35 protein-coding genes and 1 pseudogene are annotated in these 57671 nt (G+C 39.5%); 14 read left to right on the forward strand and 22 right to left on the reverse strand.

Going from position 1 to position 57671, the window contains the following annotated elements:
* Nucleotides 1–238 precede the first annotated feature (238 nt).
* Entirely contained in the window at nucleotides 239–1591 is a 1353-nt protein-coding gene (locus AC5JMK_RS28835) for a Z1 domain-containing protein (RefSeq protein WP_495911582.1), read from the forward strand.
* Nucleotides 1592–1838: 247 nt separating this feature from the next.
* On the forward strand, nucleotides 1839–2675 hold the full coding sequence (locus AC5JMK_RS28840) for a TlyA family RNA methyltransferase (RefSeq protein WP_096673616.1): 837 nt from the start codon (nucleotides 1839–1841) through the stop codon (nucleotides 2673–2675).
* On the opposite strand, the gene AC5JMK_RS28845 is transcribed toward AC5JMK_RS28840, so the two are convergent.
* Nucleotides 2672–2896 carry a Calvin cycle protein CP12 gene (locus AC5JMK_RS28845; protein WP_096673614.1) on the reverse strand — a complete coding sequence of 75 codons (225 nt, stop codon included), beginning with the start codon at nucleotides 2894–2896 and terminating at the stop codon, nucleotides 2672–2674. The two genes, AC5JMK_RS28840 and AC5JMK_RS28845, sit on opposite strands and share 4 nt — an antisense overlap.
* Before the next feature lie 500 nt (nucleotides 2897–3396).
* Between AC5JMK_RS28845 and AC5JMK_RS28850 the strand changes: the two genes are divergently transcribed.
* Complete coding sequence (locus tag AC5JMK_RS28850; RefSeq protein ID WP_096673612.1) at nucleotides 3397–3624, forward strand: hypothetical protein; 228 nt, start codon at nucleotides 3397–3399, stop codon at nucleotides 3622–3624.
* A 10-nt stretch (nucleotides 3625–3634) separates the two neighbouring features.
* Here AC5JMK_RS28850 and AC5JMK_RS28855 read toward each other — a convergent pair whose 3' ends face one another.
* Nucleotides 3635–5056 carry a DUF697 domain-containing protein gene (locus AC5JMK_RS28855; protein ID WP_495911583.1) on the reverse strand — a complete coding sequence of 474 codons (1422 nt, stop codon included), beginning with the start codon at nucleotides 5054–5056 and terminating at the stop codon, nucleotides 3635–3637.
* A 487-nt stretch (nucleotides 5057–5543) separates the two neighbouring features.
* Here AC5JMK_RS28855 and AC5JMK_RS28860 point away from each other — a divergent pair, with 487 nt between their 5' ends.
* A complete protein-coding gene (locus tag AC5JMK_RS28860; protein ID WP_495911584.1) occupies nucleotides 5544–7784 on the forward strand; it encodes a sensor histidine kinase in 2241 nt (746 codons plus the stop codon).
* Between the two features lie 42 nt (nucleotides 7785–7826).
* Here the strand turns inward: AC5JMK_RS28860 and AC5JMK_RS28865 are convergent, their stop codons facing one another.
* The 4 genes from AC5JMK_RS28865 to AC5JMK_RS28880 form a co-directional block, all read right to left on the reverse strand.
* Nucleotides 7827–8630: a hypothetical protein gene (locus tag AC5JMK_RS28865; protein ID WP_495911585.1), complete on the reverse strand. Its 804-nt coding sequence runs from the start codon at nucleotides 8628–8630 to the stop codon at nucleotides 7827–7829.
* 16 nt (nucleotides 8631–8646) lie between these two features.
* Nucleotides 8647–9933, reverse strand: coding sequence for a DNA cytosine methyltransferase (locus AC5JMK_RS28870; RefSeq protein WP_495911586.1), 1287 nt, complete (start codon nucleotides 9931–9933; stop codon nucleotides 8647–8649).
* Nucleotides 9934–10236: 303 nt separating this feature from the next.
* A complete protein-coding gene (locus AC5JMK_RS28875; protein ID WP_495911587.1) occupies nucleotides 10237–12975 on the reverse strand; it encodes a tetratricopeptide repeat protein in 2739 nt (912 codons plus the stop codon).
* Nucleotides 12976–13238: 263 nt separating this feature from the next.
* Nucleotides 13239–15116, reverse strand: coding sequence for a protein kinase domain-containing protein (locus AC5JMK_RS28880; protein WP_495911588.1), 1878 nt, complete (start codon nucleotides 15114–15116; stop codon nucleotides 13239–13241).
* Nucleotides 15117–15279: 163 nt separating this feature from the next.
* Here AC5JMK_RS28880 and AC5JMK_RS28885 point away from each other — a divergent pair, with 163 nt between their 5' ends.
* A complete protein-coding gene (locus AC5JMK_RS28885) occupies nucleotides 15280–15765 on the forward strand; it encodes a hypothetical protein (RefSeq protein WP_495911589.1) in 486 nt (161 codons plus the stop codon).
* Between the two features lie 238 nt (nucleotides 15766–16003).
* On the opposite strand, the gene AC5JMK_RS28890 is transcribed toward AC5JMK_RS28885, so the two are convergent.
* A complete protein-coding gene (locus AC5JMK_RS28890; RefSeq protein WP_495911590.1) occupies nucleotides 16004–17482 on the reverse strand; it encodes a CoA-acylating methylmalonate-semialdehyde dehydrogenase in 1479 nt (492 codons plus the stop codon).
* A gap of 782 nt (nucleotides 17483–18264) precedes the next feature.
* On the opposite strand from AC5JMK_RS28890, the gene grxC reads away from it, so the two are divergent.
* Nucleotides 18265–18537, forward strand: coding sequence for a glutaredoxin 3 (grxC, locus tag AC5JMK_RS28895; RefSeq protein ID WP_096673597.1), 273 nt, complete (start codon nucleotides 18265–18267; stop codon nucleotides 18535–18537).
* 114 nt (nucleotides 18538–18651) lie between these two features.
* Nucleotides 18652–19620, forward strand: a complete 969-nt coding sequence (gene gshB, locus AC5JMK_RS28900; protein WP_495911591.1) for a glutathione synthase — start codon at nucleotides 18652–18654, stop codon at nucleotides 19618–19620.
* A gap of 467 nt (nucleotides 19621–20087) precedes the next feature.
* Here the strand turns inward: gshB and ftsZ are convergent, their stop codons facing one another.
* From ftsZ to AC5JMK_RS28915, 3 genes are all read right to left on the reverse strand, one after another.
* Entirely contained in the window at nucleotides 20088–21380 is a 1293-nt protein-coding gene (ftsZ, locus tag AC5JMK_RS28905) for a cell division protein FtsZ (protein WP_096673593.1), read from the reverse strand.
* A 56-nt stretch (nucleotides 21381–21436) separates the two neighbouring features.
* Nucleotides 21437–21724 carry a hypothetical protein gene (locus AC5JMK_RS28910; RefSeq protein ID WP_096673591.1) on the reverse strand — a complete coding sequence of 96 codons (288 nt, stop codon included), beginning with the start codon at nucleotides 21722–21724 and terminating at the stop codon, nucleotides 21437–21439.
* A 795-nt stretch (nucleotides 21725–22519) separates the two neighbouring features.
* Nucleotides 22520–23383, reverse strand: a complete 864-nt coding sequence (locus AC5JMK_RS28915) for a cell division protein FtsQ/DivIB (RefSeq protein WP_096673589.1) — start codon at nucleotides 23381–23383, stop codon at nucleotides 22520–22522.
* Nucleotides 23384–24230: 847 nt separating this feature from the next.
* On the opposite strand from AC5JMK_RS28915, the gene AC5JMK_RS28920 reads away from it, so the two are divergent.
* Nucleotides 24231–25577 (forward strand): ATP-binding protein, encoded by a 1347-nt coding sequence (locus AC5JMK_RS28920; protein ID WP_096673587.1) that lies wholly within the window; start codon nucleotides 24231–24233, stop codon nucleotides 25575–25577.
* Nucleotides 25578–25631: 54 nt separating this feature from the next.
* Nucleotides 25632–30704 (forward strand): WD40 domain-containing protein, encoded by a 5073-nt coding sequence (locus tag AC5JMK_RS28925; protein WP_495911592.1) that lies wholly within the window; start codon nucleotides 25632–25634, stop codon nucleotides 30702–30704.
* Between the two features lie 64 nt (nucleotides 30705–30768).
* Here the strand turns inward: AC5JMK_RS28925 and AC5JMK_RS28930 are convergent, their stop codons facing one another.
* Nucleotides 30769–32001: a methionine gamma-lyase family protein gene (locus AC5JMK_RS28930; RefSeq protein ID WP_096673583.1), complete on the reverse strand. Its 1233-nt coding sequence runs from the start codon at nucleotides 31999–32001 to the stop codon at nucleotides 30769–30771.
* 85 nt (nucleotides 32002–32086) lie between these two features.
* Here AC5JMK_RS28930 and AC5JMK_RS28935 point away from each other — a divergent pair, with 85 nt between their 5' ends.
* Nucleotides 32087–32905: an acyl-CoA desaturase gene (locus AC5JMK_RS28935; protein WP_096673581.1), complete on the forward strand. Its 819-nt coding sequence runs from the start codon at nucleotides 32087–32089 to the stop codon at nucleotides 32903–32905.
* 410 nt (nucleotides 32906–33315) lie between these two features.
* Complete coding sequence (locus AC5JMK_RS28940; RefSeq protein ID WP_096673579.1) at nucleotides 33316–34293, forward strand: carbohydrate kinase family protein; 978 nt, start codon at nucleotides 33316–33318, stop codon at nucleotides 34291–34293.
* Between the two features lie 346 nt (nucleotides 34294–34639).
* On the opposite strand, the gene AC5JMK_RS28945 is transcribed toward AC5JMK_RS28940, so the two are convergent.
* The 3 genes from AC5JMK_RS28945 to trxB form a co-directional block, all read right to left on the reverse strand.
* Entirely contained in the window at nucleotides 34640–36328 is a 1689-nt protein-coding gene (locus tag AC5JMK_RS28945; RefSeq protein WP_096673577.1) for a tetratricopeptide repeat protein, read from the reverse strand.
* A gap of 15 nt (nucleotides 36329–36343) precedes the next feature.
* Nucleotides 36344–38104, reverse strand: coding sequence for a precorrin-3B C(17)-methyltransferase (gene cobJ, locus AC5JMK_RS28950; RefSeq protein WP_495911593.1), 1761 nt, complete (start codon nucleotides 38102–38104; stop codon nucleotides 36344–36346).
* Nucleotides 38105–38220: 116 nt separating this feature from the next.
* Nucleotides 38221–39588 (reverse strand): thioredoxin-disulfide reductase, encoded by a 1368-nt coding sequence (gene trxB, locus AC5JMK_RS28955; protein ID WP_096673573.1) that lies wholly within the window; start codon nucleotides 39586–39588, stop codon nucleotides 38221–38223.
* 249 nt (nucleotides 39589–39837) lie between these two features.
* On the opposite strand from trxB, the gene AC5JMK_RS28960 reads away from it, so the two are divergent.
* Nucleotides 39838–40368: a type IV pilin-like G/H family protein gene (locus tag AC5JMK_RS28960; RefSeq protein ID WP_096673571.1), complete on the forward strand. Its 531-nt coding sequence runs from the start codon at nucleotides 39838–39840 to the stop codon at nucleotides 40366–40368.
* A 148-nt stretch (nucleotides 40369–40516) separates the two neighbouring features.
* Nucleotides 40517–42736: an O-linked N-acetylglucosamine transferase, SPINDLY family protein gene (locus tag AC5JMK_RS28965; protein ID WP_495911594.1), complete on the forward strand. Its 2220-nt coding sequence runs from the start codon at nucleotides 40517–40519 to the stop codon at nucleotides 42734–42736.
* Nucleotides 42737–42784: 48 nt separating this feature from the next.
* Here the strand turns inward: AC5JMK_RS28965 and AC5JMK_RS28970 are convergent.
* From AC5JMK_RS28970 to AC5JMK_RS28985, 4 genes and pseudogenes are all read right to left on the reverse strand, one after another.
* Nucleotides 42785–46498: pseudogene (locus AC5JMK_RS28970) on the reverse strand (class I SAM-dependent methyltransferase).
* A 17-nt stretch (nucleotides 46499–46515) separates the two neighbouring features.
* On the reverse strand, nucleotides 46516–46914 hold the full coding sequence (locus AC5JMK_RS28975) for a tetratricopeptide repeat protein (RefSeq protein WP_096673565.1): 399 nt from the start codon (nucleotides 46912–46914) through the stop codon (nucleotides 46516–46518).
* Nucleotides 46915–47107: 193 nt separating this feature from the next.
* Complete coding sequence (locus AC5JMK_RS28980) at nucleotides 47108–47560, reverse strand: cupin domain-containing protein (RefSeq protein WP_096673563.1); 453 nt, start codon at nucleotides 47558–47560, stop codon at nucleotides 47108–47110.
* A gap of 99 nt (nucleotides 47561–47659) precedes the next feature.
* The gene (locus AC5JMK_RS28985; protein ID WP_495911606.1) at nucleotides 47660–48430 is read right to left on the reverse strand and encodes a cysteine hydrolase family protein; all 771 of its coding nucleotides are present in this window, start codon (nucleotides 48428–48430) and stop codon (nucleotides 47660–47662) included.
* A gap of 83 nt (nucleotides 48431–48513) precedes the next feature.
* Between AC5JMK_RS28985 and AC5JMK_RS28990 the strand changes: the two genes are divergently transcribed.
* Nucleotides 48514–49911, forward strand: coding sequence for an amidohydrolase (locus AC5JMK_RS28990; protein ID WP_495911595.1), 1398 nt, complete (start codon nucleotides 48514–48516; stop codon nucleotides 49909–49911).
* 66 nt (nucleotides 49912–49977) lie between these two features.
* Here the strand turns inward: AC5JMK_RS28990 and AC5JMK_RS28995 are convergent, their stop codons facing one another.
* The 4 genes from AC5JMK_RS28995 to AC5JMK_RS29010 form a co-directional block, all read right to left on the reverse strand.
* Nucleotides 49978–51075, reverse strand: coding sequence for an AI-2E family transporter (locus AC5JMK_RS28995; protein WP_495911596.1), 1098 nt, complete (start codon nucleotides 51073–51075; stop codon nucleotides 49978–49980).
* A 285-nt stretch (nucleotides 51076–51360) separates the two neighbouring features.
* Complete coding sequence (locus AC5JMK_RS29000) at nucleotides 51361–53589, reverse strand: molybdopterin oxidoreductase family protein (protein WP_096673557.1); 2229 nt, start codon at nucleotides 53587–53589, stop codon at nucleotides 51361–51363.
* Between the two features lie 404 nt (nucleotides 53590–53993).
* Nucleotides 53994–55511 carry an MFS transporter gene (locus AC5JMK_RS29005; protein ID WP_096673555.1) on the reverse strand — a complete coding sequence of 506 codons (1518 nt, stop codon included), beginning with the start codon at nucleotides 55509–55511 and terminating at the stop codon, nucleotides 53994–53996.
* A gap of 74 nt (nucleotides 55512–55585) precedes the next feature.
* A complete protein-coding gene (locus AC5JMK_RS29010) occupies nucleotides 55586–57235 on the reverse strand; it encodes a ferredoxin--nitrite reductase (protein WP_096673553.1) in 1650 nt (549 codons plus the stop codon).
* Nucleotides 57236–57671 lie beyond the last annotated feature (436 nt).

The raw sequence follows: 57671 nt of genomic DNA on the forward strand, positions 1-57671 counted from the left end.
AACTCAAAAATAAAGGCGACGCTGTCATCACAATTTAAATGCATAACAGCTTAAACAAGGCAAAGATACTATTCCTGACAGCACAATATTTGAAAAAATAGGTAAAATTCGTCAAGAAGTTGCTAATCATATTTATATTCAAATTACAGCAACTCCCCAAAGTTTATTACTACAAAATCTCTCTCATCCTTGTAAACCACAATTTTGTGCAGGAGTACCGGAACCGGGAAATAATTATATGGGAGGAGAACTCTTCTTTTCAGAAAACAGTAACTATTGTTGTATTGTGGGTGCTGAAGAGATTAACCAGTTAAAGAAACAAAAAGGTGCAATTAATCCAGGTAATAAATGGGAAATTCCTGAAGGATTAAGACTTGCGCTGTGTTGCTTTTTTCTAGGGTCAACATACAAAATGTTATCCTCTGAGAACGAAAATGCAAAATATTCTTTTTTAGCTCATATTTGTTATAAACAAGATATTCATAGTGTCTTAGAGCAAGTTATTAGTCAATTTGTAATTAATTTAGATCAAGCAATTCGAGACAAGAGTTCTGAAACTGAAAATAAGAAAGCTCTAAAATGGCTAGAACAAGCTTACAATGAGTTAAATAAAACTGCGGATGATTTACCTCCACTTGATATTTTGATAAATGAGTTGAAGTTTCAACTAAGACGTGCAATTCCTAAAATAATTAATGCAAATAATCCCGATAAAGAACCTAATTACAATCCCGGTATGAATATATTAATCGGAGGTAATAGATTAGGTAGGGGTGTGACTATTGATGGGTTAATGGTAACTTATTATGGGCGTGATGCAAAACAAAAAGTAATGGACACAGTGCATCAACACGCTCGAATGTATGGTTATCGTCCACATTTAAAAGATGTTACTCGTCTGTTTTTACCGGAACATATACTATACACTTTTCGTTCTATCCATGAAGCGGATGAAGCAATGCGTCAAGCGATTGGAGATGATATTGATAATATTCAACTTCAGCCTGTTTGGGTAGGAGGAAATCTAAAACCAACTCGCTCTAATGTTTTAGATCCCACAGTTATTGGTGTACTAGCACCAGGAAAGTTGATTTTCCCTCAAAATCCAGCTTATAAGAAAGAAGAAATTAAGGAGGATTTTCACAATATAGAAAATATTTTAATTGATTATCAGGATGACGATCGCTATTATGAGGTGGATATAGATTTTATAATTCAAGTTATCAGTTACACAAAGAGTTATTATATTCCCGGTGAAGAATGGGAATCTAAACGTATCGTTAAAGGATTAACAGATATAAAATCAAAGGGGATAACAAAAGGGCGTTTAAATGTTCGTAGAGGTAAAAAGAATAAAAGAAAAGGGTTAGATATGCCAAGGAAACATCCTTTTCAATGGAGATTTGGTTTTGGTTCAGGTGAGTGGTCAATAGAAGCTAAAAAGAAATATCCTGATGTTCCAACTCTGATTATTTGCTATCAAAGAGGAGAGAAGAATCAAGGATGGGATGATCATTCTATATATCTACCTATGTTGGTTTTACCTAAACAAAAATTTGTTTTAATGTTTAATTATGATGAGTATGAATAAGGTTTAAGAATAAAATTCCAGGAAGATTTTATAAAAGGGTTTTTCAATAAAACTAGGTAAGTTGATGCAGGATGATTGATCAAGCTAATGTGGTGTGTTACGGCGTATCATGTAATTTATCGCTAAAAAATATACATCACAAACGCCGTAACACACCCTACAGAATTTATAAAAGTAAATCCTTAGTGGTGAAAAATTAAGGAGGAGTAGTAGTTGTAAATAGGGTTAGAAATAAGGATTTAGAATTTTGGTTAAGCAACGATTAGATACTTTGTTGGTGGATTTGGGATTGTGTGTGTCCCGTCAGCAAGCGCAACGGCTGATTCAAGCGGGGGAAGTGAGCGTTGATGGTAGGCTTGTTGATAAGGTGGGGACAGAGGTTGAGGTTGCGGCTGAGGTTAAGATTAAGGAGCGATCGCCTTTTGTTTCTCGTGGGGGTGAAAAACTCGCGAAGGCGCTACAAGAGTTTGCTATTACTATAGAAAACCGTATCTGTTTGGATGGTGGTATTTCTACAGGCGGTTTTACCGATTGTCTCCTGCAAGCTGGAGCAAAGCTGGTTTATGGTGTGGATGTTGGTTACGGACAAGTTGACTGGAAGTTACGTAACGATCCACGGGTAATTTTGAAGGAACGCACGAATTTACGCTATCTAACCCCTGATGAGTTGTATGGTGTGTCCCCCCTAGCAGAGACGGGGGGAAATTATGCTGATTTAGTGGTGGTAGATGTTTCGTTTATTTCGTTAACGAAGGTTTTACCTGCTTTGTGGCGATTAACTCAACCTCAGCGTGAAGCGATTTTGTTGGTGAAACCTCAATTTGAAGTGGGAAAAAGTCGTGTTGGGAAAAAAGGAGTGGTACGTGATCCAAAAGACCATGCTGATGCGATCGCCCAGGTTTTACAAGCAGCTGTTGAATTAGGATGGAATTACAAAGGTCTAACTTGGTCGCCTGTGACTGGCCCAGCTGGAAATATTGAGTATCTTTTGTGGTTAGGAATGGATAGTGAGATAGCACCGCCAAATTTAGAAACTATTCAACAAATTACAAAATCTGCTACTGCTAATTTTAGAGATAATTAAACGTCATAAATACGACATTCAATCGCTTCTGGATGAATTTCACAATAGCGTTCTAAATCTGTTTTGCGTTTTGTGATTTGCTGTTGTTGAGATTGCTCAATTCGTAGTTTTTCAACTATTTCCCAGGCTAAAATACATTCATTGGAACTACTGCCTTTTTGATCACAAATCGTCCGAGCTTCATCTAGAGCTTGAAATACGTCTAAAGTTTGTGATGTCATAGATTACCCTTTTTTGTACTGCACAAAATGGACTCAAAGTTTTATTGCTTCTTGAGCCTTTATTTATAGCGTAGATAAAAAAAATAAAAAAGTGCTGAGGTAAAAATTTTCGCTATATAAAAAGTTATACAATTGATTAGAATTAATAAACTTTTGGCGTATTTAAAAATCAATACGGTTTCAGTTAAGGTTATTAATATGGTTTTCTGGTTATGTAGAGAGGTTGCATTGCAATGTCTCTACAGATTTTTTAGGCGGGTAAACTTTATGAGCAGCAAGGTTAGTCCCTGTTTTCTCTAAATGATTATGTATAGAACTCCTATCTGATAATTGAAAAAATATCAGTACACTTTTATTCCCTATTCCCCGTTCCCTCTTCCCTGACTTTATAAAGAAAAGCTAAAGTTAATTATTGAATCTATCTTAAGTAAGAAGTGGTTGCTTCATAAATTTTAGAAATTATATAAAAAGCTTAAAAATTTTAGTTACTAAATTTAAAAATGTATTCTAAGGAGAAAGAAGAATTTTTTCATACAGAACTCGTTAAGTATGGTGTCGATTATCAAAGAGCTGCTAAAGTCGCCCTGATTTTAGCGTCTGGAACACCAGATGAACTTTTGAGTGAGAAAGAAATACAACTTGCAGAGGAGGTTTGTAAAGAATGGTTAAGGCAACATCAACGTTACAAGCGCTTGACTTCAAATCTTAGAGAATATAAGCGCTTTTGATGCTTAAACTTTAATCGCCCATAATACCCAAATTACGTTCCAATTCCTGTCGCAAACGATACAAAATTGTATTTGATTCCACCTCAGCCAGAATTTCTGTGATCACGGTGCTAGCGCCTAATTGCCCCCAGGTACAACCTTGTTCGAGGTATACTTGGGCAGCTTTACCGACTGCATAGGCTCCATAACCTGCGATTCCAGCTTGAGCGATCACACTCCCAGCAAAGGCTGTAATATTACTAGGATTGTCACCACTCGTAATTGCTGCCGTACTTTTACCTAAACCTAAAATAAAACTGCTACCTAATTCTCCTAGTAGCAAACCACCAGAACTGAATAAAATTGTTTTTAGTAGTCTCCCGGCTTCATAGCCCGTCATAGGCAAACCATATAATCTTGCTAAGGAACGAATCAAGGCTAAGTCGGCGACAGTTCCACCTAAAATATCTAGAAAGGCGATGGGATTTAACCCGACAGCCACAGCTTTATATTTGGTAAATTGCCAAATTAAGTCTTCTGCTTCTTGTTGACGTACATCAACAGTTTTGGATGCGATCGCTTCTTCCGCATCCCGTGCTTGGATGAGTGCGTTTAAAGCAATGAGCGATCGCCCTTCCCGGTTGAGAATTTTCAGAAGAGTCTGTTTGAGTTCGTCTATTTGGGGTGGTGGTGTCTCCCACTCGTAAGTTACATTCCCATCTGGCCACTCAACCCGTACTTCCAAGGGTGTTGGTTCCGCCGCGATCATAACAATTTCATCGGGTTGTAAAGGCTTGGTTTGGGTATTTCCTGCACCCAGTTGTTGTAAATTTTTGTAAATTTTCTCTCGGTCTGTATCTGGATACAAATCTATTTTGTTAAACACGAGAATCAAAGGCTTTTGTGACTGTCGCAATTCGCACAAAGCTTGATATTCAGTGCGGGTAATATCGCCAGCAACCACAAACAAAATTAAATCTGCTTGACGCGCCACATCCTTTGCCATTTGTGATCGCGCTTCTCCCGCAATTTCATCTAGTCCTGGCGTATCAATTAATTCTACCTGTGCTTTATCGCCAAGATTCCAACGTACAGAACGGGGATATTGAGTCACACCATGTAAAGGGCCAGTTTGCAGAATCTTCTGTCCTAACAAAGCATTCAACACCGCCGACTTACCACGACTTACCAAACCAAAAGTGGCAATTACAATCACATTATGATCTAGTTTGTTGAGAGTAGCGGTTAAAACCTCTAATTCTGGTTTTACCAAACCAGCTAATTTTGGATTTGTTGATACTTGTCCAGGTTTGCGGAAATTGCTATACCAAGATAGCGCTTGTCTGAGACTAGCGCGAGCGCGGTTGAGATGAGTTTCTTGTGTGTTTTTTGGCACTTGCTGGGATTGGGGATTGAGAAAAGACAAGGGGACAAGGGGGATTGGGGGGAGCATCCCAATTTTTTCAATATACCGCTAACGGTTTAAACCGTTAGCTAATAGTACAAGTCGTCTTCAGACGACTTCATAAAATCAAGTAGTCTGGTTTAAGCAAACTTGAGCTATAAGGGTCTTCCACCTAGAAAAAACGGGCAGGCTTCTTTGGATATTCCGCATGGCCCATTGATTAATAAAAGGGTTTATAAGCCTGCCCGTTTTTTTGGGGACAATGCAAATAAGACTGCGATTTCAATTGCAGACGGGTTTTTTGAACTGAGAAATTAAAACTTAACGATCATCACAAATGCGATCGCGGCTTTTATGAAAACAGATACTCTGAAATCATTGCCTATTTTATCCAAAATAGTTTCATAAATTGCTAACAAACAAGAATTAATCCAATCAATTAATTTAGATTTGTCTCAAGATGAATTTGAATCACGAATATGGGAACAATAACTTTAGCCGAAGATTTGGTTGATGTTACTAAAATAATTTAAGTATGAAATTTTCTCATTCCCAGGGCTTTATAAAAGTTCCTTTACGACTATTATTAATCGTTCCCTTCGTTGTTCAAATTTGTATATCTGTCGGTTTAGTTGGATATCTATCCTTTAAAAATGGTCAAAAAGCAGTCAACGAACTTGCTGATCAGGTAATGAGTAAAACCAACAGCCTCGTTAATCAGCATCTTAATAGCTACCTAGCAATTCCTCATCAAATTAATCAAATGAATGTGGATGCTGTAGAGACGGGATTGCTCAATTTACAAGATATTGAACGTGCAGGAAAATATTTTTGGAAACAGATGCAGCTCTATAAAAATTTGGGCTACAACGGCTATGCTTTAGCTACAGGTGAAGGGGCTGGATCTGGTAATTATTCGAGGAGTAAATCTACCACAATAGATTTGTATCCTTTAGCTGTTAATGGAGTGGCTAAGGTTTATTCCTACACTACAGATGCTCAAGGAAACCGGACAAAGCAAATTAATACATATAATTATAATATTTTTGCACAACCTTGGTATGTCAATGCGGTAAAAGCGGGTAAACCGATTTGGAGTGGTGTGAATCCTTGGGATGGGGATGTTGGTTACATTGCTGCTTCTGCTGGCTATCCTGTTTATGATAAAAGTGGTAAATTGCTCGCTGTGTTTGACGTTGATTTACTACTGTCGAATATTAGTGATTTTCTCCGCCAAATTCGTGTCAGTCAAAATGGTAGTGTTTTTATTATTGAACACAATGGGTTATTGGTTGCCAATTCCAGTACCCAAAAACCCTATGTAATAGTCAATGGTAAAACCAAACGATTGGCTGCATCTGATAGCGGTGATCCTTTAATTCAAGCTACTGCTAAGTATTTAAAGCAAAAGCTGGGAGACTTGCAGCAGATTCAAGAAAAACAACAGTTAACATTTGATTTCAAGGGCGATCGCCAATATGTTAAAGTTACTCCCTGGCGCGATCAGTTTGGTTTGGATTGGCTTGTGGTTGTCACTGTCCCGGAAGCTGATTTTATGGGGCAAATCAACGCCAATACTCGTACTACAATAGCCCTGTGTTTGCTGACTTTGGTAGTGGCTTCGATAGTTGGGATTTATACATCTCGTTGGATTACTCAACCCATCTTAAAGCTGAGTCACGCAAGTCAGGCAATTGCTGATCAAAAATTAGATCGCCCGGTTGAAGTCAAAGGAATTTATGAGTTGGAGGTTTTGGCGCAATCCTTCAACCATATGGCTAGACAGTTACAAGAATCTTTTACAGCCTTAGAAAAAACTAACACTGAACTAGAACAACGAGTAGAAACACGCACGACTGAACTACAAAAAACTATTGCGGAACTGCACTATACGCAAGCGCAGATGGTGCAGAGTGAAAAAATGTCAGCCCTTGGTGAAATGGTGGCAGGTGTTGCTCACGAAATCAACAACCCAGTCAACTTTATTCACGGTAATCTCACTTATGTTGAGGATTACACTCAGGATTTATTGCGCTTGGTACAACTTTATCAAAAGTATTTACCTGAACCACCTCTAGAAATTCAGGAGGAACTTGTTGCAGTAGATTTTGATTTCTTGGACAAGGATTTAATCAAGGTAATCGAATCGATGCAAATAGGAACAAACCGCATTTGTGAAATTGTACTGTCATTGCGAAATTTCTCGCGCTTAGATGAAGCAGAGGTGAAAGAAGTTGATATTCATGAAGGTATCGATAGCACATTGGTGATTTTGAATAACCGTCTTAAGGCTAAATCAGATCGTTCTGAAATCCAAGTCATTAAAGAGTATGGAAATTTACCTTTAGTAGAGTGCTATGCAGGCCAATTAAATCAGGTGTTTATGAATATTCTCACTAATGCGATTGATGCATTAGAAGAACGCGATCGCGATCGTACACTAGAGGAAATTAAAGCTCAACCAAGCACAATTTACATATCGACTGCTGCTCAAAATCAGACTGTAACTATTAGTATTAAAGATAACGGAATTGGTATTAGTGAGACGGTAAGTTCCAAGTTGTTTAATCCATTTTTTACTACTAAACCTGTTGGTAAAGGAACAGGCTTAGGTTTAGCCATTAGCTACCAAGTTATTACTGAAAAACATGGCGGTAAACTTTTGTGTAATTCTCAACCAGGACAGGGAGCAGAATTTTTGATTGAACTTCCTATATTGCAACTATCTGTTCATTCACCAATCTGCACAAGCAAGGCTATTTCATTCTTACCATAACCCGCCCAGAAATAAATTTCCGGGCTAACAGCAAAACTCCACTTAATAATTTTTGTATTTTTGTAAATCTGCTTCAGAAACTTGATCTGCGGGTACTAATTTATAGTGTTTTTCTTGCACTACTCTAACTTCACCATCTTCTAGTGTCAGTTCAAACATTGCTATTAAATTATTGTTCATAAATTGAGCTGATATTGTACGACAAATCAAGTTAGGGAATTTTTTATCGCAGTAAGCAATATCTTGTTTAGTTTGAACTATACCAATCTGGTCATTCCCACTTTTAGCTTGAACAGGTATAATAAATTGAGAACCATGACTATTTATACCAACATAAATCTCATCTATTTCTATTTGACCAATTCCTTTAACAGCTGTTCTTAAATGGTTTTGTAAAGAATATGCTGTAATTCCTAAAAATATATCTATTAATCGATTATAACGTATCTTTGTTAAAAGAGCTTGTTCATCTCCTGATGAATATCTCGAAATAATTTCTGGAGTTGAATCAGGAATTTTAATTTGGGTTAAACTAGCTGATGGAATAATTCGGTTAATTTTTCCTAGCCTAAATTTATAAATAGCACGACCTGACAACTCAATAATCCATTGCAAACCTTCAGGTTCTGTATCTCTTATTTCTTGAGGTAAAGCCCTTCTAAATCTATAAGCATAAATTACATCACCGAGATTTTTAGCTTCAAGACCAAGCTTTGTCCCGATTTCTTCTAATTCTAAACGAGTAAAATAAAATTCTTCTAAGCCTGAAGCATAGTGTTTTTTAAAAATTTCATTAATGACACTGCTATATATTGTTTCTTTATTTAGTTTTTTACTGCTATCCATTATTAATAACCATTTTTTATTTGTTAATTTTTCTAGTTCTGGGTTCTATTACGCATGGGTCAACCTTATAATATTTGGATGCTTCAGACATATCATACATTAGCAATTGAATATCTCCTAACTCATGTCTACTCAGAGGTTTAGTTAGATGTACATTAAGCAATTTGATAATTTCTAAGGCTACTGCTTTTGCTAACAAGGGAGGGACAGAATTTCCTATTTGCCTAAATCCATGCCATTTAGTTACATGAAATCTAAACCAATCAGGATAAGAATGTAAACGTGCTGCTTCACGTACAGTAATACATCTTGGTGTAAATGGGTGAATTGGTCTAGGAGAAGTAAAAGCTCCTCTATTACTAGGAGTTCCTGCTCTGAGTGTATTGCATATACCTTCAGGATCAAGTTTATGGAAGCGACTTATGGGTTCTATTTTACCATGTTGAGTAGACTCAAATCTTTTAATAGATTCTGGATTGTGTTTTGTTCTTAAACTAGAGGTAAGAATTCTAGAGTCATATTTACGTTCGTATGAATAGTTGTTATCTGGAGAGTAAAGGCTGCGAAGTTGCCTACCATAATCACTAGGCTTACCAAAGTCTGCAACTATCCAATCTCTTTCGTATAATTCTTTATATTTTTCTACTTCTGGTAGGTCTTTCAGCGCATCCCAAACTGTAGGAGTTGATGGGAATGTAGTATCAAGATTGGATTTATTTCGTCTTTTATATTTAGTAATTGGGAGTGGATAATTTGGCAAATATAAATCATTCCGACAACCTAATAAAAATAATCTTTCTCTATTTTGAGGCACTCCATAATCAGCAGCATTTAATACTTGATAGTTTGGCTTTATTTGGTAATTCTTTAACTCAAACTCTTTGATTATTTTCGAGATAAAATCTTTGTGTTTTCCTATAGTCATTCCTTTGACATTTTCAAAAACAAAAAATTTTGGCTGTAGCTCTAAAACTAATCTAATAAAATGAAACACCAGAGAATTGCGAGGATCATCAATAAAACGTTTACCTATTAATGAAAATCCTTGACATGGTGGTCCCCCAAAGACAACATCAATTTCTCTATCCCCAATGGATGACTTTTTTCTAATTTCTTCTCCTGTAATATCCACTACACTTTTACAAAAAATAGTCCAAAAAGGAAAATTAAATTCGTGTGTAGCACAATGAATTGGATCAATTTCAACAGACGCAGGCACATCAAAACCTGCCTGTTCAAATCCTAATGTCATTCCACCTGCACCAGCAAATAAATCGACAGCAATAGGTCTACAATTCATCATATTGGTTCATTATCTAGTTAATTATTCTTCATTACTTAATTTAAATCATACTGCATGAATTAATTCAAACATTCATATAGCATTCCGAAATGATTCGTGAGGTAATCGACCACAGGGCGGTCGCAAATCGCAAGACAACAAAACCCTTATATTGAAGTCTTTGCTTTGTGCGATGTGGTTTCTCTTGAATATAATGAAGTGGATTTTTCATTTTGGTAGACGGTTAAAATTTCGTTCTACCATTTTTTTATACGTTGATAATATTTAGGATGGGTCTATTGTTAGCTATCTTTGCAGTTTAGTTTATACAATTAACTGCCGAAAGCGTCTTTCTTTGGCAATTAATTCAAAATCTATGTCGGTTTCTGCTTGTTGTTTATATCTGGGATTAAGATTGATTGCTAGTTGGAGATTTTCTAAGGCTAATTCTAGCTGGGACTGTAAAGCATAACAGGCGGCTTTGTTGTAATAGGCGTTGGCGTAGTCTGGTTTAATATTCAATGCGCGATCAAAGCTTTGAATTGCTTCATCATCATCACCAAGCATAACTAAGGCGTAACCTTTGTTATTCCAAGCTTTGTAAGAGTCGGGGTTTAATTGTAGTGCTGTGTCAAAAGATGCGATCGCTTCTTCATATTCTTCTAATTCTTCTAGAGCTAATCCTCGGTTTAACCAAGCCACAGCATCATCTGGTTTAATTTTTATGGCTCTATCAAAACATTGAAAAGCTTCTTTTTGGTGTTTTAATAATCCTAATGCTACGCCTTTGTCACACCAAGCTTGATGATATTCAGGATTGATTTGTAAGGCTTGATCGTAACAAGCGATCGCATCTTGGTATTGTTTTAATCTTCCCAAAGCGATACCCCGCTTCAACCAAACTAGCGGCTCGTCTGGGTTAAGTTTAATTGCTTTTTTATAGAGAGCGATCGCATCTTCATAACGTTTTTCTGCAAACACCACATCTGCTTGTTTAAGATAATCTTCAGCAGTTAATATATCTTGCGCTTCAGTAGTTTCTGAATCTACTGGTTGTAACGGTGCTGGCTGTAAAATTTCTTGAACCTCCGTAGTCACAACTTCTAAATGAATTGGAGGTGTAATTTCAGCCAATTGTTTTAGAGTTTCTTCTTTTTGTTGTTGAGCTTCTGTTTGTAATTGGGCAAGTTGTGAGAGAAAATCTGACTTAATTTTTTCTAGCTTTTCTATAATTTCCAGCTTTTGTGATTGTGTATTTGACTGTAATTCGGAATATTGAGAAGCAAATTCAGAACCTGATTTTTCTAAATTTTCAATTACTAATTCTTTACTACGTTTAACGTCTACTAACAACTTAGATATTTGTGAGCCAATTTCAGTATGTAATTTCTCCAATTTTTTAATAACACGCTGTTTTTGCTGTATAGCTTCTGTTTGTACATCACTCAGTTGAAACTTAATCTCAGATATTGTTTTATCTATTTCTGCCAAAGCTTGGTCTTTTTGTTGTTGAGTTCCTAACTGCCATTGTGTAAGCTGGGCTGTAAAATCTGCTTGTGATTTTTCCAATCTTTTTAGAACTCGTTGCTTTTGTTCTTGGGTCTCTGATTGCACATTATTAAATTGAGATGTTAACTCAGATATTGATTGTTCTACTTCAGCCCAAGCTTGTTGTTTTTGCTGTCGAGTTTCTGTTTGTAACTCTGATAATTGCGAAGAAAATTCTGACTGTAAAGTTTCCAAACTTGCGATAATTTGTTGCTTTTGTTGCTCTAAAGCTAAATTTGAGCCAGATAATTGAGATGCAAATTGCGATATTAATTCTTGCTTAGAAGTTTCTAAATCTGCAAAGGCTTGCTCTTTTTCTTGTTGAGTTATAACGTTTAAATTAGCAATTTGTGTCGCAAATTCCGATTGCCAATTCGTCACATTCGCTAAAGCTTGATGTTGTTGTTGCTCAAGTTCAGCTTGCCATTTTACTAATTGTTTTCTAAATTCTTGTTGTGATTTTTCTAAGTCAGCAACTGTTTGTTCTTGACTGCGTTGATTAGCTGATTGATACTCTGCTAATCTCTCAGTAAACTCTCCTTGTAAGTTTTCTATATTTTCTAGAATTATCTGCTTTTGTTGTTGAGTTTCACACTGAATCTCAGTAATTTTTGATGTTAATTCTGTGATTGATTGTTCTAATCTTGCAAAAGCTTGTTCTTTTTGTTGTTGAGTGCTTATTTGAATCTCAGATAGCTGTGCTGCAAATTCTAACTGAGTTTGATTGAAATTTTCTTGAATTTGTTCATTCTTTTGCTTTACCTCTGACTGCCAAGCAGTTACTTGAGAAGTAAATTCATGTCGAGATGCGTCTAGCTCAGCAAAAGTTTGTTCTCTTTGTTTTTGGTGTTCGTGTTGAAAATCAGAGATTTCTGATATTAGTTCTGATCTTAATTTTCCTAAAGTGTCAAGGGTGATATTTTTCTGATGTTGAGCATCTATTTCTAATTCTGACAATCGAGAGCCAAATTCTGCTTCTATACTTTTTAATTGTTGTTTCGATGCATTTATTTGTGTTTCTAATTCTGTGAATAAATGCATTTTTGACTCAGATATTTCCGATGGAATTACAGAGATAATCTGTTCTCGTACCGCTTTTGCTTCTTGTTCTAAATCAGTGGTAAGATTTTTGGCTTGTTGGATACTGTGTTGTGCAGTTTGTCTGACACTGAGCAGTTGCTTTTGTAAATCTTCTAATTCCTTGAACTGCTGTGTAGCTTTATCTACAATTTCACGCACCACCGCTCGCCGCAATAACCAAAAAGATGCAATAACAGCGACAGGAAATACAGTCAGTATAATTACCCAAATATTTAGTAAACTGCGCGTACGACCAAAAGCCCGATCTACTTCTGTTTGGACTAGTTCTCGGACTTGTTGCTGTTGTGGTTGTTGAGTGAGTGTAGGAGATGGCGAAACTTGAGCGATAACATCACCAACGGATAGTAAATTAGTAGAAAATACTACAGCGCCTTGCAACAGGAATGCGTAGACAAATTGATGCTTGCTCTTCATGTACCCATCCTTATCCGTTTGGTCAGTTTAAACTTGGCGTACCTGTCTCCAATTTACCAGCCGTTGTCAGCCTTCATTAAAGGGCGTGGCAACACCAAACAAAACCTATTCCTCCATCATAGAACTGTTAGTGGTTGTTGTTGGTCAAGGGTCATTGAGGATCGGGGATTGAGTATTGGGTATTGAGGCTTTATTGTTTCTCTGTTGTCCCCCTTGTCCCCGAACGCGAGTGCGTCTCCTCTGGAGAATCCCCAATCCCATCTTTACTGCGGAGTAGCAATAGGTTTAGCAGTTTTTTCTTTAGCCTGATTATCGGCTGCTTGTTTAAATAATGGTTCAATTTTATTTTGCCAATATTCAATATTGGGTAATTTTTCAGGATGATCTTTGTAAGCCAAAACTTTATCCCATTGACCATTATCTAGTGCCTTATTAATTTCATTGAATAAAGCTTCTGACTTTGTCCAATCTTGCTGCCATTGGGTAATGATATCTGCTGTTTGTTTAAAGTCGGATGCATTCCAAGGTATAGACTTCACAAGTTCGATCGCACTGTCTAAATCTCCAGATTCATATTTCTCTTTTGCTTGTTCTAAAATTTCGCTAGCACTTTTATTCAAAGCTTTATTTTGTGGTTGATTTGAATCTGATTGTGGTGAAGGTGATGATAAAGGTTGTGATGTTTTTGATGGTGATGTTTCTACATCAACAACAGGTTTTGTTGGAAGGGGGCGATTAGCAATCACAGTATTATCATCTACTGTTTTAAGTGCAATACCTCTATCTCGTAGACAAGAAACCCATTCTTCTTTATTTTTTATTGCATCGGAATATATCCAAGCTGAGTTCTTTGGATCAATTTTGACTTCTACCCAACCAGCTTTTGTCCGCTTACCAGTGACTTCCAATTTCTTACCCCTGGTGAGTGTTTCTACGATGTTGTTATTGGCGATCGCAACTGGTTCAGAACGGAGATTAACTTTATTTGCACCAACCACAACAAAGCAGTTACTGGCGCTAACGTCATTACCCCCCCAAAAACTAGTGGTGAAATTTTCGACATTTTTGACTAAAGCTGGGGCGACAACAGCAGCACTGCTTGCCAAAATTACCAGAATACATAGCTGTAGTAAATCAAGACCACCAGAACTTCTGCGAATGGTAGTAGGCTGAGGCTGAGGAGTTGCTGGTTTTGAAACTGCACGATTTACAGGTGCAACAGCGATAGTTCTCTGCTGAGATTGAACCGATGGAGATTTGATGGATTGGTAGCTAGACTTTCTGGGGTTTGTTATAGACTCAGAATGCATACCCAGAGAATGCAATGCTTGTAGTGCTTCTGTAGCAGTTTGGTAGCGGTCTTTAAAGTGATAGCGTATCATCTTGTCTAAAACTGCAACCAAATTTTGATTGATAGGTACTAAATGTTGCCAAAGAATCTCACCAGTGTGAGTATCTTCTTGCAAATCTATTGGTGCTACTCCTGTCAATGCTTGAATTGCAATAATACCCAAAGCATAAATATCACTGTTGGGACGGGGTTTACCTTGTCCTTGTTCTGTAGGCATATAACCGGGAGTACCGATCGCCACTGTTGCGGAGAACTGTCCACCAGCAAATGCTTGAGGATATCCAGAAGGAGAACGTAAGTGTTTGACAGCACCAAAGTCTACTAAAACTAATTTATGGTCAGAGGCACGACGAATAATGTTATCTGGCTTGATATCCCGATGAATTACCCCGTGGCTATGAACAAATTCCAGAATACTGAGAACTTCTATTAATAAATCAATAACTTCGCCCTCAGTCCAAGCTTCATCAGCAACTAGTTCATCATTGAGAGGATGTCCTTCAACAAATTCTTGTACTAAATAAAATTCTTGATTTTCGTCAAAATAAGCTAAAAGTCTGGGAATATGATCATGATTGCCCAGTTTTTCCAAAGTTTCGGCTTCACTGTGAAACAATCGCTTGGCAGTGTCAAAGATTGCAGGGTCGGTGCTAACTGGCTTAAGATGCTTCACCACACAAATAGGATTACCCGGTCGCTTCGTATCCTCGGCAATGTAGGTTTCTCCAAATCCCCCTGTTGCCAAAACTCGAATAACTTGGTATCGGTGGTCTAGTAACTTGCCAATCATATTCCCTCCCCAGTGTTTACACCCAGTTTTGCCGAATGGTAATAAATATCTCCAAGCTTTGATCGATAAAATCCGCTATCTTGAAAAAAGATTTGCACGTAAAACGCACTTTTTAATAGATACAAATTGTTAATTTATTTTTCAATAACATTTTTTAGTACCCATGCCACCTAAAATTACCAACTCACTCGCATGGCAGCAGGCTGAACTCCTCATGCAACCTGCTTTCATTCGCGTTGTTGATAACATTCGCAAGCTGCTGGATCTATCTGATTGGAAAGGAACTTACCAGGATGTACTGATTTGGCCCCTAGAAACCACAGAAGATACAAAAGCAATTGTTACAAAGCTTTTGCAAGAACTAGAAGCTGCAACACCAGAAAAAGCCATAAAAATTAGGGAGACACTAACTCATCTGCCAATTCCCCATCCAGGATATCACTTGTGTTTGCAGCGTCAAGAGCAAGAAGTCAGCGTAGATTTATGGGAGTTATGTTATCAAGTTTGTTTTCTTGATTACACTTCTCCCAACAATACTGCGGTTGAGATTGATACTAGTTTAATTGATGAATTGGGTGATGTGGATTGGCAACGTTTAGATAACAAAGCCAAGCAGTTAGTTGAAGAAGTGTTTGCAAGTTTACCGTAGAATTGGGGATTGGGGATTGGGGATTGGAGATTTTCACATGTTTGGCGTCGCATTATCCCACAAGCGGACAACTAATACCAATTTAATAATAGACAAACACCAGAAATTTAATTAGTCCCTTCCCACTCAGAGATATTTATTTTAGCGTAGGCGCGCTAGCGACTTGCCGCAGGCTACCACAAAGGACACATAGACGCGTAGCGTCTCCTCTGGAGAATCCCCAGTTCCCGATTCCCGATCAAAACTGACGTGACCATTCACTCGGCCAGCGTTCCACCACTACTTTCGTTTGCGTAAAAAACTCAACTGCATGATTACCTTGACCGTGTAAATCACCAAAAAAGCTTTCTTTCCAACCGCTAAAAGGGAAAAATGCCATTGGGGCGGCGACTCCGATGTTGATACCGATATTACCAGCTTCTGCTTCATAGCGAAACTTCCGTGCTGCTGCACCATTGGTGGTAAATAAACAAGCCATATTGCCGTATTGACCACTGTTGACGAAAGCGATCGCCTCATCAATATTATTCACATGAATTAAACTCAGTACTGGCCCAAAAATTTCGGTTTTGGCAATTTCACTAGCTGGATCGACATTTTGCAGAATTGTCGGACGCACAAAGTAGCCTTGTTCATGTCCAAAAATGTTTGGTTGGCGTCCATCTACTAACAACGTCGCGCCACTGTCCGCGCCTTTTTGAATTAAGTCCTCAATTCTATCCTTACTTTGGGCAGAAATTACTGGTCCCATCTCCACACCTTGTTCTAAACCATTACCTACCACCCGCTTTTTGGCAGTATCAGCGATCGCTTCTGTAAAAGTTTGCCGTGCTTCTGCGACGGTGACGGCGATTGAGGCTGCTAAACAACGTTGTCCCGCACAACCAAAGGCGCTATCAGCAGTAATACGCCTGGTCATTTCCATATCTGCATCCGGTAGGACAATAATCGGATTTTTCGCACCACCTTGGCATTGGACACGCTTACCGTTTGCTGCGGCTCGACTATAAATATACTTTGCTACAGGTGTGGAACCAACAAAACTGATTGCCCGAATTTGAGGATGATCCAGAATTGCGTCTACGGCTTGTTTCGTCCCATTCACCAGATTGATGACACCTTTAGGAAAGCCAGTTTTGTCTAGTAACTGGAAGATTTTTTGCATTGTCAGTGGTACTTTTTCCGAAGGTTTGACAATATAGGTGTTACCGCAGGCGATCGCATAGGGCATAAACCAAAATGGTATCATCCCTGGAAAGTTGAAGGGCCCAATCACCGCACATACTCCCAGTGGTTGGCGAATCATCATCTCATCAATCCCCCGCGCAATATCTTCCAGGTTTGTCCCCTGCATCATCATCGGAATACCACAAGCGATTTCAACATTTTCAATGGCGCGGCGCATTTCACCCTTCGACTCAGCCAATGTTTTACCGCATTCTTGGGTAATTGTGCGGGCTAAATCTTCTAGGTTTTCTTCCAATAAATTTTTAAGTTTAAATAAATACTGTACTCGTTCTGTAGGTGGAGTTCGCCGCCATGTAACAAAAGCTGCTGCGGCTGCATCTGTGGATTGATTGACCTCAGATGCAGTTGATAGAGGAACTTTCGCTAATAATTCTGTCGTCGCTGGGTTGATTACATCCAAAAATTCTGTAGTATTAGATGCACGCCATTCACCGTTGATGTAGTTGGGTAATGTGATAATTGTTGCCATTAGTTAAATATTTAATTCCTAAGATAAAAATATAAGTATAGGAATATCTTAGTCTTTAACTGTTTTTGGTAAGGATGAAGCACATAGCTGCTTCTTAGTATGATTTCCGGATTTTTCTGTACAGCACTGGTAGAGTCGGAAATATAAATATTTGCTTAATTCACATTAGTAGGGAGCATCTCAAATGTTTAAAAATCCCGTAGACTGGAAGTCGCTGGCTCACAAACGTCTGTGTTTTTGAGACATCAGGCGTTCCCGCAGGGTAGGGTTAGGCCTGCCTACGCAGGCTATAATTAGTCCGCGCAGGCGGACTAGGTTTGTGTAGCCGCGACTTCTAGTCGCCAGGTAAGTTTGAAAAATTGGGATGCTCCCCATTAGTAGCGTGGCAAGGCTAAATTTGTGCATTAGATTTTTAGTTGCTATACGGCAAATACTGAAATTTTTTTTCGATGACCCTAATTTTTTATCAGTGCAATCTCTGAGGTTTAAAGTATCGTAAATCGAATAATATCGGTTTGTTACGCAACTAGATGCAATTCATATAAGTTTTCCTGGATAAGCATTTGCACGAGTTTGTTATTATTTTTTAGTGACATGCTCATCAGCAAATGCTCTTACATAAAATACTTAAATTTGGTATTAAATTTACTAGTTTATCCAAATTAAAAATGAGTATGACAAATGAAACGTTTGCTTAGAATTTGATAAAAGTAGGATAAAGCAGCCACAGCCAGTAATAACATTCTAAAATTTAAGAAATATTAAATAAAATTGAGGATATTATGGCTGCGAAAGTAGAAATTTACACTTGGAGGACTTGCCCATTTTGCATCCGCGCTAAAAGCTTGCTGAAGAAAAAAGGGGTAAACTTCAGCGAGTACAGTATTGATGGAGATGAGGTCGCACGAGAGAAAATGGCTCAAAGAGCAAATGGAAGACGCTCCGTACCACAAATTTTTATCAATAATGTTCACGTCGGTGGTTGTGATGATATATACGCTTTAGATAGTCGAGGACAGCTAGATAATTTATTAGCTTCTGGCAATAGCGTATAGATAGAAGAGTTCGATGGTATTTTTGTTGGGGAGCGATCGCAAAACTTGTTTAACGATCACGCGATAATCTAAATTGAATGACCGTGGAAGTTGCTGGTAATTGAGGCAGAAAGCGTGAAATTGGCTTTTATTATTGATCCCATACAGACTCTAGACCCTTGTCATGACACAAGCGTCGCTCTAATGGAAGCAGCACATGTCATGGGACATGAAGTCTGGATCACTCAAGCGAATTTACTAAGTGTAGTAGCAGGAAAAGCTTGGGCTATTTTGCAACGGGTAGAACTCGTGCCTATTGAATTGGTGGAAGGACTCTGGGTAGCAGCGAATCCTTGGTACACTCTGGGCGATCGCATCTGCATGTCTTTGGAAGCAATGGATGCTGTATTCATGCGAACCGATCCACCAGTTACAGTTTCATACCTCTATGCTACCTACATTCTGGACTACATTGATCAAGACAAAACCTTGGTCATCAATAGTCCTAGTGGTATCCGAGCAGCAAATGAAAAAATGTACGCCCTTCAGTTTACCAAGGTAATACCAGAAACCATTGTTACCGCCGATAAGCAGATTATCCGAGATTTTGTGGAAGCAAAAGGTACAGCAGTTCTCAAACCACTAGGTAATAAAGCTGGTGAGGGAATTTTAATTTTGCAACCAGGCGATCGCAACCTCAACTCCATGATCGAGCTTAGTACTCTTCGGGGTGGAGTACCTGTGATGGTACAAAATTTTATCCCAGAGGCGAAAGCAGGAGATAAACGCATCATCCTTGTTGATGGCAAACCGATTGGAGCAGTGAATCGCCTTTCTGCTAGCGGTGAATTTCGCAATAACATGGCTGCTGGTGGTACAGTTGCCAAAACCGAAATTACCCCAAAAGAACACGAAATCTGCTCCGAAGTTGCCGAAACCCTACGTCAAGACGGCCTAGTTTTTGTCGGGATCGATGTAATTGGTGGCTACTTGACAGAAGTCAATGTCACCAGTCCCACAGGAATACGTGAAATTGATCGACTAGAGGGTATTCGCCTTGGTCATCTGGTGATCAAATGGGTTGAGCAGACAAAAAATTTATAAATTATTGATTATGAATTATGAATTCTTTCAATCTTCATAATTCATGATTCATCTGTAATTACTCTTGCACCCTGGAAACTGAAACAATAAATTACAAATAACATAGAGAGTTACAGTGGCGTCCGGTGCTGAAATTTAGACCGAACAGCTAAAAAATAGCTCTGTGTTGAAAGACTACAAAAGCAAAATAAGTCCATCATTAACAATACTTATCCAGACCCAAGACACTATTAAGACAACTGAATCAATAACCAAAACAAAGGCGATCGCTTTCGTTTTTTACCAAACACACTGATGATTTTAAACAAGCTGACTCCAGCCTAAACTACTTTCAGTCTATGGGATACGTAGATGAGTTGAGATACTGATTGGCTACACCAAAAATGGTAACTAAATTGCTGATCATAACCCCTGTTATAAACTAGTGGAATTAGAAATGAGCAGCCGGCAAGCCAACAGTTAATCTTTTAATTGCGTGGTGGTGTCCGCTTCCGCAGAAAATCAGGAATATCCAATATGGTTCCTTTTTCTTTTGGTTCTGGAGTTGGTGTTGGTGGAGTGGGCGCAGCAGGCTGTTGCATTGGTCTTCTTTGTGGTGGGGTTTGTACTACTCGCCCTTGGGTAACGTTTGGCTGTTGTGCAGTTGGGGCTTCACCTGTAAATCCAGTTGCAATCACGGTGAGTCTGACTTCACCTTGGAGTCTGTCATCAATCACTGCCCCAAAAATGATATTGGCATTGGGATCAACCACTTCATAAATTGTTTCAGCAGCAGCATTCACCTCGTGTAGTGTGAGATCGCTACCACCAGTGATGTTAAAGACAACACCCCTAGCTCCTTCAATCGAACACTCAAGTAATGGCGAAGAAATTGCTGCGATCGCAGCTTCTCTGGCTCTAGATTTTCCAGAACCAATACCAATCCCCATTAATGCTGATCCTGCATCTGCCATTACTGCTCGCACATCTGCAAAGTCAACATTGATCAAACCAGGAATGGTAATAATATCGGAAATACCTTGTACCCCTTGGCGTAACACATCATCTGCATAGCGAAAAGCTTCTTGCATCGGTGTTTGTTCAGGGATCACTTCCAGTAGCTTGTTGTTAGGGATGATAATTAATGTATCTACCCTACTTTTTAGCCCTTCGATCCCTTGCTCTGATTGGCTGATCCGGCGACGCCCCTCAAAGATAAACGGACGTGTAACTACACCAACGGTGAGAGCGCCCATTTCTTTGGCTATTTCTGCCACAATCGGAGCTGCACCTGTACCAGTTCCACCACCCATACCAGCAGTAATAAATACTAAATCAGCACCGTCTAAAGCCGTCGCAATCTCATCCCGTGACTCCTCAGCAGCTTTTTGACCAATAGCAGGATTACCACCTGCTCCCAACCCCCGTGTTAGTTTCTGCCCTATTTGTAGTCTGCTCGGAGCTGCTGCCAAAGTCAGAGCTTGAGCATCTGTGTTGATAGACCAAAACTCTACACCACTGACATCTGATGCAATCATGCGGTTAACAGCATTGCTACCACCGCCACCTACACCAATCACTTTAATGTTGGCAACTCGACCGGGAACAATGTCGCCGATTCGGGTATCTTCATGCTCTATTTTTTTACTGTCATTATTTTGCCCAAAGCTCAACCCTGAATGATTAAACGGATTTGTGGAATTCACAGCCAGTGAAAAAGCAGACTGTCCTGGAGATTGGGAGTTTTTATAGGTAAGTCCTTGGTTATTATCAAGTGTCATTGGATTCACAAAGGTAGATAAACGGCTTTTTAAGGTGTCATTCACCTAAGAGTCAACTATAGTTTGACGCTACCATCAACAATATGACATTGTTTTTTCTTGTTCTTCCCACTTCTAACCCTTTCGGGATTAGAGGTAGGAACATTTGTTATGGGGTAAGTCATCAAGGCGCTTGTTTGCACAGTTAATTCTAGAGAAGTATACCTACTATTTACTTGAAAATGACCTGTATCACTTCCACCAGACATTAATATATTCACTGCTTTTTTACCGATTTGGTTCGGTATCCCCTTTGTAACCCCAATAACCTTTTTCGTTTGCTGCCGTTGCTTTATGTTGGTCATTAATTTTACAGTTATAAGTGTATTTTTTTTCTTTTCTCATTAAAATAAGCCAGAAGACTGGTATAAAATATTAGGCATAAAACTATTAAAACATTGCTGAAAACCAAAAATAGATAGTTCCAAGTTCAAAAATTGCATAGCCACGCAGTATTGAATTATACTCTTACATTTAAAAATCAAATTTTTGCACGTAAAATACTGAGATAATTGTATTACTTGCAAAGACTGGCGATGACACGTTAGTTCTCGGTTGATGATATGTTTAATCGGATTCACTATTGGGGATAATTGCAACTTCATACAAATTTAGTGTCTTAATATTTTATTTACCTATGCTCTAAATAGAGGTGACGGAAAAACTATATTTGTAGTGTTTTACTGAGGTTTTGAAACATCTTATTGATTTACTGCTTTACTTAGCTCAATTCAAACATCTACCTAAGAGTAAACTCTCGAAAAGTCTTTAAAAGCAACAGTTTACCTACATGAATTGGCAGGTAATAAAAAGAACTTCAATATAGCAAGTATTGTGCTAAACTGAAGATTGGGTAGTTAAAAATTGCTTTTAGGTAAGATGCTATAAGTAAAGAACCTAACATCTTCTACCCATCATTAGATGTTAGTTAAATAACAATAATACCTTTTACTGTCTAAAGAGAGGTTTTGCAACTAATCCTCCAGTTGTAATTACGAAGTTAATGCCGATTTTGACATAGATGACTGGGCAAACCCAACTCAACAATAAACATAATTATTCAACATAAAACTTCTTTATAGCCTAAGAATCTTCTAACATCAAACACGCAAGTTTTTTTTGCTCGGTTTGGATATTGGTTTCCTGTTTTTTTGGTTCATTTGTACTAGCAAGTGTTCTGGATTTTTCAAATCGATATATTCTATTTCATTGGGATTTAGTTGTGAGGGGAGATGGCGAATTTGGGCAAGTACCTTAATTTGTTCTGGTAACTGGGGACTGGGAGTACCGAGATGTACCAAACCTAGTTCTGTTTTTATAATCAAGTTTGTTGGGTCTTGCCAATCTATTTCTGTCACTTTTAAGGAAGTTTGACTGATCGCTTCATAGAAAGAACTCCAGTAGGAACGATATTGTTCTGGTGATCCGATCACTTTTAAAGTTGGCAGTTTGACTCTAGAGTTGAGGGAAGTCAAATTTTTTAAAGGTATCCAGACGCCATTCGCATCTAGTAATCCCATGGTTACTTTTGTATTGGCATTTTTACTATTGGCTTGTTCTCGCCGCATTTGAGCGATCGCGACTGGTGTTCTTTCCTGAAGTTGGACTACCAAGCCAGGAGGAAACAGGCGACGACTCACGGTTGCTTGGGAAATACTTGGTTGTTGCTGTAGAGAACGAGCAATCCGAGATGGTTCAATCTTCCACAAAGATTGGGGATAAGACAACACTAGCAAAGACTGAACCTCTTGAGCCGAAAGCAATTGATTTCCTGTAATCACCACATCTTTGGGAGTTTTGAGAACCCAATTCGGTTGAATTGCTATCCAAAGCAAACCACCCGCCAAACTAGTTACGCTCACAGTTCGCCAAATCGCTTGAATAAGTTTGATCAACCGCTTTTTACGTAACTTCTTACGGCGTCTTGCTAAGATTGTGCGGGAAATTGATACTATGCTAGCCATTCAAACCTCTTCCACACCCTTAATCCAAGTCGTTAATTGTTAATTGCACATTAGTAGCATTCAATAATTGTAGTCAAAGCTGCCGTTTCAACACTCTACAGCAACAAAATCAAGATTTTAGTAGTTAGCCATTGTACATTCATACAATTTGAAATTTACAATTGTTCTGAAATCTGGACTTTGAACTTATGTAGCTTTTGTTTGATGCGTGACCAATCATTCCAAGCCTGCTCAGAATTATCGGTGATCATTTAATTAAAAAAGCTACAAGTTTTGTTGACAAATAGATATTTTTGTGCATCTGTAAATCAGGACAGAGTAATTAGCGAAAACGAAATTATACTCTGATTTTGCATCGCTCAGAGAATTATCTGTCATCAAAACTTCTACTAAAATCGTTTAAAGTATAATCTATGACAATCCAAATAGCATGTGTTCTAATTATTGCGAAAAATAAAAATAGATAAACATACTGTATTTTGGTTTGCAAAAAATAGTCAAAAAAATCACTATTTTATACAATAATTGCCTGATGCATTCTTGTAAATATTTATACTCAAGATTTTATATAACACACTAAGCTGAGGATACTATCTAGTATGGTTCACCGTTAAAGCGTGATTGAGATTGACATAAATTTATCTGGGATTAAAATTAGAGATTGTCAAAATATCAACAATAGGTGTAAAAAAGACAAGATATAATCCACATATCAGGGAGTGATAAAATTCTTACCATGCTACGGACTTACTAAACGCAAAAAATGCAGAATAAGTCTCATGCATACTTTTATGGGAAGGTAAGGGTTACTTATTTTTTTTTATACTCAAAACAAGTCTGCATCTACATGAAAACATCACTAAATTTGCAACGTTTTTATCAAGCCTGTAATCCTAGTAAAACCCTGGTAATGGGTGATGCATCAGATCGACAATACTACATAGACTTTTCTGATGTGCGTGGTTGCAAAATTGTGGAAGAACTGCAACGCACAATTGTCCGTATTTCTCCAAATGACCCAACTTGCCAGTTATTTACAGGTCATATTGGTTGTGGTAAATCAACAGAATTACAGCGCCTAAAGACAGAACTAGAGCAGACAGGCTTTCATGTCGTTTATTTTGAATCCAGTCAAGACTTAGACATGGCCGATATTGACGTCAGCGATATTTTGCTGAGTATAGCCCGTCAAGTCAGCACTAGTTTAGAAGCAATTAACATCAAAGAGAAATCAGGTTATTTTGCTAATTTGTTTCGAGAAATTGGGGATTTTTTACAAACTCCAATAGATTTATCAGCAGAAGCAGAATTGTCTTTAGGTATTGCGAAAATTAGCGCCAAAACTAAAGATAGTCCACAATTACGCAATCAACTGCGCCAGTACTTGGAACCACGCACCAATGGTATTCTGCAAGCAATCAACGAAGAATTGCTAGACAAAGCTGTTCAACAGCTAAAGCAGCGTGGTCAAAAAGGATTAGTAGTAATTGTCGATAACTTAGATCGAGTTGATATGCGCCCCTTAGCTTCAGGGCGATCGCTACCAGAATATCTTTTCATTGACCGAGGCGAACAGTTACGCCGACTCAAATGCCATATGGTCTACACTATCCCCCTGGCATTAATTTTTTCTAATGAGTACGAAACACTCAAAAACCGTCTTGGGGGTGGTATCGCTCCGAAAGTGTTACCAATGGTACTTGTGCGCCAAAGAGATGGTAGTGACTACGAATCAGGAATATCTCTGTTACGCCAACTAGTACTAACAAGGGCTTTTCCTGAAATTTCCTGGAATGCAAGGCTAGGCTTAATCACAGAGTTATTTGATCATCCCCAAACTCTAGATCGCCTATGTCGGATCAGTGGTGGTCATATTCGTAACCTTCTAGGTCTGTTATACAGTTGTCTGCAACGGCAAGATCCACCTTTTTCTCAGGATTGTTTAGAAGCAGTAATCAAAGACTATCGTGATGATCTGCTATTAGCAATTGATGAACAAGTCTGGGAATTGCTATTAGAAGTAGTGAATCAACAAAGTGTCAAAGGCGAATCTGATTACCAGACATTGCTACGCAGTATGTTTGTCTTTGAATACCGTGATACTACAGGACGCTGGTTTGGTATTAGTCCAGCATTAGCGGAAACAGAAAAAATCCTCGCTTGGCAGCAAAGCAGGCTTATTCACAACTCATAACTATTTCTGACGTTTTCTAAAATCTAAAATCTAAAATCTAAAATCCAAAATCGGATGACAGAGTGGAAATTCACAGGTACTGAGAACGCCAGTGAAAATCAGCGTTCTGTGCAAAGGTTGATCCGGGCGATCGCACTGTCTAAAAGTCAATTTGCTCTAATTTTAGTGCGATGCAATTACAGGCAACTATGCGAACAAATGTTAGAGAACCTCCGTTCTTTAACTAAAGATATTTACTTACGAGAAGTTTTTCTTTCGACTTCGTCCACTGCTCTACATGCCACTATTGTTTCAGAACTATTTTTAGATAATCCTACTGTAATTACAGATTGTTTACCATCTGCTGTGATGATTTTCGGTCTAGAGACAGTTAGTGCTTTGGAAGACTTGTTAATTGGTATCAACCAAGCACGAGATATCTATGCTGATAGTTTTCCTTTTCCCGTAATATTGTGGCTTACAGACGAAGTAGCAACATTGCTGTCGAGATTAGCACCTGATTTTAAAAGTTGGGCAGCAACTACGATCAAATTTGAAATGGCAAAAGAAGATTTGATTGCTCTAATTAAGCAGCAGACAGAATCTTTATTTGCCAATATTTTAGCAGCAGGAGCAGAACATTTTTTATCTAATGCTGCCCTTGATTTAGATCCTAAATCTCAGCAGCGTCATGAAATAGAGTCAGCACGTCATGATTTGAAAACGCGTTATGACGTCAAATTAGAACCAGAATTAACAGCAAGTCTCGAATTTGTTTTGGGACGCGATCGCTATGCTAATGATGAAATTGAAGAAGCTTTAAATTATTTTCAACACAGTTTAGAGCTTTGGGAGCAACAAGAGAATACACAGAAGTTCTCTATGTCTTCTGTAGATCGCTCACTACTGAGACAAGCCGTTGTACTCTTTCACCAAGGACTGTGCTATCGTCGAATGGCTGAATTACGTCCTGCGCTCAACAGAAGGTATTGGCAAGACGCACTCTTTTGGTTTAAGCAATGTCTAGGAATTTTAGAAAAAGCACAAAGACAAGATTTAGTAGCTAAATTCATTTTGCCAACTTGCGAAATGTTGCAACGTTTACAAGCTTGGCAAGATTTGCAAGAATTAGCTCTCAAGTCTTTAGAATTGCATCGAATCTATGGTGATGAAGTACAAGTAGCACAAGACTATGGTTTTTTAGCTGCTGTGGCTGCTTCTGAGTCAAATTGGACAGCTGCCCATGAATTAGCCAATTCTGCGCTTTCTATTGCTGAAGAAGCACCAAAGGTTTCCCGTCAACAAGAAAGTTCCTATCTGCTTTTACTAGGGCGAACACAGCGACAGATGGGAGAGTGGGAAGAAGCAGTCAATAATCTAGAGTGGGCGAAGATTGTTTGTGAACCACAGTATGAGCCATCACTGTACTTAGAAATTGTGGATGAATTGCGATCGCTATACTTTGTTGAACGCCATGACTACTTAGAGGCATTTAATCTCAAAAAAGAAAAAGCTCAAATTGAGCATCAATATGGCTTTCGTGCTTTCATTGGCGCTAGTCAATTACAGCCACAACGTTACAGAATTAATTCGGCCCTACACTCACAAACAAGCACAATCTTTCCCGAAGAAATTGCCCAAGAAATAGCCGCTTCTGGAAGACAGCAAGATATTAATCGCTTAATTGAAAGAATTACCCGTGCAGACTGTAAACTCACAGTTATTCATGGGCCTAGTGGTGTTGGTAAAAGTTCAATTCTCAAAGCTGGTTTAGTTCCAGCTTTAAAACAAACAATCATCGGAGAACGTAATCCTTTACAGATTGTCTTATCTGTTTATACAGATTGGCAAACAAGTTTAGGACATAGTTTAAACCAGGCGATCGCTCAAAACAAAATCACTACTCAGAGTGAGTTTTCTCACAATTTTATTATCAAGCAATTAAAATCATTAACTGATCGTAATTATACTATTATCTTGATTTTTGACCAGTTTGAAGAGTTTTTCTTTGTTAATAAAAATGCCTTGGCTAGAACCGAATTTTATCAAATTTTTAGTGAATGTTTAAATATTGCTTATGTGAAAATTATTTTATCATTGCGAGAAGATTGTTTACATTATTTATTGGATTTAGAGCGTTTTTGTAATCAGAATAATGCTCGTGGTTATGATTTAGATGTAATTAATAAAAACATTTTAGATAAAGATATTCGCTACTACTTAGGAAAATTTTCTAAAAAAGATGCAATTGTTGTTATTCAAAGTCTAAATCAACGTTCTTATTATGGATTAAGTCATGAGCTAATCAACCAAATAGTAAATGATTTAGCAGGAGATATTGAAGAAGTACATCCGATTGAATTACAAATAGTCTGCGCCCAACTACAAACCGAAAAAATTACTACTATTGAAGAGTATAAGCGTTGTGGTGGCTCCAAGAAATTAGTACAGCGCTGGTTAGAAGAAGTAATCCAAGATTGTGGTCAGGAAAACGAATATTTAAGTTGGAAATTATTGTTTGAGTTAACTGATGAAAAAAGTACAAGACCGATTAAAACAAAAGCTGAGTTAGTAGCTGCACTAATTCAAGAAAGAGACGGGAAAATCGGTAAATGGGGAGATAAAGGAGCAAGTAAAACTATAACTTCATCTCGAAATCTCTATCACCCCATCATCAATATAGAAATAATTTTAGACATATTGGTAGGTAGTGGACTAATATTGCGAGTTCGGGAAGAATCAGGCGATCGCTATCAATTAGTTCATGATTATTTAGTAGAACCAATTCGTAAAAAAAATAACTATGGCATAGTTGCTGAACTTGCCAAAATCAGATTTGAAAAAACAAAAGCTGAAGTAGCTCAAAAAGTCAGTCAAGAAAAACTGAATTTAGTTTTACAAAGACGATTGCGAGAAGCACGTATTGCAGGTGTATTATTGGCAATCATGTCAACAACAATAGCAGGGTTATGGTGGCAAGCTGACTTACAAAAAAGAGCAGCTATTCGTGAAACAATGCGGGCAGAAAATAGCGAGACTAATTTGAAAATTAGTGCGATCACAGCCTCCTCAGAAGCTTTATTTGCGTCCAATAAAGAATTTGATGCTCTTCTGGAAAGTTTACGTGCATGGCAGAAACTTAAGCAAGCAAATGGAATACAATCAGATACTAAGATGCGGGTAGTAACTGCTTTACAGCAGGCAGTATACGGAGTCACCGAGGTCAATCGTCTAGAGGGACACAATGATATTGTTTGGGGTATTGCATTCAGCCCCGATGGCAAATTATTGGCATCAGGTAGCCGCGATCGCACAATCAAGTTATGGCATCCTAATGGTGCGTTAATCCAGACTCTTGATCATCATAGCGATGCAATCACTGGTCTTAGCTTTAGTCCTGATGGTCAAACTCTCGCCTCTGCTAGTCGCGACAAAACAGTCAAAATCTGGCGTCGTCATCCCATCACAGGAAAATTTTTTCCCCAACCCGAAAAAACTCTCCAAGGACACACCGATTGGGTCTTCAGCGTGAATTTCAGCCCAGATGGCAAATTATTAGCTACAGGTAGTAAAGATACAAATGTTAAGCTATGGCGTCGGAATGGAAAATTCATCAAAACACTGCGGGGACATCAAGGTTGGGTGAATTGGGTCAGCTTTAGTCCTGATGGCCAATTTCTAGCCTCAGCTAGTGACGACAAAACAGTCAAAATCTGGCGACACGACGGTAAATTACTGAAAACTTTGTTAGCGCATCAAGAGGGAGTCGCGACCCTAGCTTTTAGCCCTAACGGTCAAATACTCGCAACATCAGGTCGAGACAAAACTGTCAAGCTTTGGCGGCGTTTGGGTAAAAGTGGTAAAGATAATTATGATTTTCGTCTTTATAAGACTTTACAACAACAAAATACTATTGTATGGAATCTCAACTTTAGTTCTGATGGTCAACAGCTAGCTTGTGCAGGTGATGACAACACTGTATACCTGTGGAAAATCAATGAAAAAGGCGAGGTGGAAAATCAACCTGACAAAACCTTTAAAGGACACAGTGATGGTGTTGTCAGTGTTGCTTTCAGTCCTGATCATAGGCTATTGGCATCGGCTAGTTATGACAAAACAGTCAGATTATGGAGTCTAAATGCTTTGAGACTACCTGTCCTTCAAGGTCACACAGATCGAGTTTTGAGTGTGAGTTGGAGTCGTGATGGCAAAATGCTGGCTTCTGGTAGTAAGGATCACACTGTCAAACTCTGGCAACGTGAACTCAAGAGTGGTAAAACTCGTTTGTATAAAACTTTAGTTGCACATACTGATAGAGTTCCGAGTGTCAGTTTTGACCCCCAAGGTCAGATGTTGGCTTCAGGGAGTTATGACAAAACCGTGAAACTTTGGGGGCTAGATGGTCATCTACTCAAGACTCTGACAGGACATAGCGATAGTGTCATGAGTGTTAGTTTTAGTCCAGACGGAGAGTTATTAGCATCAGCTAGTAAAGATCGGAGTGTGAAACTTTGGAATCGTGAAGGTCACTTAGTTAAAACTCTATTAGGACATCAGGGTTGGGTAAATAGCATCAGTTTTAGCCCGAATGGTCAAATTCTTGCTTCAGCCAGTGATGATCAAACGGTAAAACTTTGGCGACGAGACGGTACTTTGTTGAAAACTTTTTCACCTCATGATAGTTGGGTTTTGGGTGTAAGTTTTAGTCCCACTGATCATTTACTAGCTTCTGCTAGCTGGGATAATACCGTCAGGCTATGGCGTTCTGATGGCACATTATTGAAAACATTGTTAAAGGGCTATAGCGATAGTGTTAACTCTGTAACTTTTAGCCCCAATGGCGAGATTCTTGCTGCTGCTGGTTGGGATAGCACAGTGAAAATTTGGAGTTATGATGGCAAATTGATCAAAACTCTTAATGGACATCATGCTCCGGTATTGAGTGTAAGTTTTAGTCCCGATAGTCAAACCTTAGCATCAGCTGGCAATGACAACATCATCATCTTATGGAATTTAGACATGAATGACTTACTAGTGCATGGTTGTAACTGGGTAAGTGATTACCTTCGCTACAATCGCAATGTCGATCAACGCGATCGCTCTCTGTGTCATGGTTTCATCTCACGCTCCCCGAAGGAACAGACGTGAGGCTTCTTGCTGTTTCCCCTGTCGCTACACCCCACTCCTTGAAGGGGTGGGATTCTCAATTGACTTAGCTTGCTGATCCTACCGCCTCAATAGCAGCTTCTAGAGCGATCGCCACATGAGTCCAATGTGTTCCCCCTTGGCAATACACTACATACGGTTCTCGTAACGGCCCGTCCGCCGAGAACTCTAATGTGCTACCCTCAATAAATGTCCCGCCAGCCATGACGACTTTGCTTTCGTAACCTGGCATTTGATCAGGAATGGGGTCTAGATAAGAACCGATGGGTGAATTTTGTTGTATTGCCTTACAAAATGCAATTAACTTCTCGGCAGAACCGAGTTTTATTGCTTGGATCACATCACGCCGAGGTGCAAGGGGTGCGGGATTAACTGGATAACCAAGCTTGTCAAAAACATAACCTGTCAAGTGCGTACCTTTCATGGCTTCCCCTACCATCTGGGGTGCAAGAAATAAGCCTTGGAAGAGTAGACGATTTTGGTCAAAGGTCGCACCGCCGTAACTACCGATACCAGGGGCAGTCAGGCGACAGGCAGCCGCTTCTACCAAATCAGCGCGACCAGCGACGTAACCACCAGCTGTGACAATAGTTCCACCAGGGTTTTTGATCAAGGAACCCGCCATTAAATCAGCGCCGACCTGCGTAGGTTCACTGAGTTCTATAAATTCGCCGTAGCAATTATCAACAAAGCAAATCGTGTTTGGATTTTGCTGCTTGACTAAATTAATAATTTTTTCAATATCAGCAATTGACAAACTCGGACGCCAAGAATAGCCACAAGAGCGCTGAATGAGGACTAAACTAGTTTTATTCTCTACCGTTCGGCTTAAAGCTTGCCAATCCACTGTTCCTTCTGGAGTAAGATCCAATTGGCGATAGCGGATGCCAAACTCTATAAGGGAGCCTTGACCATGACCCCGTAAACCTATCACTTCTTCTAATGTGTCGTAAGGAGCGCCAGCCACCGAGAGTATTTCGTCACCAGGACGGAGGACACCAAGTAAGGCACAAGCGATCGCGTGAGTTCCAGATACAAACTGAACTCGCACAATAGCTGCCTCTGCGCCCATAACTTCGGCAAACACTTTGTCTAAAGTTTCTCGCCCTAAGTCATCATGACCGTATCCTGTGACACCTGCAAAATGGTGAGCGCCGACTCGATGATGGCGAAAAGCACTTAACACTCTGTAAAGATTTCTCTTGACCTGAGCGTCAATTCCAGAAAAAATCTGTAACAGTGCCTGTTCTGCTTGCCGCAGCTGTTCCAAGCTGTTCATTAGTTCCTCATTCACAAAAAAAACATAATATGCGGATTTAAGGATCGCGCAGATTAGGCTGAACAATTCCTATTCAGGTTACTGCATGACAATTGCTACATCAACAAAATCCCGAAGCCATTTAGTACACATTACATTCTTGAGTGTTCTGCACGCTGCTGCGTTGCTTGCTCTGTTTCCCGGTTTCTTTAGCTGGAAAGCAGTTGGTGTGTGCTTGTTTCTCCATTGGGTAACAGGTGGCTTAGGTATTACTCTGGGCTATCACCGCCTCGTCACCCACCGTAGTTTTCAAACTCCTAAGTGGCTAGAATACTTCCTTGTTTTATGCGGAACCCTTTCCTGCGAAGGAGGGCCAATAGAATGGGTTGGTATGCATCGAATGCATCATTTGTACTCAGACAAGGAGTTAGATCCCCATGATTCCAACAAAGGCTTCTGGTGGAGTCACATGGGTTGGATGTTTTTTCATTCACCACTACAGCCAGAAGTACCTCGCTTTACGAAAGATATTTGCGATGACCCAGTTTATCAGTTTTTCCAAAACAATTTAATTTGGCTCCAAGTAGCTCTAGGTGTAGTACTGTTTTTGCTAGGTGGCTGGCCTTTCGTGATCTGGGGAGTTTTTGTTCGCCTAGTTTTTGTATGGCATTGCACCTGGTTAGTCAATAGTGCTACCCATAAATTTGGTTATCGTACTTATGAATCAGGCGATCGCTCAACAAATTGTTGGTGGGTTGCCTTATTAACTTACGGTGAAGGTTGGCACAATAACCACCATGCATTTCAGTATTCGGCTCGTCACGGACTGCAATGGTGGGAATTTGACATGACTTGGATGACAGTCAAACTGCTACAGACGCTTGGTCTAGCCACGAATGTCAAGTTAGCAGATAAAAAGTCATGAGATGATTAAAGTCATCAATTATTGATAATTGAACTAACGCTGTATGCGATTCTTAACCCCCACTCATTCTTAGCTCTATGGTCTAGGAATGAGTGGGGGTTTCAAAAAAATGCCTTGCTGTTTAATTGTGTTACACATCGCCTCTAAAATAGTAGAAATTATTGTAGATTTTTTACAAAGAAAGGCAGAGGGTCGAGGGCAGAAGGCAGAAGGTAAGAAGTATCAATTAAAACTTTAGTTGTGGGTATAAAGCCCACTAAGGAAGAAAATGTATTTCGAGATGCGTAGCGCGATGAAATACGGCATCCTTGTTTCAATCCCACGTTTTTAGACGTGGGTTCCCTTCTGCCTTCTGCCTCCTGCCTTCTGCCTTCATGAATGGAAAATCATCTTCCGAAATTTAAAACCAGATGAGTAATCCCCGTGTTCTGTGCCTGGGTGAGATTTTATTTGATTGTTTAGCTGATCAATTGGGGCGATCGCTCGCCGAGGTGGAGTCTTGGACTCCTTATCCAGGAGGTGCGCCAGCCAACGTAGCCTGTGCTTTAGTCAAGCTGGGTATCCCCACGGGATTTATTGGTTGTGTAGGTGAAGATCAACCAGGCAATGAACTGGTAGACTTATTGCAAAATATCGATGTAGATACAACTGGTGTCCAGCGCCATCCTACAGCACCAACGCGACAAGTTTATGTCGTTCGCTCTGTTGAAGGCGATCGCCACTTTGCTGGATTTGGACAGTACGACACCACAGAATTTGCTGATACCCGCTTGCAAGCCAAGCAATTACCAATCAAGCTCTTTGAAGCCGCAGATTTTCTGGTTTTGGGAACTTTGGAATTAGCCTATCCAGAAAGTGCCAAAGCAGTTTACCGTACTTTGCAACTAGCAGAAGAATACAACCTCAAAGTTTTGCTGGATGTGAATTGGCGTCCTGTATTTTGGCCTAACCCTGACATAGCACCGCAAACGATCCGTGCATTATTCAAACAAGTCGATTTTCTCAAACTTTCACTAGAAGAAGCCGAATGGCTATTTAACACCAGAAGACCAAGGGAAATTTTCAACCATCTCGACTCCATTGAAGGTGTGGTAGTGACGGATGGCGAACACGGTTGTGCTTACTCCTTTGAAGAACACGATGGTGAATTACCCGCCTTTGCTGTGAATGTAGCTGATACCACTGGCGCCGGAGATAGTTTTGTGGCTGGATTCATCCACCAGTTAATAACTCATGGGATCAAAAGCTTGAGTGATCCAGAAAAAGCTAAACATATTGTCACCTATGCTAGCGCTGTTGGAGCATTGACAACAATGAAACCAGGAGCGATCGCATCTCAACCAACCACAGATGAGGTGGAAGCTTTTCTGTTGCAACATTCTAAGTAGCTCGACACATTGATTTTAATGAGTGGCGGGTGTTCAGATCCCCGACTTCTTCTGTGAAGTCGGGGATCTATATCTATAAGGAGCATCCCAATTTTTTCAATATACCCGCGCTTGGGTTTAAACCCTTATACCAATTAAATATGAAGCTGCACATTATTTTAACCCCTCCCAACCTCCCCTTACCAAGGGGAGGTGCCGAAGGCGGTGGGGTTCTTTCTATGCATCTTCATATGAAAATGGTATTAGCTAATTGCACAAGTCGTCTTCAGACGACTCTAATAAATCAAGTAGTCTACTTAAGCAGACTTGAGCTATGACCAGGCGGTTTTTTGAACTTCGATTTTAATTACTGCTGAAGCCTTCTAATATCCTGCAAGGCGTTTTGATACCCTTGTTTATTTCCTTCTTTTTGAAATATTTCAGCAGCTTTTTGTAAATCCGCGATCCCACCTTGTTTGTCACCCCAATTACCACGAGCATTACCTCGGCGGTAATAAGCATAGGCAAAATTGGGATTAATTTTGATAGCTTGGTTGTAATCAGCTATAGCCCCTTTCTTGTCTCCTAAATCACGAAGAGCATTACCTCGGTTGTAGTAAGCTTTGTCGTAGTTGGGATTAATTTTGAGCGCTTCGTTGCAATCAGCTATAGCCCCTTGCTCGTCTCCTAAATATAAGCGGATATTACATCGGTTGTTGTAGGCTTTGTCATAGTTGGGCTTCAGTTTGATGGCTTGAGTGTAATCAGTTATAGCCCCTTGTCTGTCTCCTAATTTACTACGGACTAAACCTCGGTTGTAGTATGCTTCGGCATAGTTGGGATTAATCTGGAGGGCTTGGTTGTAATCATCTATAGCCCCTTGTCTGTCTCCTAGATCCGAAAGAGCATTACCTCGGTTGTTATAGGCTTTGTCATAGTTGGGCCTAAGTTTGAGGGCTTGGTTGTAATCACTTATAGCTCCTTGGTTATCTTTTAATCCACGACGAGCTTTACCCCGGTTGAGATAGGCTGGGGCAAAATTGGAATTAAGTTTGAGAGCTTGGTTGCAATCACTAATGGCTCCTTGATGATCTCCTAAATCTGAGCGGATATTACATCGGTTGCTATAAGCTAAGGCAAACTTGGGATTAATTCTGAGGGCTTGGGTGTAATCAGCTACAGCTCCTTTGTTATCTCCTAATTCGGAACGGACTATACCTCGGTTGTTGTAAGCATACACATATCTAGGATTGAGGCGAATTGCTGTGCTGTAATCGGCGATCGCTCCTTGATAGTCTTTCTGAGTATACTTCTCCTTTGCTTTGATATAAAAATCGTCAGATTTAGGCGCAGCAGTAACTTTTTTAATTGGCGCAGTCAATCCCGTATTTGCCGTCAATATTGGTATTTGTCGTAAAGCTAAGTTAATGGTAGTGCCTATACCCACGTCTAATTGATCGTCAACTCTGCCATGAACGCCTACTACTTCCCCTTGTTCATTCAGCACAGGCCCGCCGCTCATACCTTTGGCTGTCTTATTATCGTAAATTAAGTTATAACCATCACGCTGGGCAGTACCATTAGCATTTACTTGTCCCTTCACGAAAAATAAGCCAGGATTAGAAATTGCTGCTGTCCTCCCAGGAAACCCAGCAACATACACAGTTGTACTGGCTGTGGCTTGATCGGAATTACCAATTTTCGCAACGTTATAAGTTTCACTACTGCTAAACTCAACAATGGCTAAGTCTAACCCTTGCAATTGTTTGACAGTGTTGGTTGTATAACTTTGTTCTTCAGGGGTAATGATTTCGTATTTTTTCCCAGATTGCACCACATGGTAAGCAGTGAGGACGGTGTAAGTGTCACCAGAGCGCTTGATAATTATTCCTGAACCATTACCAGGGGGAGTTTGATCATTATCAATAATCTTGACTGTAATTTCTTGAGAAATCTTTTCTAATTGTTGTGAAGATAGAGCAGTTGCAATCTGGGATTGCACCATCACAACGGATACGCCGATTAGGGCAGATGTAAGTACATAGTGATATTTCATATGTTGATCTCGGTATTAATCATCATAGCGACGGGGAGTATAAACCCAGATACCACCATCTGGTTTTTGGATCATTCGGGTTTTGCTGGAACCTACAATAATCACTGTCCGCATATCAGCCTGTTCTGGTACTAAATTTCCCAGAGTACACACTACAGTTGATTCTCCATCTCTACCGAGGTTACGCGCAAGTACTACCGGAGTATCGGCAGAACGATGACGCAGGAGTATTTTTTGTGTCTGTGCTAATTGCCAGGTGCGTTGCTTGGAAACTGGATTATAAAAAGCAATCACAAAATCTGCTTGAGCAGCAGCAGTAATCCGTTGTTCGATAATTGACCAGGGTTTTAAGATATCTGAAAGGGAAATTGTACAGAAATCATGACCAAGGGGTGCGCCTATTTTAGCTGCGGCTGCTTGCATTGCGGAAATACCCGGCGCTACTTGAATTTCGATACTTTGCCACTCTGGCTTTGCTTGTTTATCCAACACTTCAAAGACTGCGGCAGCCATTGCATAGATTCCAGGATCACCAGAGGATATTACTACCACAAACCATCCCTCTGCTGCTAAATCCAGCGCTACCTTTGCTCGTGCAATTTCTTCGCGATTGTCAGACTCATGCAGGCGTTTATCCTTGGTGAAAGCTTTAACTAAATTCAGGTAAGTAGAATAACCAACAAAATCAGTGGCATTACGTAATATTTCTTTGACTTCCGGCGACATCCAATCACTTCTACCTGGCCCTGTGCCAATAATAGCCAAGCGTCCCCGTGGTGTACCTGTGGTATTGATGTCGATGGGTAAAGGTGCGATCGCGATCGCACACGAAAAATTAGCTGTTTGCCGTTGCATTACCAATTCCCCAGCAGCAGCCAATAAAGCCGCTCCTATTGCCACATCTGCGGTATTGTTTTGATACATAACCTGAGCGATCGCATCGGGAGTAAAAAAACGAATTGGCAGATTGAAAGAACTAGCGATCGCTTGTAAACCAGGTTCAGCCGCATCTGAAATACTAGCAAAAACCCCAGCCACCGACGCTGGAGCTAACTGTGCATCTGCTAGCATTTGTTGTACTAACGCAACTAACTCGCAATCTTCCCCAGTGTGTAATGTGGGATTGAGGGGAGTAATTCCGATGGCGATCGTTGCAGGATGATAAATTAAGTGATTTGGTGTGGAATCTACTGCTTTTTCTGTAACTTCTATGACTTTCTCTGCATCTTGAACAATAGGCAATGAACTATTCCTTAGCCAAGCTGCATTACCTTCTAATCGCACCGATTGTCCTGCCAAGAGGTCAGACATAAAGGTTTTGGCATATTCCGGGTTAGACAAGCGATAGCCTGCTGGTGGATCTTCCAACGCAATACCAAAGCGGATATCACCCGTAGTTGTGAGCGCAGGTTTTATACTTAATACACTGGCAATCTTTCGTGCCAAACTATTGACACCATTGAGTCCTCCCAACAAAGGTACAACTGCACTACCATCCTCTGCAACAGCTAAAACTGGGGGTTCCTGTCGCTTGTTGGCAAGCAGTGGTGCTAAGGTTCTGATCAAAATACCTGTAGCACAAAAGCCAATAATCGGTGTGTTATTTGTGAATAACTCCCGCAGTGTGACTCCAAACTCTGTAAAACTCACATCCACATCAGAAGTCCGGCCTGCTAGTCCGTATAACTGCGCTTCTGGCAAAACACTAATAATCTTACGAGCAACAGGGATACTGTTGTTACCCAGCACAATAATAACGGGTGCAATTTTGGTCATATAGCATTCCTAAATCATTAGCTCCAGACAAGATCCCCGACAACTCTTGCGAAGTCGGGGATCTTGAGTTTGGGATTCCACTGTAGATTCAAACCAAAAGTTGACAAGTGTAGCAACTACAAATTACTTTCTATCAATTGTCGATACTCGCTCTTTTGCTTGACGCCTTTAAGTTCTTTCACCAATTCCTTATTCTTAAAAAACTGAATTGTGGGAGTTCCACTAATACCCGCGTTTTCTGCAATTTCCCGGTCTTTGTCGATATCAATTTCTACAAAGTGAATTTTGCCATCAAATTCATCGACTACTTTATTAAGTATAGGTTTGAGGGTATGGCAAGGGCCACAACCGGGAGAAACGTATTTGACAATGAGCAGGCGATCGCTTTCATGGAAAAGCTTCCGCAGAGAATAACTTCCCTCATGGCGTGTTGCATTTAAATCAAATTCGTCATCAGTGGGAGTTTTGTTAGAGGTAGGCTGAGGCTCTAAATCATTATCGGGAGTTTGCGACACTTGATGAAACTCCTGAAGTAAATCATTGGCAGATAACCACCGTTCTGCTAACATTGCCGCCATACAACCACTACCTGCTGCGGTAATTGCTTGACGATATTCGTGATCCTGCACGTCACCAGCAGCAAAAACCCCTTCTAAACTTGTTTCTGGTGAATTGGGTTTGGTAACAACGTAACCCACTTCGTCAAGTTCTATTTGTCCCTGAAACAAAGAAGTATTGGGAGTGTGACCGATCGCGTAGAATAAACCCTTGACGTGCAGTTCGCTTTCTTCGCTGGTTTGATTATTGCGGATTTTCACTCCTTCCATGTGACCGTTCCCGAACACATCCACAGGTTCAGTGTTCCAATGAACATGGATTTTGGGGTTACTCAAAACCCGGTCTTGCATGGCTTTAGAAGCGCGCATCTTTTCAGAGCGTACCAGCAAATTTACCTTAGAGCCATATTTAGTTAAATAAATAGCTTCTTCTGCTGCTGAGTCACCACCACCCACCACAGCCAATTCAGCACCGTGGAAAATTGGTGTAGCGCCATCACAGATTGCACAAGCAGAAATACCGCGACTCCAAAATTCATGCTCGTTGGTTAAACCCAAACGCCTAGCTGTTGCACCTGTGGCAATAATTAAACTATAGGTTTTAAATTCCCGTTCTTCTGAGCGGACTGTAAACGGACGCTGACTCAAATCTACTTCAATAACGTCTTCTGTGTAAAGTTCAGCGCCCCAACGTTCCGCTTGAGCCTTCATCAAATCCATCAGTTCTGGCCCAGTAATCCCTTTGGGGAAGCCAGGAAAGTTTTCTACTTCCGTTGTTGTCATTAACTGTCCACCAGGTAAACCCCCTGCTTGGAACCCCTCAAATACAACTGGTTTCAGGTTGGCGCGTCCCGCGTAAATAGCAGCTGTGTAGCCTGCTGGCCCAGAACCGATAATTACGACGTTTTCTACATTTGGGTTGGTCATGATGGCTAGGTTATGCGAACTCATAACGACTATGTCTAATCTAGCATAACAAATAAATTGTTGATTGTTGGTCAATCTTCAAGGGTTAATTGTCATTCTCCCTTGTCCCCTTCTCCCCTCAATCCCCATTCCTTTTCCGTGCTGGCGAGAAAATTTTTTAGCCAGAGTGATATGAAAGCAATTTTAAGTGGGTAAGTTACTTTTACAACACAAAAATCACTTATAAGATACTCACTTCAGGAGAACTCAATGCTCAAGCTAGAACTGCAAGCCAAATTCCTCCAGCATTTGAACAACCGTAAGAAAAAAAATGAAGAAGGTTTTACACTTATTGAATTATTGGTGGTAGTAATTATTATCGGTGTACTTGCGGCGATCGCACTACCTTCGCTACTGGGTCAGGTGAATAAAGCTAAACAGTCAGAAGCGAGAAACTACGTAGGTACAGTTAACCGTTCTCAACAAGCTTACTTCCTGGAATATCAAAAGTTTGCTACTAACCTCTCTGAATTGCAAGTAGGGATAAAAACTCAATCTGAAAATTATCAGTATGCTATTACTGGTAGTGGTACTAGTGCTGCCCAGTTTAAAGGAATGGCTATTAAACCTGCGCTTAAATCCTACTATGGATTAGTAGGTACTCAAGTAGGAGATAGCGCGACCTCTGAAGCGCTAACACTAGCAATAGCTTGCGAATCTCCTGGACCTACTACATCAGTAGCTGATGTTACCACATTTAGTACAGGGTGTGCAAACAACTTCGTCTCTTTAGCTAGATAAGAGAGTTGAAAGCATTCATTAATCACTATTACGAGTAATTTCACATACTTTCTTAAATTGGGTAATGTCTAAAAACATTACCCAATTTGTGCAACTTACTAACTGTATAATTCTGTTCCTTTATTCTCACAAGTTTTTCATAAATACTATGCTCTCATTAACTACTCCAACTCAACATCATCAGTTGGCAGAAAAATATTTTGTTGCAGGTAATTATATCCAGGCTGCAAGTCTCTACGAAGAAGCTATTGCTTTAGAATCTAATATTAAATCTAACTATTGGTATTTGGGTTTAACCTTGCTATTGCAAGGACAAGAAGTAGAAGCTCAAACAACTTGGTTCATGGCAATGATCGAAGGAGAAGCAGAACAAGTTGAGGCTTGGAATACAGAATTAGTCTCTATTTTACAAACAGAAGCCGAACGCCAGGAATCACTAAAGGAATATTCACTTGCTGAAAAAATTCGCCACAATATTAAAGAAATTGCTCCTCAAAATATTAACAACCTTTTATATCTTATTCAATTATTAATCAAGTTAAAAACCTATACAAGTGATGGATTGCAAGAACTAGGTGTAATTGAAATCCTACAATCTGAACTCAGATTAGAAGTAAATATTGAATTGTTAATGCAAACTTTACAGATTATTTTAGAGAATTATTATCTCTATCCATCTACTCTGGATTTTGCCAAAGCCTGCTTACCATATCTTCAAGATAATTGCCAATCTTTGCTTAGTATTATATTACCGTCAGCCGTAGAAATCGCCTATTCTCATAGATTACCTAGAATAGCAGCTCAATTATGTGAAATTTATTTGCAGTTAAGTCCTAATAACTCAGAAATCATAGGTCATTTAGCTGGTTTTTATGAAAATTCTATGCAATTTGAAAAAGCGATATCAGCCGCTAAATTATTTTATGATGGAGTACAGGAATTACCAGATATGGTGTTTGCTAATCGTCAAATACTTCGGTGTTTAATGAGTGCAGGTGGACATTGGGAAGAATCTTGTTATGTACATCAAAGGCAAGAATTTTTAGTAAAAAAGCTTATTGAAAATAATCCTGCGCCATTGGATAATATTAGAATTTGTAGACTATTTAATGCTATTTTTTTTACTCCTTATATTGAAGATAATCCCATAAAAAATAGAGTTATACAAAATTGCTTATTGCAACTTTGCCAAGCAAATATAGCAAATTATTCAAAAGAAGCCGTAGATAAGTATTATCAAGGTCATTTAGAAAGAAAAAAACACACTTGCACCAATAAAAAAATTAAGTTAGGATATCTATCTTATTGCCTTAGAAGTCATTCTGTAGGTTGGCTCAGTCGATGGCTATTTCAGTATCACGACCGTGATAAATTTGAAATTAATGCTTACTTTATTAGTACAAATCCAGAATGTGACCCTTTACATGAATGGTATCTCAGCAAAGTAGATAAAGCATATAAAGCAAATAAAACTGCTGAAATTGCTGAAGAAATATACCAGGATGAAATTGATATATTAATTGATTTAGATAGCATTACTTTAGACATTAGTTGTGAAGTTATAAGCATGAAACCTGCGCCGATTCAAGTAACTTGGTTAGGTTGGGATGCTTCTGGTAGTCCATCAGTGGATTATTTTATTGCAGACTCTTATGTATTACCAGAATCAGCGCAGGAATATTACAGCGAAAAAATTTGGCGTTTACCTCAAACTTATGTAGCTGTAGATGGTTTTGAGGTCAGTGTACCTACAGTAACTCGTGAGGAATTAAATATTCCTCATGATGCAGTTGTATATTTCTCTGGTCAGCGAGGCTTTAAGCGACATCCATACATTACGAGACTGCAATTAAGAATTATTAAAGAAGTTCCCAATAGCTACTTCTTAATTAAAGGACTATCTGATGAAGAATCTATTAAAAAGTTTTTTTATCAGCTAGCAGAAGAAGAAGGCGTAGATACAGCTAAATTCAGGTTTCTCCCAGGTGTTATTGCAGAATCAATTCACCGAGCTAATTTAGGTATTGCAGATGTTGTATTAGATACCTATCCTTACAATGGAGCTACAACCACTCTAGAAACTCTGTGGATGTGTATTCCTATGGTGACGAAAGTCGGTGAACAATTCGCCGCTCGTAACAGTTACACCATGATGATGAATGCTGGAATCACAGAAGGTATCGCCTGGACTGATGAAGAATATGTAGAGTGGGGTGTACGTCTAGGTAAAGATGAAGCTTTAAGACAACAAATTGCGTGGAAATTGAGACAGTCAAGGAAAACATCACCTCTATGGAATGGTAAGCAATTTACCCGTGAAATGGAAAAGGCTTACGAACAAATGTGGCAAATATATATTAGTTCGTAGTGAGGGCTTCAGCCCTCAAGATAACTTCTAAGAGGGCTAAAGCCCTTACTACAAATGGCTGAAACTTGCTAATTCATAAGATGTAAGAGTATCTGCTTTTGCTTGTATTAATGCTTGTTTATTTTCATTTGGCAAAACAATTCGCCCATGAAGACGAGGTAGTAATACCTTCCACTGGATCTCAGTTAAATTTCCCACTAGAGAAATTTCTAATCCATCAGTAATATCTAAATCTTCCTCCATGAGAAGGCTCATTGTGACACTTGATAACAATAAATCTGCATCTTCAGTAGCAATATTATTAGTATCAATTAGTAAAGTCATGTTGCTACTATCAGAATGAGTTGCTAGCGTCTTAATTACTTGTGCCAATTCAAGACTGATGAATTCTTCTGGTTGCAACCAATCAGGGAAAATAATTAAGTTTATATCTTTAAGATTTAAAGATAAAAGTGTCACATCAATTAAAGCCGAACTAACAATCTCTGCCATTTTTGACCAAGAAAACTTCTTCGCTTGTTCTAAACCCGCAGCAATTAATGATTGACGAACACTAGGTTTTTGTACTTCGCAAAGTGCATTTGCTAGTTTATATACATCATCATAATTGATATATATTGCAGCTTCTCCAGCTACTTCTGGAATAGAAGCGTTAGGACAAGTAATCACAGGACAACCACAAGCCATTGCTTCTAATACAGGTAAGCCAAAACCTTCATACTTAGATGGATAAACTAATGCTATAGCACCAGAATAAGCTATTGCTAATTCTTCATCATTCAGTTGCAGCATATGAACAACACTACCAAATGTACAGGATCTAAACTGAGATTCCAATAAACCTCCGCTACCTGTAACAACAATATCAAAACCATAGCTGCTAACAAGCTGTGAAAAAGCTTGGAAGAATAAAATACTATTTTTATATCCAGTTCCAATACCAGCTAATAAAAAGTAAGGCTTGGTGATACCATATTTTGTTTTAAAAAAGCTTATGTTTTCAGATGTAGATTGTTTAAAAGTACTGCTAATTCCACAATACGCTATAGTAACAGACTCTAAAGATATATGATTAAAGCATTTTGCTAAATCAAGTGCTGTATTTTTGGAAATAGCTATATAGGCGGATGCGTCTTTTATTGCTTGTTGTTTATCTCGCCACATGGGATGATTCATATCCCATCCCATGACTTCTGGAATCATATCATAAGCCATGAACACAGAAGGTGTTTTTATAGGTGTTGTATAGTAAGAAGAGATAAACAAATCTGCACCTTCTTGATCGCATATTTGCTGTAAAAATTCTCGCTCAGTATTGATCCTGTTATAGTCATAAGCTGGTACATTCAAATACTTAATACCTGGGATTTTCGGAGCAGTACCAGCACGGTCAATTACAATAATATGTTTGGAAAACTCATTATTTGACCATTCTTCTAAGAGAGATTTCCAAACACGCGCAATTCCAGTTTGATAGAGTTGGAAAAATACACCATCAACGATAATTATCGGTGATATTTTGCTGACTTGGGCAATTTGCTGTTGTACTTCTTCTGGTTGTAAAAATCGCCAATTGTTATTGTCATTATCTCTTTGAGCAATTGGAACTATGCCTTGTCTATTTGCAATGTCTACTTGAGTTGCATCTTGAACCCAAGGAAAATATTCCCTTAATAAAATCGGAAATTTAGTATTTTTTTGTAAAGAGATCCATTGAGCAATAGCATTACTATAACCATAGTATTTTTCTTTAAATCTCAATTGTTTTTGTGTGACATAAGCAAAATGCTGAAAAACTAAACCATGGTGTTCTGTTTCGTGATGTAAAAAAGGATTAGTATTCGCTATATTTTTATATTGACCATCAGCTAAAGGTTCTACCAACACAGGAGGCTCATGTGCAGCCCAAATATATCCCGGTTTAAATCTCCAAGTTCTTAGCCACTCTTGTTGAGGATTCTGTGCATAACAGTTGCGAGTGCTAATAATTAATTGTTCACCGACAAAATACCAACACCAATAGAAAGCAGGTGTTTTTTCAGGGTTACTAATAAATATTTCCCTAGCAGTACAAATCTGTTCTAATGTCCATAGTTCATCGACATCTATTTGCCACAATAAGCATTTTTCTTGAATGTTAGCAAGTGGTGCATTAACCATTTCTCGTTTACCATCCCAGAACACGCCTTCCGATTGACGGTAAATTGTGATGTTATCTGGATAAAGTTCTGCCAATTCATCTAAATATTCCGTAGTTCCATCACAACTACGCCCATTTTGATGAATTTCATCACTAATACATCCACCGAGTTTTACACTCCAACTGGTGTCATGTTTTAAATCCGCTACACCTTCAACAATATGCCAATGCCATTTGAAAGGTAGTTGTTTGAAAATTTCAATATGGTAACGGATAAATGGTTGTCCATTGAGAACAATAGTAAAAAAGTGAATTGGCAAGCCTGTGGTTAATGAAGAGTTTGTAGCAGTTAAATTTTTTTGTCCACAGGCGAGACTTGAAGAGTATTCATGATTATCAAGAATATATTTAGCTGTTTTATACCAAACACGTTCTGGTCCGGGCCATGTATATATAACATCATGAAATGCTATCCAACCACCATGTTTTACTAGTGGGAATGACATTTCAAAATCTTTTAAAACATCTAAATATTGATGAGAACCATCAATAAAAATAAAATCAATAGCTTTACCATTTGTTAGCTCTTGCCAATCTTTTAATACATCATGGGAGTAACCACGTAATGGTAATATATATTCTTCAAGATCATTAGCTTGTATATTTGGTTGCCAAATTTCAAAAAATTGGCGTTCAGCAAAATCGGAATCATTTCCATCCCATGTATCAATGGCATAAATTTTTCTATTTGTTCCTATGCAAGCATAGCCCATTGCAACTGTTGAACGCCCCTTAAAAGATCCAATCTCTACTATCACAGCATCTTCTGGAAGAGATTTTACTTTATTAAAAAGGTATTCTTCTTGACCAGGAATCATGAAGCCTTCTATAGATTCAACAGCATCATGAATAGTTTGATAGGCTACGGGTGAAACACTTTTTTGTTTAAAAATTGCATATCCATTCCGCATTTTATGATGACAGCTAATTAGAGTGTAACTAGAGTCTTGAAATAATCTATCAAAATTTTTATAGTTTTTAAATGTATTAATATCATCCAAAAATATATATTTTGCGCCATAGACTTCATCTAATTCGGCGCTACCAGTAAATTCTGAACCGTCAATTAATACTAAATCGAAAAAATCTATATTATTTTCTTTTTTTATTTTTTTAATTCCATGATCACAAAAATCAATTTTTTTGACATATTCAATATCTTGTTTTAGCAAATGCAAGACTGTCTTTAACGGATAAATGTTTAAATTGTTATTAGTTTGTTCGTAGAATTCAATAACTTCGTTTTCACTAGAAAAACTTTCTACAGGCACAGAAGATAAATTATATACTTTTACAAAATCATCATTTTCATATCTCTTTTTTAATTCAGTAAATCTACTTTTTGACACCTCCATACAAAATAATATGGGTTTGTTAGGATTTTGACGCATTCCTGTGACAAATGCTTATGTGCTTCCTTCTCCTGAAGATGAACCGATTTCTAAAACTGTTTTTATATCTTCTTCTCTAGCAATTATTTGAATAGTTGCATAAAATTCATCGTTTTTAATTTCTGGAGGAATTAAACGGTTCAGTTCATAATTATTAATTTCGTTATTCATATTTTTTATTTTTTATTCTATTGTTTGTTATAATTACCTGTTTTCTTTTTCAATTGTTCTAAAAAAATTTTGTAATCTTGTCTTTCAGGATTCAGTTTCACTAACTTTTCTAAAGGTTCGATTGCACCCTTGAAATTCTGTGACTCTAACCGTATTTTCACTAATCCTTCTAAAGCAGTATTATTTTCTGGCTCTCGTTGTAACACCAACTTAAAACCCTGTTCCTGTTGCTGTAATGAAGACTCAGCAGACACAGGTGGGGTTGAAGGATTTTCGATCGCTTTTTGTATTGTGGGAACTATAGCAAAAAACCCGGAGCCAACAAAAGATACAATTGACACCCAGGTTAAAATCTTTTTTCGCCGCTCAATTTTCTTGCTACGGTTAACTAGGTATTCTTCTCCAGAACTAGCCATCTTTCAACTGTTACTGCGGTAAATACTTAAGTACCAGCAAACCTCCTGTTAAGAGAATACCCAGCGTTTCTTAAAAACTAACATTCTCGTTTAAAGTTTTTGATGGCTAGTTCAAAAGCAAATTTCCAAATTTAAAAAAAATTATTATCCCTCCCACTTCCCCACAATCCACAAAACTCAACCACAGATATCTTTAATTTGCAACAAAAGCATCAAACCTACCAAGCACAGCCATATCTTCTGCATCGAATTCTACAGGCGTCCCACTGCGAATAAGTTCGGCAAAATCTTCATTGGGAACCATCACAGTCAACGTATATAAACGTCCAGAACCTGTATTTTCAATTACATGAGTACCAGTAGGTGGCACTAACAAACTATCTCCAGCTTTAATTGAAATACTTTTACCATCACAAGAGGCCCTACCTTCCCCTTTGAGAACAAAAAACATCTCTATAGCGAATTGATGACGATTAGGGGGAGTTTTACCACCTACATCAAAAATTTCCACACAACAAGTTAGAGAAGCATTCGCGATCGCCGGGTCAAATACGATCGCCAAACGGTTTGAATCCTGGGGGCTAATACGATAAACTTGGTAATCTTTGGGAGATTTGACAACAGGAATTACACAGCAATTGATCATATGTCATTTGTCCTACTATACAAGAAGCTGCTAAAGCGTCTAGCGTCTATGTCATTGGTCATTTGTTAGTAGGAGCGAGCGTACGGTCGTTCGCCCCTACTAACCATTAATTGCTTTGAAAATTGCTTCTGAATCTGTGACAAAACCGAAACACTGTTTGACGTTATATAGTGTTGCTAACCAACAATATTCAGGGGAAGTTGTCGCTGTACAATCTTTAACTAATATGCAGTCGTATCCTAAAAAGTTGGCGTCTTGTAAAGTTGCCATAACACATTGATCCGCATTGACACCAGCAAAAAATAGTGTCGTTCTGCCCAAGTTTCGCAGGATACTATCTAAAGGAGTGTCCCAGAAACCACTCATACGGTATTTATCAATAAAAACATCTCCTGGTAATTGTTCGAGTTCATCTACCACTGCTGCTGCCCAACTACCTTTCATCAGTACTTTAGCACCATTACTCGGTAATGGATCACCTAACCCCACACCTTCCCCTGTGGAATTGTAGACATGATGTATACCTGCACTGATATTGAGTAAATCAGGACGGTTTCCCCAATTTATCCATATTATCGGCACTCCAGTTGCCCGCAGTGTTGGCAGTAGATTTTGCAAAGGTTTGATTGGCTGACGCGCTGGATTGACATCTACACCGATATGTGATAACCAACCATCAGGGTGACAAAAATCATTTTGCATGTCAATGACGAGGATAGCAGCTTTTGCGAGATCAAGGCGGAGATTTTTGGTTTCTGTTGCTAAGATAACGGGTTGTGGGTTAAGGGGAGGACGAGTGATATCTGCGATCGCCTGATTTACTGCCCAAGCATTTGGTGCAATTCCTAGTTTCCGAAGAGGCAGATCCATAAAAGCAACATCCAACATCATTGTTTACTTTGTAACTTGAAATTAGCTCCAGAGCTGGATTACTTAATTAAGGTTAAATATTCATGAACTTTACTATTGAGAATGCCTTAATACCTGTCGAAGATGATTACACTACCGTTGATGTGCAAGTTAACCTGGGAATTATTACTGCGATCGCACCACAGCTAGAGGTGGTGGGAACAGCGATTAACGGTGAAAATAAACTTTTATTACCAGGATTCTTCAACGCTCATACCCATTCATCGGAAATGTGGCAACGGGGGATCATGTCTATGTTACCCCTAGAATTATGGCTAGCAGAACTCTATGATTTCGCGCCTCTCGATCTCGAAAAAGTTTACCTCAGTGCTTTAGGAACAGCAGTAGAAACTCTACTTTCTGGGGGTACGAGTGTCGTAGATCATTTAGTATTGATTCCTGGTAAAGAATTAGAAACCATCGCCACCGCAGTTCGTGCTTATCAAGAAGTTGGTATTCGTGCGTTTGTTGCACCCCTAATTCAAGATGAATCGATTACTGCTGGTATTCCATCGGGGGAAACTCAACAAAATCATGAGCCTTATTTTCGCTCAACGCAAGCAACATTAGAAATTATTGAAGCAGCAGTACAACAATTTCATCGTCCAGAATCAGGCGTGAATATTCTCGTCGCCCCAACTGGTATCCAACTGTGTTCTGATGCTTTATTTGATGGATGTAGACAGTTAAGCGAAAAGTACAATCTTTGTCGTCACTCCCATTTACTAGAAACCAAAGCCCAGGAAAAACTAGCTCAAGAAAAATACGGTTGTACTGCCGTTGCACACCTAAAGCGTATTGGTTTTTTAGACTATCGCACAAGCCTAGCCCATTGTGTCCATCTAACTGACAATGATATTTCTATCCTTAATCAAACTCAATCTACCGTAGTTCATAACCCCTTAAGTAACTTGCGTTTGGGTAGTGGTATTGCCCCAATTTTAAAATATCGGCAAGCAGGAGTAAACGTAACTTTTGGTTGCGATGGTGCATCAAGTAATGATTCGCAAGATTTATTAGAAGCGATCAAAATTGGTTCTATCTTACATAACGTCACCGATTTAGATTATCAATACTGGATTACACCCAGACAAGCAGTAGGAATGGCTGCTTTGGGTGGTGCAAAGGGATTGAATACAGCAGATAAACTTGGTTCTCTAAGTGTTGGGAAAAAAGCAGATTTAGTACTTTATGATCTGACTAATTTATCATTATTACCGCGTACAGACCCGATTGGTTTATTAGTTTTAGGACGTCCTAGTAATGTAGTTAATAGTGCGTGGGTGAATGGTAAACAAATTGTTGCTGATGGCAAAGTTACAACAATTGATGTTGAGAAATTGCAGCAAGAATTATTTAATCACAGTCAGTGGGATACTCAGCGTCAATCTCAAACAGTTGCTCAAATTGAAGCACATTATCGGTTGGTGATGGGGTTGTGATTTCAGAGCGATCGCCCTTTGAGAAAAACTTTGTGATCTACTAATTTTTCTTATCCCTTGCTTGAATTACTGCAAAGTTGACTCATTGACTAACATCTCTGGTAACTTCTTATCCTTTACAGAATCAATGCTTTCAGGGAAATCAGCAAAACCGTTGATCGCATCTTTGATAAAACCAGCTAAAGGAACAGCAAGCAATAACCCTAATAATCCACCAATATAAGTTCCTACCAGCAAAGAGATAATTACCCAAATTGGTCTAAGACCAGTAAAACTACCTAAAATTCGGGGTGCGATCGCTTGATCAATCAACTGATCAAGAATCAGAGATAGAACTAAAACTTTAGCCGCTAACCAAATGTTGTGTGTTGCGAGTATTAAAACGATAATAAAATAACTCACAATATCACCAAAAGGAACTAGGCTCAAAATTGCTACACCTAAACCAAAAACTAAACCAAATTTTAGTTTCAAAATTAAATATAGAATCGTTTGTGACACTCCCAGCATTAAAGCTAAAATCACCTGACCAATCAGAAAATTTTGGAAGTTCTTCTGAAGAGATTGCTGTATCTTCTGGGCTAAACCAAAAGGTATTTTTTGAAATATTCCTTTCCAAATTCTTTCGCCATCTATTAAGATATATATTGTTAATACAACTGTGATTAAAGCTTCGGAAACGCTATCAAGAGTCTCTAAAATAATACCAAATAGCTGATCTCCTGTTTGTTGTAACTCATCAGGTAAACGATTGATTGACTGACTAAATATCTCACTAAAATTAATATTTAGTCTGTGATTCTCTGCCCAATTATTGAGAAATTGAAGTTTTTGTTCAGTAGCATCAATCCATTGAGGAACTGATTTAATCATTTCATTTAATTGTTGTATAGCAATGGGTAATAAAGTAATACCCAAGCTGATCACAATTACTAAAGTTGAAAGCAAAACCAATGATATTGCATATTTGCGTTGCATTCCTCGTTGTTCAAGGAGTGCAACAGGGTAGTCCAAAATAAAAGCTAACAAACTAGCTAAAACTAAAATAGTGACTATGGGTTGAAAATATTGAAAAAATTTAAAAGCTAACCAACCATTCAGAAATACTAATGGAAACAGAAGCGTCAAAATTAACCATTGCAGTAGTTTATTTAGAGAAAACATGATTTTAAATTAACAGTCATAAATTAACTTATACATTTATATACAGCGCTTTGCATCTAAATGGAGTACACCCTGTCCCTAATCCCCAAAGAGGCCCCGAGTTCCCCAAGCGGTGCATGGGCTTCTTCCGTACCTCACGCTAGTTGAAGTCTGCTGTATATAGGACTAGCCTAATCCTTGAATTTTGAAATCTCAAAGGTATTCATCAAAAGTAGAGACGTTGCACTGCAACGTCTCTACAACCCCAAAATTATGACAAAAAATCCTTAACCAAGCAGTATTAGATCATGGGTTTGTTACTAATTTAATCCCCAATTCCCGATCCCTGATCCCTAATCCCCGATCCCTAATAGCTGTTAAATCTGCTGTAACTGGTATTAACTGCACCGCACAGGCTTTTAATTCTGGTTGTAGAGAATCGGGACAAGCTTCAGGATGGGTGAGGGCGTTGGCTTCGGCGTTATCTGCCCACATAGCACCCCAATGCATGGGAACGAACACTGTACCAGGGGCGATCGCTTTGGTAATTTTGGCTGGGAAGAAAGTTTTAGAACGGCGCGATCGCACTTCCACTAATTGGTTACCAGTAATTTCTAATCCAGCAGCATCACGGGGATGAATTTCGATAAACGGTTCGGGGTGCATTTGCCGAATTTTTTCAATCCGACCAGTACGTGTCTGAGTGTGCCAATGTCCGTAAAGTCTACCAGTCGTCAGGACAAAAGGATAATCAGGATCTGGTGGTTCTGCTAGTCCGCGTGAGTGATAAGCTCCAAATCTAGCGCGTCCATCGGAGGTGTGAAAGCGCAAATCAGTATATAGTCTTTTGGATTCCCCATTTCCCCGTTTCTCTATCTGTTTGTCGGGATGTGGCCATTGAGTCGGGCCTTGGGAGCGCAATTGTTCATGACTTAACCCTGTCATATCGCAGGGGCGATCGCGAGTTAGTTGGACAAACTCTGCAAATACTTCGGCGGAGTTAGCAAAGGCGAATTCTCCAACAAAACCTAACCTGCGCCCGACTTCGGCGAAAATTTCCCAATCTGCTTTGGCTTGTGTTGGTCGTCGGCGAAATGTTGAACACAGGGTAACTCGGCGTTCAGAATTGGTCATGACGCCTGTTTTCTCACTCCATTGGGCAGCTGGTAGAAGAACATGAGCGTAAGTAGTGGTTTCTGTGGGATAATAAGCGTCTTGGTAAATAGTAAAAGGCGATCGCATCAACGCTGCTTTTGTACGTTCCAAATCTGGCATACTCACCGCCGGATTAGTAGCAGCGATCCACAGCAAGCCAACAGTCCCATCTTCTAAGCCAGTAATCATGTCCCAAGCCGTCAAACCTGGATTAGGTGAAATTTGTCCCTGCTTTAATCCCCAAATTTCTTCAACTTCGGCGCGGTGTTGGGGATTTTTCACCAAGCGATAACCAGGTAACAAATGTGCCAATCCTCCGGCTTCTCTACCTCCCATCGCGTTGGGCTGACCAGTGAGAGAGAATGGCCCCGCTCCTGGCTTACCAATCTGTCCAGTCATCAAGTGCAGATTAATAATAGTTCTGACCTTGGCTGTCCCTTCTGAAGATTGATTCACACCCATTGACCACATAGACAAAACGCGTTGTGATTGACCCCAATACCTAGCTGCTGTTTCCAAATCTTTGATTTCTATTCCGCATCGGTCAGCTACTATTTCTGGAGAATAATGGCGAATTACTTCAGCATAGGCAGGGAAGTTGCTGGTACACTCATCAATAAAGCCAGCATCAATGTGGTTCCAACGCATCAACAAATGAGCAATTCCATTCAACAAATCAATATCTGTACCAGGACGAATTGCTAAATGTAAGTCAGCTACTTCTGCGGTGGGTGTACGACGAGGATCAACCACAATCATTTTGACCTTGCGGTTCTTTTTGTGGTATTTCTCCAGTCGGTTAAAAATGATCGGGTGACATTCTGCTGTATTAGTACCAATTAAAAATGCACAATCAGTTAACTCCAAATCGTCGTAGCAACAGGGAGGCCCATCCGCACCCAAGCTTTGAATGTAACCAGCTACAGCACTAGACATACACAGGCGGGAGTTAGCATCAAAATTATTGCTACCCAAACATCCTTTTAACAGTTTCTGGGCTATGTAATAATCTTCGGTTTGAAACTGACCAGAACCATACATGCATATGGCTTCTGGACCTTGAGTAAAACGTACAGTTTGAATCCGTTTGGTGATCAAATCAAAAGCTTCATCCCAACTGACGCGCCGAAATTGCTGATCTAAAGAGTCCCGTACCATTGGGTAATGCAGTCTATTTTTATCTAAAGATTCAGCGATCGTTGCACCTTTGACGCAAACCATCCCTTGACTCGATGGATGGGTTTTATCACCCCGTACCCGCCAAATTGGGTTTCCTTGACTATCGCGATGAGTTGCTTTACCTGGTTGGGCTGGCGGTGAAACTTCTAGACCACAGCCAACACCACAGTAAGGACAGAGTGTTTTAGTAACTTCAGTCATGGTAATCGCACCATGTTCCTTGATTATTTAAATATTGAAGTCAAACAATTTTCGATTTTAGACTTCGTCGTGAGCGCTCAGTCGAACGATTTTGGATTGACCCCCAGGATTTATCCGAAGGCTTGAGGATGCTTTGAAAATATATCTAAAAAAACCTGATTATTTTAATTTTCAACTAGTACCGCAAGGAGTCCGCGCGCGAAATCTTTGATTTGGTGTTGAGAGGAATTGTGGGTTGAATTGTCGCGTCCTGTGACATGGACAAAATTCTGTTTATTTAAATCTGATTATAAGAAAAGGCAAAGAGCAGTAAACGCTTTCGCCGTGAAGTGTTGCGTGAGCTAGCAGCGTTCACAGTCTAATTCCCACGCTTTAAAGCGTGGGAACATAACTGCCTTCTAAATCTACTTTAATTCTTCGTTGAAAACGGGTATTACTTCTGCTGCTAGTTCCGGTTCTTCGCCTTCATGATGTTCCGCAAAAGAACCTTTTGGTTCTTTAAGGAAGAACCAGCATAAGAAAGTAACAATCAGTGCGGTAATTCCCAAAGTTTGGAAAAAGATTCGATTTCCGACTTCACCAGCAGGTAACAAGCTATATAGAGTGAGATAAGCCACGGCTCCCACATTGCCGTAAGCACCAACATTACCAGCTATTTGACCAGTAACTCGCCGCTTAATTAGAGGCACGATCGCAAACGTCGAACCTTCCCCAGCTTGTACAAAGAAAGAACAAGCCATAGTCAGAAGAATTGCAAGGGGTAACCACCAATTGCTATTTACTCCACTCATCAGTAAATAACCAATCCCCATACCAGCAGTCAATACAGTCATTGTTCCTCTGCGACTACCCAAGGTATCAGAAATCCAGCCACCACCAGGACGTGCAAACAAATTCATAAAAGCATAGCTAGCAGCAATCATTCCTGCTAACACTTTGCTTAGACCGAAGCTTGTCTCAAAAAATCCGGGAAGCATGGAAACAACTGCAAGTTCTGAACCAAAATTCACAAAGTATGTTAATTCCAGTAGAGCAACCTGAGAAAACTTATAGCGCTCGTCAGGAGAATAATGCTTCTTACCTGTCATCAATTCATGATTCACATCCCAGCACTTGTAGGCTTGGAATAGGTACAAAGCAGCTAATAGAAGGTAGACAATCAGCAATTGACTTTGATTAATTAAACCAATTCGAGCAATACGCCAAGCTAATACTGCTAAAATGCCGACGAGGGGAATGTTCATTAACATCAGTAGCCAAAAACTTCCACGGCTAGTTACTTCTATACCACCGTGGCGTTTAGGCCGTTGATAGACCTTACCAGAGGGAGTATCTTGAGCGTTGAATAGATAAATAGCTCCGTAGATAGCGGTGATGATTCCAGTCAGAGCGATCGCTAAACGCCAGTTAATCTGACCAGCAGCTAGAAATGCTGCTCCTACAGCAATGGAAGGTAGGGTAAAAGCCGCAGCTGCTGAACCAAAATTACCCCAGCCACCATAGATTCCCTCAGCTGTGCCAATCTCTTTGGGAGGAAACCATTCAGCAACCATACGAATGCCAATCACAAAACCAGCACCGACGATACTCAATGCCAAACGACTAATCACCAACTGGCTAAAGTTCTGTGCCATTGCAAAGGCAATACAGGGAATAGCTGCATACATCAACAGCATCGAATAAGTAATTCGCGGCCCATATTTGTCTAAAACCATACCGATTATGATACGTGCTGGCACGGTAAGGGCGACGTTACAGATAGCGATAGTTCTGACTTGTCCTTCAGTTAAACCGATCGCTTCTTTTACTGCTGTTTGAAATGGAGCAAAGTTAAACCAAACTACAAATGATAAAAAGAACGCAAACCACGTCAGATGCAAGATGCGGTAACGGCCTTGAAATGACAATAATCCTTTAAGCATTCAAACCTTCTTAAGTTGTTGATTGTTGATGGTTGGTTATTGGTGGTTGGTAGGCGCAAAACTTTATACTCGTTCTATCTCACTAAGGCTTCTTGCCTGGGTTTTGCTCCGAAATGCTGAATCAATAAATCTTGCAATATTGGCTGTAAGTCTTCACAGGAAATACCTTTTTGGACGCAGGTTCCTAGATGGGCTTCTTTGCCGACTTTACCGCCCATGTAAATATCAACCCCTTCTACAGCTTTGCCATTTTTGCGGGCTTTGGTTCCCATCAACCCGATATCTGCAACTTGAGGCTGTCCGCAGGAGTTGGGACAACCAGTCCAATGAATTCGCACCGGACGAGTCAGTTCTAAATCTGCTTCCAAAGCTTTAATTAACGCCAAGGCGCGATTTTTGGTTTCAATCAGGGCAAAGTTGCAAAATTGTGCGCCAGTACAAGAAACGAGCGATCGCGTTAATGGTTTGGGATCAATGCTAAATTTTTCTAGTAGTGGTTCTGCTAAAAAGAACACCAAGCGTGAATCATGAATATTGGGGATAATCACGTTCTGCTCTACTGTAAACCGAATTTCACCACTTCCGTACACATCAGCCAGACGTGCGATTTCAAACATGTTTTGGGCTGTCATCCGACCTACAGGAATATGTAATCCTACGTAGTTTAATTCTGCTTGTTTTTGTTTGTATACACCAATATGGTCACGCTTTTCCCAATCAATTTCGTCTTTAGGTGCTGCTGGTAAAAACGGCTTACCTAAACGCTGTTCAACTTCTGAACGGAATTTCTCTACACCCCATTCATCGATTAACCACATTAGCCGAGATTTCAGACGGTTGGCACGTGAACCGTGATCACGGAAGACTTCTAAAACAGCTCTACATACAGCAACTACATCTGCTGGTGATACCCAAGCATCTAGGGGAATAGCTGCTTCACAGCGTTTGGCAGAGAAGAATCCACCAACAAGAATATTGAAGCCAAAGATTGGGGATTGAGGATTGGGAATTGGGGATTGGGAAGAAACTTGTAAACTAATTTCCCCTTGTCCCTGATCCCTGATCCCTGATCCCCCATCCCCGATCCCTTCCCTAAATGCAGGTACGAAAGCTAAATCATTAATCTCAGCGTGAACCGAATTATCCCGTCCACCGGTGATGGCAATATTAAACTTCCGTGGCAGATTAGTAAACTCTGGGTTGCCTTCGCCTTTGTTAGTCAGCATGTCTTGAATTTGCTGTACCAACTCGCGTGTGTCAAATAACTCATCCGCATCTAATCCAGCCACAGGATCACCAGTGATGTTACGAACGTTGTCCATTCCTGACTGCACACTGGTTAAGCCGACTGTATGAAATTTATTAAAAATTTCTGGTAAATCCTCAATCCGAATGCCCCGTAGTTGTATATTTTGTCTAGTTGTGATGTCGGCACTACCGTCATCACCATAACGCTGTACAACTTCTGCTAACACTCGCATTTGAGCAGCTGTGAGAATACCATTCGGCATCCGCATCCGCATCATAAATTTACCTGGAGTGACTGGACGAAAAAACACACCCACCCACTTGAGGCGATGATCGCGATCAGTTTCGTCCATTGCCTCCCACCCAATAGAGGCAAATTTTTCTATCTCTGCCTTGACGGCGAGTCCATCTTTTTCTGCCTTAAATTTCTCGAATCGATTCAGGGTGGTTGTGGTGGTAGTTGCTGCTTCTGTCATGATTAGTCGTTAATCACTAGTCTGTGGGCATTGAGCATGGGGGCATTGGGCATTAGTAATTGGCCTTACACTAATGACAAGGGACAAAGGACAAAGGACTTAGATATGTGGTCAGTTGGTCAATTCTTTTTGAGTACTGAATCGCAATTTTGATTCACATGCACTTAGGTTAAAGTTGCAAAAACATAAAAATCGTATTCTTTGTTACGAAATATCTGCAAAAATGCACAAATTGTATTAAAAATATGCGTTAAATGCATAAAAATTAACTAAAAATAGCCATAAAGCGCTGATATACAAGCGATCGCCAGTATTTTTTGTTAGTTGTTAATTTGTTTGTGTAGCCCTGACTTCCAGTCTGCGGGGATTTGAAACATTTGGGATGCTCCCCCCTTTTTCTTTTACTGTTAACTGATAACTGATAACTGGTAACTGG

Source organism: Pelatocladus sp., from assembly GCF_059505505.1.

Bases quoted from the DNA above. Each gene is read 5' to 3' on its own strand.
- AC5JMK_RS28855 (WP_495911583.1), bottom strand. From the start codon at position 5,056: ATGCTCCCCCCAATCCCCCTTGTCCCCTTGTCTTTTCTCAATCCCCAA.
- AC5JMK_RS28865 (WP_495911585.1), bottom strand. From the start codon at position 8,630: ATGGATAGCAGTAAAAAACTAAATAAAGAAACAATATATAGCAGTGTC.
- AC5JMK_RS28990 (WP_495911595.1), top strand. From the start codon at position 48,514: ATGAACTTTACTATTGAGAATGCCTTAATACCTGTCGAAGATGATTAC.
- AC5JMK_RS28875 (WP_495911587.1), bottom strand. From the start codon at position 12,975: ATGAAGAGCAAGCATCAATTTGTCTACGCATTCCTGTTGCAAGGCGCT.
- AC5JMK_RS28935 (WP_096673581.1), top strand. From the start codon at position 32,087: ATGACAATTGCTACATCAACAAAATCCCGAAGCCATTTAGTACACATT.
- AC5JMK_RS28975 (WP_096673565.1), bottom strand. From the start codon at position 46,914: ATGGCTAGTTCTGGAGAAGAATACCTAGTTAACCGTAGCAAGAAAATT.
- AC5JMK_RS28940 (WP_096673579.1), top strand. From the start codon at position 33,316: ATGAGTAATCCCCGTGTTCTGTGCCTGGGTGAGATTTTATTTGATTGT.
- AC5JMK_RS28870 (WP_495911586.1), bottom strand. From the start codon at position 9,933: ATGATGAATTGTAGACCTATTGCTGTCGATTTATTTGCTGGTGCAGGT.
- AC5JMK_RS29000 (WP_096673557.1), bottom strand. From the start codon at position 53,589: ATGACTGAAGTTACTAAAACACTCTGTCCTTACTGTGGTGTTGGCTGT.
- AC5JMK_RS28860 (WP_495911584.1), top strand. From the start codon at position 5,544: ATGAAATTTTCTCATTCCCAGGGCTTTATAAAAGTTCCTTTACGACTA.
- AC5JMK_RS29010 (WP_096673553.1), bottom strand. From the start codon at position 57,235: ATGACAGAAGCAGCAACTACCACCACAACCACCCTGAATCGATTCGAG.
- AC5JMK_RS28925 (WP_495911592.1), top strand. From the start codon at position 25,632: ATGACAGAGTGGAAATTCACAGGTACTGAGAACGCCAGTGAAAATCAG.
- AC5JMK_RS28980 (WP_096673563.1), bottom strand. From the start codon at position 47,560: ATGATCAATTGCTGTGTAATTCCTGTTGTCAAATCTCCCAAAGATTAC.
- AC5JMK_RS28915 (WP_096673589.1), bottom strand. From the start codon at position 23,383: ATGGCTAGCATAGTATCAATTTCCCGCACAATCTTAGCAAGACGCCGT.
- AC5JMK_RS28965 (WP_495911594.1), top strand. From the start codon at position 40,517: ATGCTCTCATTAACTACTCCAACTCAACATCATCAGTTGGCAGAAAAA.
- AC5JMK_RS28850 (WP_096673612.1), top strand. From the start codon at position 3,397: ATGTATTCTAAGGAGAAAGAAGAATTTTTTCATACAGAACTCGTTAAG.
- AC5JMK_RS28885 (WP_495911589.1), top strand. From the start codon at position 15,280: ATGCCACCTAAAATTACCAACTCACTCGCATGGCAGCAGGCTGAACTC.
- AC5JMK_RS28985 (WP_495911606.1), bottom strand. From the start codon at position 48,430: ATGGATCTGCCTCTTCGGAAACTAGGAATTGCACCAAATGCTTGGGCA.
- AC5JMK_RS28835 (WP_495911582.1), top strand. From the start codon at position 239: ATGGGAGGAGAACTCTTCTTTTCAGAAAACAGTAACTATTGTTGTATT.
- AC5JMK_RS28920 (WP_096673587.1), top strand. From the start codon at position 24,231: ATGAAAACATCACTAAATTTGCAACGTTTTTATCAAGCCTGTAATCCT.
- cobJ (WP_495911593.1), bottom strand. From the start codon at position 38,104: ATGACCAAAATTGCACCCGTTATTATTGTGCTGGGTAACAACAGTATC.
- AC5JMK_RS28995 (WP_495911596.1), bottom strand. From the start codon at position 51,075: ATGTTTTCTCTAAATAAACTACTGCAATGGTTAATTTTGACGCTTCTG.
- AC5JMK_RS28845 (WP_096673614.1), bottom strand. From the start codon at position 2,896: ATGACATCACAAACTTTAGACGTATTTCAAGCTCTAGATGAAGCTCGG.
- grxC (WP_096673597.1), top strand. From the start codon at position 18,265: ATGGCTGCGAAAGTAGAAATTTACACTTGGAGGACTTGCCCATTTTGC.
- AC5JMK_RS28890 (WP_495911590.1), bottom strand. From the start codon at position 17,482: ATGGCAACAATTATCACATTACCCAACTACATCAACGGTGAATGGCGT.
- ftsZ (WP_096673593.1), bottom strand. From the start codon at position 21,380: ATGACACTTGATAATAACCAAGGACTTACCTATAAAAACTCCCAATCT.
- AC5JMK_RS29005 (WP_096673555.1), bottom strand. From the start codon at position 55,511: ATGCTTAAAGGATTATTGTCATTTCAAGGCCGTTACCGCATCTTGCAT.
- trxB (WP_096673573.1), bottom strand. From the start codon at position 39,588: ATGACCAACCCAAATGTAGAAAACGTCGTAATTATCGGTTCTGGGCCA.
- AC5JMK_RS28880 (WP_495911588.1), bottom strand. From the start codon at position 15,116: ATGATTGGCAAGTTACTAGACCACCGATACCAAGTTATTCGAGTTTTG.
- AC5JMK_RS28930 (WP_096673583.1), bottom strand. From the start codon at position 32,001: ATGAACAGCTTGGAACAGCTGCGGCAAGCAGAACAGGCACTGTTACAG.
- AC5JMK_RS28945 (WP_096673577.1), bottom strand. From the start codon at position 36,328: ATGAAATATCACTATGTACTTACATCTGCCCTAATCGGCGTATCCGTT.
- AC5JMK_RS28910 (WP_096673591.1), bottom strand. From the start codon at position 21,724: ATGACCAACATAAAGCAACGGCAGCAAACGAAAAAGGTTATTGGGGTT.
- AC5JMK_RS28960 (WP_096673571.1), top strand. From the start codon at position 39,838: ATGCTCAAGCTAGAACTGCAAGCCAAATTCCTCCAGCATTTGAACAAC.